General features: G+C 71.5%; 51 protein-coding genes and 2 pseudogenes (2 of these 53 running past the window's edge). 28 read left to right on the plus strand and 25 right to left on the minus strand.

The features are described 5' to 3' along the window. The 3 genes from ACZ4MF_RS01100 to ACZ4MF_RS01110 all read left to right on the plus strand — a co-directional run. Nucleotides 1-245, plus strand: the end of a protein-coding gene (locus ACZ4MF_RS01100) for a small ribosomal subunit Rsm22 family protein (protein WP_467488610.1). The gene continues 751 nt to the left of window position 1, outside the view; the window shows 245 of its 996 coding nt (coding positions 752-996); its start codon lies off the left edge, out of view; it ends in the stop codon at nt 243-245. 24 nt (nt 246-269) lie between these two features. Next, a complete protein-coding gene (locus tag ACZ4MF_RS01105) occupies nt 270-884 on the plus strand; it encodes a TetR/AcrR family transcriptional regulator (RefSeq protein WP_467488612.1) in 615 nt (204 codons plus the stop codon). 140 nt (nt 885-1,024) lie between these two features. Further along, nucleotides 1,025-1,753 carry a bifunctional DNA primase/polymerase gene (locus ACZ4MF_RS01110; RefSeq protein ID WP_467488614.1) on the plus strand — a complete coding sequence of 243 codons (729 nt, stop codon included), beginning with the start codon at nt 1,025-1,027 and terminating at the stop codon, nt 1,751-1,753. A 27-nt stretch (nt 1,754-1,780) separates the two neighbouring features. On the opposite strand, the gene ACZ4MF_RS01115 is transcribed toward ACZ4MF_RS01110, so the two are convergent. Together ACZ4MF_RS01115 and ACZ4MF_RS01120 are read right to left on the minus strand one after the other, a co-directional pair. Further along, entirely contained in the window at nt 1,781-2,797 is a 1,017-nt protein-coding gene (locus tag ACZ4MF_RS01115; RefSeq protein WP_467488616.1) for an SCO2278 family lipoprotein, read from the minus strand. Continuing rightward, nucleotides 2,760-2,894: pseudogene (locus tag ACZ4MF_RS01120) on the minus strand (iron transporter); the annotation flags it as partial. The pseudogene ACZ4MF_RS01120 and the gene ACZ4MF_RS01115, both read right to left, overlap by 38 nt. Nucleotides 2,895-2,941: 47 nt before the next feature. On the opposite strand from ACZ4MF_RS01120, the gene ACZ4MF_RS01125 reads away from it, so the two are divergent. Further along, nucleotides 2,942-3,586 carry a PhzF family phenazine biosynthesis protein gene (locus ACZ4MF_RS01125; RefSeq protein ID WP_467488618.1) on the plus strand — a complete coding sequence of 215 codons (645 nt, stop codon included), beginning with the start codon at nt 2,942-2,944 and terminating at the stop codon, nt 3,584-3,586. Here the strand turns inward: ACZ4MF_RS01125 and ACZ4MF_RS01130 are convergent. Both ACZ4MF_RS01130 and map read right to left on the minus strand, forming a co-directional pair. Beyond that, nucleotides 3,583-4,230 carry a biliverdin-producing heme oxygenase gene (locus ACZ4MF_RS01130; RefSeq protein WP_467488620.1) on the minus strand — a complete coding sequence of 216 codons (648 nt, stop codon included), beginning with the start codon at nt 4,228-4,230 and terminating at the stop codon, nt 3,583-3,585. The genes ACZ4MF_RS01125 and ACZ4MF_RS01130 overlap by 4 nt on opposite strands. Before the next feature lie 99 nt (nt 4,231-4,329). Continuing rightward, nucleotides 4,330-5,187, minus strand: coding sequence for a type I methionyl aminopeptidase (map, locus tag ACZ4MF_RS01135; protein ID WP_467488622.1), 858 nt, complete (start codon nt 5,185-5,187; stop codon nt 4,330-4,332). Between the two features lie 58 nt (nt 5,188-5,245). Between map and ACZ4MF_RS01140 the strand changes: the two genes are divergently transcribed. Further along, complete coding sequence (locus ACZ4MF_RS01140) at nt 5,246-5,479, plus strand: hypothetical protein (RefSeq protein WP_467488624.1); 234 nt, start codon at nt 5,246-5,248, stop codon at nt 5,477-5,479. Here ACZ4MF_RS01140 and ACZ4MF_RS01145 read toward each other — a convergent pair whose 3' ends face one another. Together ACZ4MF_RS01145 and ACZ4MF_RS01150 are read right to left on the minus strand one after the other, a co-directional pair. Beyond that, the gene (locus ACZ4MF_RS01145) at nt 5,480-6,769 is read right to left on the minus strand and encodes an MFS transporter (RefSeq protein WP_467488626.1); all 1,290 of its coding nucleotides are present in this window, start codon (nt 6,767-6,769) and stop codon (nt 5,480-5,482) included. An 85-nt stretch (nt 6,770-6,854) separates the two neighbouring features. After that, the gene (locus ACZ4MF_RS01150; protein WP_467488628.1) at nt 6,855-7,454 is read right to left on the minus strand and encodes a hypothetical protein; all 600 of its coding nucleotides are present in this window, start codon (nt 7,452-7,454) and stop codon (nt 6,855-6,857) included. A gap of 123 nt (nt 7,455-7,577) precedes the next feature. On the opposite strand from ACZ4MF_RS01150, the gene ACZ4MF_RS01155 reads away from it, so the two are divergent. From ACZ4MF_RS01155 to ACZ4MF_RS01165, 3 genes are all read left to right on the plus strand, one after another. Continuing rightward, a complete protein-coding gene (locus ACZ4MF_RS01155) occupies nt 7,578-8,660 on the plus strand; it encodes a sialidase family protein (protein ID WP_467488630.1) in 1,083 nt (360 codons plus the stop codon). Nucleotides 8,661-8,698: 38 nt separating this feature from the next. Continuing rightward, nucleotides 8,699-9,412, plus strand: a complete 714-nt coding sequence (gene npdG / locus ACZ4MF_RS01160; RefSeq protein WP_356030662.1) for an NADPH-dependent F420 reductase — start codon at nt 8,699-8,701, stop codon at nt 9,410-9,412. An 84-nt stretch (nt 9,413-9,496) separates the two neighbouring features. Then, entirely contained in the window at nt 9,497-9,688 is a 192-nt protein-coding gene (locus ACZ4MF_RS01165) for a hypothetical protein (protein ID WP_356030664.1), read from the plus strand. On the opposite strand, the gene ACZ4MF_RS01170 is transcribed toward ACZ4MF_RS01165, so the two are convergent. After that, entirely contained in the window at nt 9,678-10,478 is an 801-nt protein-coding gene (locus ACZ4MF_RS01170; protein WP_467488633.1) for a site-2 protease family protein, read from the minus strand. The genes ACZ4MF_RS01165 and ACZ4MF_RS01170 overlap by 11 nt on opposite strands. Before the next feature lie 167 nt (nt 10,479-10,645). Here ACZ4MF_RS01170 and ACZ4MF_RS01175 point away from each other — a divergent pair, with 167 nt between their 5' ends. Beyond that, entirely contained in the window at nt 10,646-13,912 is a 3,267-nt protein-coding gene (locus tag ACZ4MF_RS01175; RefSeq protein WP_467488635.1) for a BTAD domain-containing putative transcriptional regulator, read from the plus strand. 13 nt (nt 13,913-13,925) lie between these two features. On the opposite strand, the gene ACZ4MF_RS01180 is transcribed toward ACZ4MF_RS01175, so the two are convergent. The 3 genes from ACZ4MF_RS01180 to panB form a co-directional block, all read right to left on the minus strand. After that, entirely contained in the window at nt 13,926-14,735 is an 810-nt protein-coding gene (locus ACZ4MF_RS01180) for an ABC transporter permease (protein WP_467488637.1), read from the minus strand. Next, complete coding sequence (locus ACZ4MF_RS01185) at nt 14,732-15,760, minus strand: ATP-binding cassette domain-containing protein (RefSeq protein ID WP_467488639.1); 1,029 nt, start codon at nt 15,758-15,760, stop codon at nt 14,732-14,734. Before ACZ4MF_RS01185 ends, ACZ4MF_RS01180 begins: the two co-directional genes overlap by 4 nt. Nucleotides 15,761-15,917: 157 nt before the next feature. Further along, on the minus strand, nt 15,918-16,784 hold the full coding sequence (panB, locus tag ACZ4MF_RS01190; protein ID WP_356030672.1) for a 3-methyl-2-oxobutanoate hydroxymethyltransferase: 867 nt from the start codon (nt 16,782-16,784) through the stop codon (nt 15,918-15,920). A 178-nt stretch (nt 16,785-16,962) separates the two neighbouring features. Here panB and ACZ4MF_RS01195 point away from each other — a divergent pair, with 178 nt between their 5' ends. The 4 genes from ACZ4MF_RS01195 (at nt 16,963) to ACZ4MF_RS01210 (ending at nt 21,835) form a co-directional block, all read left to right on the plus strand. Further along, entirely contained in the window at nt 16,963-18,549 is a 1,587-nt protein-coding gene (locus ACZ4MF_RS01195) for an MFS transporter (RefSeq protein ID WP_467488641.1), read from the plus strand. Nucleotides 18,550-18,645: 96 nt separating this feature from the next. Next, the gene (locus ACZ4MF_RS01200; RefSeq protein ID WP_376285006.1) at nt 18,646-19,305 is read left to right on the plus strand and encodes a TetR/AcrR family transcriptional regulator; all 660 of its coding nucleotides are present in this window, start codon (nt 18,646-18,648) and stop codon (nt 19,303-19,305) included. 184 nt (nt 19,306-19,489) lie between these two features. Continuing rightward, nucleotides 19,490-20,527, plus strand: coding sequence for an endonuclease/exonuclease/phosphatase family protein (locus ACZ4MF_RS01205; protein ID WP_356030675.1), 1,038 nt, complete (start codon nt 19,490-19,492; stop codon nt 20,525-20,527). Between the two features lie 90 nt (nt 20,528-20,617). Beyond that, nucleotides 20,618-21,835, plus strand: coding sequence for an MFS transporter (locus ACZ4MF_RS01210; RefSeq protein WP_467488644.1), 1,218 nt, complete (start codon nt 20,618-20,620; stop codon nt 21,833-21,835). A gap of 51 nt (nt 21,836-21,886) precedes the next feature. On the opposite strand, the gene ACZ4MF_RS01215 is transcribed toward ACZ4MF_RS01210, so the two are convergent. The 5 genes from ACZ4MF_RS01215 to ACZ4MF_RS01235 form a co-directional block, all read right to left on the minus strand. Then, nucleotides 21,887-22,360 carry a hypothetical protein gene (locus ACZ4MF_RS01215; RefSeq protein WP_467488646.1) on the minus strand — a complete coding sequence of 158 codons (474 nt, stop codon included), beginning with the start codon at nt 22,358-22,360 and terminating at the stop codon, nt 21,887-21,889. Nucleotides 22,361-22,748: 388 nt separating this feature from the next. Next, entirely contained in the window at nt 22,749-23,300 is a 552-nt protein-coding gene (locus ACZ4MF_RS01220) for a hypothetical protein (protein ID WP_467488648.1), read from the minus strand. Between the two features lie 374 nt (nt 23,301-23,674). Next, on the minus strand, nt 23,675-25,627 hold the full coding sequence (locus tag ACZ4MF_RS01225; RefSeq protein WP_467488650.1) for a S53 family peptidase: 1,953 nt from the start codon (nt 25,625-25,627) through the stop codon (nt 23,675-23,677). Nucleotides 25,628-25,897: 270 nt separating this feature from the next. Then, on the minus strand, nt 25,898-26,536 hold the full coding sequence (locus tag ACZ4MF_RS01230) for a DUF305 domain-containing protein (protein ID WP_467488652.1): 639 nt from the start codon (nt 26,534-26,536) through the stop codon (nt 25,898-25,900). Then, nucleotides 26,533-27,222, minus strand: a complete 690-nt coding sequence (locus tag ACZ4MF_RS01235; protein ID WP_467488654.1) for a DUF3105 domain-containing protein — start codon at nt 27,220-27,222, stop codon at nt 26,533-26,535. Before ACZ4MF_RS01235 ends, ACZ4MF_RS01230 begins: the two co-directional genes overlap by 4 nt. Before the next feature lie 142 nt (nt 27,223-27,364). On the opposite strand from ACZ4MF_RS01235, the gene ACZ4MF_RS01240 reads away from it, so the two are divergent. From ACZ4MF_RS01240 to ACZ4MF_RS01250, 3 genes are read left to right on the plus strand one after another with little or no spacing between them, the layout of a single operon-like run. Then, the gene (locus ACZ4MF_RS01240; RefSeq protein WP_467488656.1) at nt 27,365-27,805 is read left to right on the plus strand and encodes an RrF2 family transcriptional regulator; all 441 of its coding nucleotides are present in this window, start codon (nt 27,365-27,367) and stop codon (nt 27,803-27,805) included. 46 nt (nt 27,806-27,851) lie between these two features. Then, the gene (locus ACZ4MF_RS01245; protein WP_467488658.1) at nt 27,852-28,280 is read left to right on the plus strand and encodes a hypothetical protein; all 429 of its coding nucleotides are present in this window, start codon (nt 27,852-27,854) and stop codon (nt 28,278-28,280) included. Beyond that, complete coding sequence (locus ACZ4MF_RS01250) at nt 28,262-28,555, plus strand: hypothetical protein (RefSeq protein WP_467488660.1); 294 nt, start codon at nt 28,262-28,264, stop codon at nt 28,553-28,555. The genes ACZ4MF_RS01245 and ACZ4MF_RS01250 overlap by 19 nt, the downstream gene beginning before the upstream one ends. Before the next feature lie 37 nt (nt 28,556-28,592). Here the strand turns inward: ACZ4MF_RS01250 and ACZ4MF_RS01255 are convergent, their stop codons facing one another. Continuing rightward, on the minus strand, nt 28,593-29,786 hold the full coding sequence (locus tag ACZ4MF_RS01255; RefSeq protein ID WP_467488662.1) for a globin domain-containing protein: 1,194 nt from the start codon (nt 29,784-29,786) through the stop codon (nt 28,593-28,595). 328 nt (nt 29,787-30,114) lie between these two features. On the opposite strand from ACZ4MF_RS01255, the gene ACZ4MF_RS01260 reads away from it, so the two are divergent. Beyond that, nucleotides 30,115-31,476 carry a glutamine synthetase family protein gene (locus ACZ4MF_RS01260; RefSeq protein WP_467488664.1) on the plus strand — a complete coding sequence of 454 codons (1,362 nt, stop codon included), beginning with the start codon at nt 30,115-30,117 and terminating at the stop codon, nt 31,474-31,476. A 741-nt stretch (nt 31,477-32,217) separates the two neighbouring features. Here ACZ4MF_RS01260 and ACZ4MF_RS01265 read toward each other — a convergent pair. Beyond that, nucleotides 32,218-32,964 (minus strand): annotated as a pseudogene (locus ACZ4MF_RS01265) (tyrosine-type recombinase/integrase); the annotation flags it as partial. 169 nt (nt 32,965-33,133) lie between these two features. On the opposite strand from ACZ4MF_RS01265, the gene ACZ4MF_RS01270 reads away from it, so the two are divergent. The 3 genes from ACZ4MF_RS01270 to ACZ4MF_RS01280 are packed head-to-tail and all read left to right on the plus strand — an operon-like array spanning nt 33,134 to nt 37,652. Beyond that, nucleotides 33,134-33,961, plus strand: coding sequence for an FAD binding domain-containing protein (locus tag ACZ4MF_RS01270; RefSeq protein ID WP_467488666.1), 828 nt, complete (start codon nt 33,134-33,136; stop codon nt 33,959-33,961). Beyond that, complete coding sequence (locus ACZ4MF_RS01275) at nt 33,958-36,684, plus strand: molybdopterin-dependent oxidoreductase (RefSeq protein WP_467488668.1); 2,727 nt, start codon at nt 33,958-33,960, stop codon at nt 36,682-36,684. Before ACZ4MF_RS01270 ends, ACZ4MF_RS01275 begins: the two co-directional genes overlap by 4 nt. Further along, nucleotides 36,681-37,652 carry an antibiotic biosynthesis monooxygenase gene (locus ACZ4MF_RS01280; protein WP_467488670.1) on the plus strand — a complete coding sequence of 324 codons (972 nt, stop codon included), beginning with the start codon at nt 36,681-36,683 and terminating at the stop codon, nt 37,650-37,652. Before ACZ4MF_RS01275 ends, ACZ4MF_RS01280 begins: the two co-directional genes overlap by 4 nt. A gap of 9 nt (nt 37,653-37,661) precedes the next feature. Here the strand turns inward: ACZ4MF_RS01280 and ACZ4MF_RS01285 are convergent, their stop codons facing one another. From ACZ4MF_RS01285 to ACZ4MF_RS01300, 4 genes are all read right to left on the minus strand, one after another. Beyond that, nucleotides 37,662-38,693: a TolB family protein gene (locus ACZ4MF_RS01285; protein WP_467488672.1), complete on the minus strand. Its 1,032-nt coding sequence runs from the start codon at nt 38,691-38,693 to the stop codon at nt 37,662-37,664. Beyond that, a complete protein-coding gene (locus ACZ4MF_RS01290) occupies nt 38,690-39,970 on the minus strand; it encodes an MFS transporter (protein ID WP_467488674.1) in 1,281 nt (426 codons plus the stop codon). The genes ACZ4MF_RS01285 and ACZ4MF_RS01290 overlap by 4 nt, the downstream gene beginning before the upstream one ends. 1 nt (nt 39,971) lies before the next feature. Next, nucleotides 39,972-40,820: an alkaline phosphatase family protein gene (locus ACZ4MF_RS01295; RefSeq protein ID WP_467488676.1), complete on the minus strand. Its 849-nt coding sequence runs from the start codon at nt 40,818-40,820 to the stop codon at nt 39,972-39,974. Between the two features lie 877 nt (nt 40,821-41,697). Beyond that, nucleotides 41,698-41,832 (minus strand): hypothetical protein, encoded by a 135-nt coding sequence (locus ACZ4MF_RS01300; RefSeq protein ID WP_467488678.1) that lies wholly within the window; start codon nt 41,830-41,832, stop codon nt 41,698-41,700. 49 nt (nt 41,833-41,881) lie between these two features. Between ACZ4MF_RS01300 and ACZ4MF_RS01305 the strand changes: the two genes are divergently transcribed. After that, nucleotides 41,882-44,896: a bifunctional [glutamine synthetase] adenylyltransferase/[glutamine synthetase]-adenylyl-L-tyrosine phosphorylase gene (locus tag ACZ4MF_RS01305; RefSeq protein WP_467488680.1), complete on the plus strand. Its 3,015-nt coding sequence runs from the start codon at nt 41,882-41,884 to the stop codon at nt 44,894-44,896. Here the strand turns inward: ACZ4MF_RS01305 and ACZ4MF_RS01310 are convergent. Both ACZ4MF_RS01310 and ACZ4MF_RS01315 read right to left on the minus strand, forming a co-directional pair. Beyond that, a complete protein-coding gene (locus ACZ4MF_RS01310; protein ID WP_467488682.1) occupies nt 44,878-45,759 on the minus strand; it encodes a phosphatase PAP2 family protein in 882 nt (293 codons plus the stop codon). The genes ACZ4MF_RS01305 and ACZ4MF_RS01310 overlap by 19 nt on opposite strands. A 68-nt stretch (nt 45,760-45,827) precedes the next feature. Next, nucleotides 45,828-46,862, minus strand: a complete 1,035-nt coding sequence (locus tag ACZ4MF_RS01315) for a LacI family DNA-binding transcriptional regulator (RefSeq protein ID WP_362820526.1) — start codon at nt 46,860-46,862, stop codon at nt 45,828-45,830. 320 nt (nt 46,863-47,182) lie between these two features. Here ACZ4MF_RS01315 and ACZ4MF_RS01320 point away from each other — a divergent pair, with 320 nt between their 5' ends. From ACZ4MF_RS01320 to ACZ4MF_RS01340, 5 genes are all read left to right on the plus strand, one after another. Then, a complete protein-coding gene (locus ACZ4MF_RS01320; protein ID WP_467488684.1) occupies nt 47,183-48,457 on the plus strand; it encodes an extracellular solute-binding protein in 1,275 nt (424 codons plus the stop codon). 101 nt (nt 48,458-48,558) lie between these two features. Continuing rightward, the gene (locus ACZ4MF_RS01325) at nt 48,559-49,563 is read left to right on the plus strand and encodes a carbohydrate ABC transporter permease (RefSeq protein ID WP_467488686.1); all 1,005 of its coding nucleotides are present in this window, start codon (nt 48,559-48,561) and stop codon (nt 49,561-49,563) included. Nucleotides 49,564-49,582: 19 nt separating this feature from the next. Further along, on the plus strand, nt 49,583-50,488 hold the full coding sequence (locus ACZ4MF_RS01330; protein WP_467488688.1) for a sugar ABC transporter permease: 906 nt from the start codon (nt 49,583-49,585) through the stop codon (nt 50,486-50,488). A 206-nt stretch (nt 50,489-50,694) separates the two neighbouring features. Beyond that, the gene (locus tag ACZ4MF_RS01335) at nt 50,695-52,380 is read left to right on the plus strand and encodes a glycoside hydrolase family 13 protein (RefSeq protein WP_467488690.1); all 1,686 of its coding nucleotides are present in this window, start codon (nt 50,695-50,697) and stop codon (nt 52,378-52,380) included. A gap of 123 nt (nt 52,381-52,503) precedes the next feature. Further along, entirely contained in the window at nt 52,504-53,889 is a 1,386-nt protein-coding gene (locus ACZ4MF_RS01340; RefSeq protein ID WP_467488692.1) for an alpha-amylase, read from the plus strand. Here the strand turns inward: ACZ4MF_RS01340 and ACZ4MF_RS01345 are convergent. Both ACZ4MF_RS01345 and ACZ4MF_RS01350 read right to left on the minus strand, forming a co-directional pair. Beyond that, nucleotides 53,886-54,128: a DUF6087 family protein gene (locus ACZ4MF_RS01345; RefSeq protein ID WP_467488694.1), complete on the minus strand. Its 243-nt coding sequence runs from the start codon at nt 54,126-54,128 to the stop codon at nt 53,886-53,888. The genes ACZ4MF_RS01340 and ACZ4MF_RS01345 overlap by 4 nt on opposite strands. A 10-nt stretch (nt 54,129-54,138) precedes the next feature. After that, on the minus strand, nt 54,139-54,792 hold the full coding sequence (locus ACZ4MF_RS01350; protein ID WP_467488696.1) for a hypothetical protein: 654 nt from the start codon (nt 54,790-54,792) through the stop codon (nt 54,139-54,141). Between the two features lie 114 nt (nt 54,793-54,906). Here ACZ4MF_RS01350 and ACZ4MF_RS01355 point away from each other — a divergent pair, with 114 nt between their 5' ends. Both ACZ4MF_RS01355 and ACZ4MF_RS01360 read left to right on the plus strand, forming a co-directional pair. After that, nucleotides 54,907-55,623 (plus strand): DNA-binding protein, encoded by a 717-nt coding sequence (locus tag ACZ4MF_RS01355; RefSeq protein ID WP_467488698.1) that lies wholly within the window; start codon nt 54,907-54,909, stop codon nt 55,621-55,623. 21 nt (nt 55,624-55,644) lie between these two features. Continuing rightward, nucleotides 55,645-55,833: the start of a hypothetical protein gene (locus ACZ4MF_RS01360; protein ID WP_467488700.1), read on the plus strand. Its footprint extends 285 nt past the window's final position; 189 of the gene's 474 nt are visible here — the first part of the coding sequence; it begins with the start codon at nt 55,645-55,647; its stop codon lies off the right edge, out of view.

A 55,833-nucleotide genomic window follows, 5' to 3' on the forward strand; every position in this document is an offset into this window, starting at 1 on the left:
GCACCCTGCCGTACGAGGACGAGAAGTTCTCCTACGTCGCCGCGAGCCGCCTGCCCACGCAGCCGGCCGCTTCCCGGATCGTGCGGCGCCCCCAGATCCGCAAGGGGCAGGTGCTGCTCGATCTCTGCGAGGCCGAGGGGAGGCTGGACCGTACGACGGTGACCAAGCGGCACGGTGACCTGTACAAGGCGGCGCGGGACGCGGAGTGGGGGGACCCCTGGCCGCCCGCGGATCCGGACGAGTGAGGGACGCTTGTTAGCGTCGGTCCCATGGCCAAGAACCCCGCCCCCGACGCCAGCCGTCGCAGCGAGAAATCCCGTCGGGCGATCTACGCCGCCGCCCTCGCCCTGGTCGGCGACGTCGGGTACCCGAAGACCACCGTCGAGGGGATCGCCGCCCGGGCCGGGGTCGGCAAGCAGACGATCTACCGCTGGTGGCCGTCCAAGGCGGCCGTGCTGCTGGAGGCGTTCCTCGACCTCTCGATGCAGGCGGCACAGGAAGCGGGGCAGGCGCCGTACGTCATCCCGGACACCGGCGACCTCGCCGCCGACCTCAAGGCCGTGCTGCGGATCACGGTGGACCAGATGGCCGACCCGCGCTTCGAGGTGCCCGCCCGGGCGCTGGCCGCCGAGGGCCTGGTCAACGAGCCGCTGGGCCGCGAGTTCGTCGCCAAGCTGCTCGAACCCCAGCTCCAGCTGTACGTCGACCGGCTGCGGGCCGCGCAGGCCACCGGGGCGGTACGGGCCGACGTCGATCCCCGCATCGCCCTGGAGCTGTTCGTCTCGCCCCTGGCCCAGCGCTGGCTCCAGCACACCGGCCCGATCACCTACGCCTACACGGACACCCTCGTCGACTACGCCCTGTACGGCCTGAGCCCCCGCTGATCCGTGTGAGGCGCGTCTCGTCCGATTCCTCCGGATCCGCCCCGCGGCCCCCCGAAGCGGAGGAGGATGGGACGATGAGGCATGCTGTCCGCACACCAGCGAGGCACACCAGCGAGGCGATCTGCGAGGCGAGGCGATAGATGAGCGCGACGTTCGGCGGCCGGTCCGGCCGGCAGGGCAGACTCTCCCAGTGGTTGCGCGGACGCCGACCGAAGGAGGCCGTCGACGACGGCGGCCGTGAGGCCCTGCTGCTCGCCGCCGCCGGGGCGGGCCTGCCGCTCGCCCCCGCCGCGCACCCCGCCCCCGGCTACCGCTGTTCCTGCGACCGCGTCGGCTGTCCCACCCCGGCCCGGCACCCGGTGTCGTTCGCCTGGCAGACGCAGTCCACCACCGACCGCGCCCAGATCGAGCGCTGGGTCCGCCACCAGCCGCAGGCCAACTTCATCACCGCCACCGGCATGACTCACGACGTCCTGGACGTACCCCTGCGGGCCGGCCGGGAGGCGCTGGAGCGGCTGCTCGGATCCGGCGTCGAGGTCGGCCCGGTCGCCGAGAGCGACGACGGCCGCATGCTGTTCTTCACGCTCACCCGCGGCACCCCCGAGGACGAGGACGAGTGGTGGCCGTGCGAGCTGGACTGCCACCCCGAGACCATGGACGAGCACCCCGGCCTGCGCTGGCACTGCCGGGGGTCGTACGTGCTCGTGCCGCCCGCCCGGCTGCCCGGCGACGACCAGCGGGTGCAGTGGACACGCGGCCCGGAGCACCCGCTCCCGGACCCGCTCAGCCTGCTGGAGACCCTCACCGACGCCTGCGCCCGGTACGCGGGCGCCGAACACCAGGCCACCGCCTGGCCGCTGCGGCACTGAGCCGCTGGGCCACCGGGCTTCCGGTCGCTATCCGCCCTGCGCCGACGTCAGCCCCGGCACCCGTCCCAGCAGGGACACCGCGCCGCTGCCCGCCGGGTCCAGGGCGACCTCGTTGGACATGAACTCCAGCGTCAGGGACTGGTTCACCTCGCCCTGGGTCAGCGCCTGCACGTCCTTGTTGTCGGGCGGCATCGTGGTGCCCGCGGCGGCCGTCCGCTTCTCGTAGTGGCGCGAGGAGAAGAACACCAGCGCCCCGCCGTCCGCCGTGCGCAGCGCCAGCGGCTGGTAGTCACCGCTCGTGAGCGGCTTGTCGATGAACTGCGTGACCAGACCCGGCTTGCGGGCCCGCTGGGCGCGGTTCGCCCGCTCGACGCTCGTGTACGCGCCGTCGGTGAACGTCTTCCCGCCCTTCTGGAGGTACGCCGCGAAGTCCGCGCTCAACGCGTCGGGCGCGACGGCGAGTTGGGCCGAGCCGGCCGGTACGGCCTCGGCCCAGCCGTCCTTGTCCGTCGTGAACCGCGGCACGGCGCCCGGCGCGACCAGCGTCAGGTACGCCACCTGCCAGCGCTCGTTCAGACCGCTGCGGGTGAACACCAGCAGCCAGCGCGCGCCGCCCGCCTTGTTGCCCCGGGCGTCGGCGAGGAACCAGCGCGGCCAGCCCGCCTTCTTGGGAATGGTGATCTTCACGTCCGACAGCTTCAGCGGCACGTGGTCCGCGTTGCCCGAGGGGCTGTTGACGTGCCCGGCCTTCAGCCGCGCGGCGTCGATGTCGCCGAACGGGCCGGTGACGTAGGGCGCGTCCAGGGAGCTGTCGTAGGCCTTGTCGGCCTTGTTGTACGCGGTCGTGAACGCGGCGACCGCCTTGGCGGCCTCGGCGCGGGTGGCGGCGGGCAGCACCTCGCGCTCCCCGTGCACCACCACGCACCCGCTCGCCGTCAGTGACAGAGCGGTCAGCGAGGCCGCCGTGAGTGCGCCCCGGCGCACCGCCGCGCGTGCGTCGCCGGCACGCCTGCGGAGCCTGCGCGGGCTGCGATCCCTGCTCATCGGGTCTCTTCACCTTCCCCTTCCCGGAGGCGAACCCTACCGGGGCGAGGAACACCGTGAGTGCCGGGACCGGGTACAGCGGCCACACCGTGACCTGGCCGAGCCGCGTCACGGCCCCGTGGGCCGCGATGTTTCAATTCCCGGGTGACTGACTACGACATACTCCGCGTCTTCTGCGGACCGGACGGCGGCCACGGCAACGCACTCGGTGTCGTCCGTGACGGCTCGGTGCTGCCCGAGCGCGGCGACCGGCAGAAGCTGGCGGCCGAACTCGGCTTCAGCGAGACCGTGTTCGTGGACGACCCCGAGCGCGGTGTCATCGACATCTACACCCCCACCCTGCGGCTGCCCTTCGCCGGTCACCCCTGCGTCGGCACCGCCTGGCTGCTCGACGTGCCCGAACTCGTCACCCCCGCCGGAGTCGTCGGGACCCGGCTGGACGGCGAGTTCAGCTGGATCGAGGCCCGCGCCGAGTGGGCCCCGCCGCGCACCCTGCGCCAGTACGCGACCGCGGCCGAGGTGGACGCCCTGGACGTGCCGCCGCCGGGGGAGTGGCTCTACGCCTGGGCCTGGCAGGACGAGGCCGCCGGCCGGATCCGTGCCCGCGCCTTCCCCGGGCGCGGTGACGGCATCGACGAGGACGAGGCGACGGGCGCGGCGGCCCTTCTCCTCACCGACGGGCTGGGCCGCGCCCTCAACATCACCCAGGGCAAGGGCTCCCAGATCCTCACCGCCCCGCAGCCGCACGGCTGGGTGGAGATCGGCGGCCGGGTGTTCCTGGAGCGCTAGGCGCTCAGCGGGAACTCGTCCCCGAGGGCCCTGAACACCGCGGTGTTCAGGGCGAAGGCCCGTCTGCACTCCGCCACGACCCGCTGCCGCTCCAGGCCGTCGACCTGTACGGCGTCCAGCAGCTCGCGGTAACTCCGCTTGAACGCGGCCGGGTTGGCGACCCCCTCGAAGACGTAGAAGCGCACCCCGTCACCCTTCTTCGCGAAGCCCCACGTCTTCTCCGCCCTGTCCCGGATGATCTGGCCTCCGGACAGGTCGCCCAGGTAGCGGGTGTAGTGGTGGGCGACATAGCCGCCGGGCCAGCGCTCGGCGCACTCGCGCACCCGGGCCGCGTACTCCTGCGTGGCGGGCAGGGCGCTCAGGCCTGCCCGCCACCCCGGCCCCCGCAGATGCGCCAGGTCCCGCTCCAGCGCGGCCAGCCGGAACAGCTCGGGCCGGACGAACGGCCCCGCCACCGGGTCCGCCGCCAGTCGCCCGGCGCCGCGCTCCAGGGCCTCGTACACGAACCACAGCTGCTCGGTGTAGCGCGCGTAGGCGGCCACGCCCAGCCTGCCGGCGAGCAGGTCGCTCATGAAGGTCGAGGTCTCCGCCTCCAGGTGCTGCGCGTGGGAGGCGGTGCGGATGAGTGCCGAGAAGGAGTCCATGAGCCCGTCCCTGGATGGTCCGCGGAGCTTTGCCGACACCTTGTCGGTAAAATTCTACAAGACAAAGCCCACCCCGGCAGGGGGTGGGCAAGCCGGTGATCAGGGAAGAGTCAGGATCTCCGCGCCCGAGTCCGTCACCACCAGCGTGTGCTCGAACTGGGCCGTCCGCTTGCGGTCCTTCGTCACGACCGTCCAGCCGTCGTCCCACAGGTCGTACTCGTACGTGCCCAGCGTCAGCATCGGCTCGATCGTGAACGTCATGCCGGGCTGCATGACCGTCGTCGCGTGCGGGCTGTCGTAGTGCGGGATGATCAGGCCGGAGTGGAACGACGAGTTGATCCCGTGCCCGGTGAAGTCACGGACGACGCCGTAGCCGAAGCGCTTGGCGTAGGACTCGATGACCCGGCCGATGACGTTGATCTGGCGGCCCGGCCGGACCGCCTTGATCGCGCGGTTCAGGGCCTCGCGGGTCCGCTCCACCAGCAGCCGCGACTCCTCGTCCACGTCCCCGACCAGGTACGTGGCGTTGTTGTCGCCGTGCACCCCGCCGATGTACGCCGTCACGTCCAGGTTGACGATGTCACCGTCGTTCAGGACCGTCGAGTCCGGGATGCCGTGGCAGATGACCTCGTTGACCGACGTGCACAGCGACTTGGGGAAACCGCGGTAGCCGAGCGTGGACGGGTAGGCGCCGTGGTCGCACATGTAGTCGTGGGCGACCTTGTCCAGCTGGTCCGTGGTGACCCCGGGCGCGATGATCTTCGCGGCCTCCTCCATCGCCTGCGCGGCGATGCGGCCGGCGATCCGCATCGCCTCGATGGTCTCGGGGGTCTGCACCTCCGGCCCGGTGTACGGCGCCGGCGCGGGCTTGCCGACGTACGCGGGGCGGCGGATGTTTCCGGGGACCGAACGGGTGGGGGACAGCTCCCCTGGTACGAGCAGCGACTGGCCAGACATGCCAGCGAGTCTATCGAGCGGAGATGGGGGAACATGTCCGTGGCGAGAGGAGCTGTCCATGCCCCTGTTCAAGAAGCGCACCGTCGGCAAGCCGGGCGAGTGGTTCTACTGCCTGGAACACAAGAAGGTCGAGGAGGGTCCGGAGTGCCCCGGCAAGGACCGCTTCGGGCCCTACGCCTCGCCCGAGGAGGCCCAGCGGGCGATGGAGACCGCCGCCGAGCGCAACCTCCAGTGGGAGAACGACCCGCGCTGGCACGACGCGTCCGCGCGGGGGAACACCGACGACGAGTGATCAGTTCACGGCCTGCCCGGCGGCGGCGCGCCGCTCGCGCATGCGGACGGAGTGCTCGTTGGTCCGGGCGTCGTACGTCATGAGCCCCGGCAGGCACAGGGCGAGCAGCCCCATGGCCCCCGCGCAGGCCAGACCGCCGGAGACGACCGAGGTCCGCACGCCCGCCCAGGCGGCGAGAGAGCCCGCGCGGACCTGGCCGAGCTGCGGGCCGACCGAGTAGGACAGCAGCTCGATCCCGGCGAGCCGGCCGCGCAGCTCGTCGGGGATCGTCTGGTTCCACAGGGCGGCCCGGAAGATCCCGGAGACCATGTCGAAGCCGCCGCCGACGGTCAGGAACAGCAGCACCAGCCAGACGTTCCCGCACGCGCCCGCCGCCGCGACGGCGAGGCCCCAGCCGGCGGCCGACACCACGACCAGCAGCCCGTGCCGGTGCACCCGGGAGGTCCAGCCGCCGGTCAGGCTCACCAGCAGGGAGCCGGCCGGGAGGGCGGCGTACATCAGCCCGAGCGACCAGTCGGCGTGCAGCTCGTCGGCGAGGAAGGGCAGGACCGCGAGCGGCATGGCCAGGAACATCGCCGCGAGGTCGACGGCATAGGTGCCGAGGAGTTCCTTGCGGCTCCACGCGTACCGGGCGCCCTCCAGGACGGCGTTCAGCGAGGGCTTCGAGGCCTCGTGAGCGGCGGGGGACGGGGCGATCCGCACGATGTACAGCAGTGACACGGCGAAGGTCAGCACGTCGGCGGCGTACGCCCAGCCGAGGCCCGCGTAGGCGACGACCACGCCCGCGACCGCCGGGCCGGCGACTCCGCCGACCGTCCAGCGCAGCGAGTTCAGCGAGGCGGCGGCGGGCAGGTCGGCGTGGGCGACGAGCCGGGGCCAGAGCGAGTCCAGCGCCGGGCGCTGGACCGACCCCAGGGCGGCGGAGAGCGCCGCGACGGCGTACAGCGGCCAGACCGCGGGGTGCGGGAGCAGGGCGTCGACCAGCAGCGCCGCACTCAGCAGCCCCTGCCCGGCCTCCGTCCACACGATCAGCTTCCGCTTGTCCAGGGCGTCGGCGAGGGCGCCGCCGTAGAGCCCGCAGACGATGAGCGGAAGCAGCTCCACGGCACCGATCGCGCCCACCGCCGCCGCGGAACCGGTGAGGTCCTTCAGCTGGACGGGCAGCGCGACGAAGGTCAGAAAGCTGCCGAAGTTGCTGACCAGCCCTGATTTCCACAGCCGTCGGAAGTCCGCGGAGGCCTTCCAGGGGGACAGGTCGGGCAGGAGGTCACGGAGGAGGTCGCGGGGCACAAGGGGTCATGCTCGGTCGGCCGCGCACTCCGGGCAACCGTATTTCCGGGCGCGGGCCACGAAAGCGCAGGTCACCGTCGCGCGGTCACCAAGGGGCCGACGGCGGTGCCGTCAGGATCTCCGCCAGCCTCGACAACCGGTCACGAAAACCCCGCCGGACCCGCGCGGAGCCCGCGCTGTTCTCGCCCGCCCCCGCGCTCACCAGGTGCTGCACCGAGTCCAGGTCCAGCTCCGCCCCCTGCGGTACCGCCAGCGACTCGTGGGCCATCGCGGCCAGCTCGCCCCCGCCCGCGCCGAGCGCCAGCACCGTCACCCCGGCCCGCCGGGCCGCGTGCACCCGCTCCAGCAGCGGCGCGGGCTCCTCGGGCGCCACGACCAGCAGGGTCTCGCCCCGCCCCGCCGCCTCGATGCGGCCCGGTCCGACGGCCAGATGCGGCGGGTCCGAGGGGCGCACCCGGTGCCGTACGAGCGTCGGCGCCAGCTCCGGCGTACCCGACCACGCGGCCTCGTCCACCAGATGCGCCGCCAGGTGCCACGGCTCGTACTGCGGCGTACCGACCAGCAGCAGCCCGCCCCCGTGCGCCACCACCGACCCGCGCAGCACCCCCGCGAACCTCCGGGTGGCCCCCAGCCACTCCGTCCCGGCGAGCACTTCCCGCAGCAACGCGACCCGTACGGCGTCCATGCGACCGCATCCTGCCGCAACCGGTCACTCGTGACCCGGAGTTCACCCGGAATTCGCCCGCCTCGGGGACAGGCAGCGGTCACCGCGCGACCCGTACGACCCAGCCGAGCCCGAGGAGGGCCCATGAGCGACGTCACCGTCCCCTTCCGCGCCGGACACGACGGCTACGCCAGTTTCCGGATCCCGGCGATCGTGGCCACCGGCGCCGGCACGCTGCTCGCCCTCTGCGAGGGACGCCACGACTCCGCCGCCGACCACGGCCGCATCGACGTCGTGCTCAAGCGCTCCACCGACGGCGGCCGCACCTGGGGCCCCCTCGTCGTCGCCGCGAGCAACGGCACCGGCCTCGCCGGCAACCCCGCCCCCGTCGTCCTCGACACCGGCCGCGTCCTGCTCGTGCACGTCCGCGCCGCCGCCCGGGCCACCGAGGACGCCGTCATGCGCGGCCGGATCCCGGACGCCGACGGGCGCCGGGTGTGGGTTCAGCGCAGCGACGACGAGGGCCTGACCTGGTCCGCCCCCACCGACATCACCGCGCAGGTCAGGCGGCCCGGCTGGCGCTGGTACGCGACCGCCCCCGGGCACGCCCTCCAGCTCGGCGGCGGGCGCGTCCTCGTCCCCGCCAACCACTCCGTGCCGCCCACCGGCACCGACACCGGGGCCGAGCCGCGGTACTACTGCGGCCACTGCCTGCTCAGCGACGACGGGGGCGAGAGCTGGTACCTCGGGTACGTCGACGAGAACACCGACGGGTACATCAACGCGAACGAGACCACGGCCGCCGAACTCCCCGACGGACGCGTCTACTTCAACACCCGCAACATCCCCGGCGCCAGGCCGGCCCCCGGCACCCGCGCCGACGCCCGCTCCACCGACGGCGGCCGCACCCTCGCCCTGCCCTTCCGGCCCCAGACCGGGCTCGCCGGACCGGTCTGCCAGGGCTCCGTCCTCCAGCTCCGCGACCCCGACCTGCTCCTCTACGCCGGCCCGGCCGATCCCGCCGCGCGCGCCCTGATGACCCTGCGCGTCTCCGCCGACGGCGGCACCACCTGGCGCCCGGCGTTCACCGCCGACGGGCTGCCCGCCGCCTACGGCGACCTGGTCCGTGTGGACGCCGGCACGGTCGGACTCCTCTACGAGACCGGCGACTTCGGCCCTTACGAGCGGATCGCGTTCCGCCGGGTCCCGCTGCACCGCCTCACCTGACCCGGTGCCGTGTCCGCCACGGACGTAGAGTCGGGCCCATGACCTCTACCGACAGCGCACAGACCCCTGCCAAGGCCCCCGCCAAGGACCCCTGGGACCTGCCCGACGTCTCCGGGTACGTCGTCGGCGTCCTCGGCGGCACCGGCCCGCAGGGCAAGGGCCTCGCCTACCGGCTCGCCCGGGCCGGCCAGAAGGTGATCATCGGCTCGCGGTCCGCCGAGCGGGCACAGGCCGCCGCCGACGAACTCGGCCACGGCGTCGAGGGCGCCGACAACGCCGAGACCGCGCGCCGCAGCGACATCGTGATCGTCGCCGTACCGTGGGACGGCCACGGCGACACGCTGGCCGCCCTGCGCGCGGACCTGTCCGGCAAGCTCGTCGTGGACTGCGTCAACCCGCTCGGCTTCGACAAGAAGGGCGCCTACGCCCTCAAGCCCGAGGAGGGCAGCGCCGCCGAGCAGGCCGCCGCCCTGCTGCCGGACTCCCGGGTCACCGCCGCCTTCCACCACCTGTCGGCCGTCCTGCTCCAGGACCCGGAGATCGACGAGATCGACACCGACGTGATGGTGCTGGGCGAGCAGCGGGCCGACGTGGAGATCGTGCAGGCCCTCGCCGGGCGCATCCCCGGCATGCGCGGCGTCTTCGCCGGGCGGCTGCGCAATGCCCACCAGGTCGAGTCGCTCGTCGCGAACCTGATCTCCGTCAACCGCCGCTACAAGGCACACGCCGGGCTGCGCGTCACCGACGTGTGAGCCGCGCGGGGCGATGGGGGACACTGGTCGGCGAAGCAGTTCCGAGCAGTGTCCCCGACCGGATCCGACAGGAGCCACCCCGCCATGCCCCGCATCGCCCTCTACCCCCTCGTCGTCTGCGTCCTCGCCGTGGCCGCCGCCGTCGTCTCCTTCGTCCAGGGCAGCTGGCTGGGGATCGTCTGGGTGCTGCTGGCGGGCCTGTCGTCCAACATGAGCTGGTACTACGTCAAGCGCGCCCGGAACGCCGCCGGGCCGGGGGAGTCCGTCACCGGCTGATCGTGCAGATCTCCGGGGTGCCGCGCCAGAAGCGGTACAGCTCCTGGCCGCAGTAGCGGGAGTAGTCGTCCACGCCGAGCACGCGCAGGACCGCGTCGATCGCGTCGAAGAACACGCTGTTGACCGACGGCACCCACAGCAGCGCGAACACGAACAGCAGGCCGAACTGCGCGTACGGCGCCAGCTGCCGCTTGATCCGGTACGACAGCCACGGCTCGATCACGCCGTAGCCGTCCAGCCCCGGCACCGGCAGGAGGTTCAGGATCGACGCGGTCACCTGGAGCAGCACCAGGAACGCCAGCGCGAACCGGAAGTCCGCGGGCACCCCGTCCAGCGCGTGCAGCCAGAACGGTGCGCTGCACACCGCGGCGAACAGCACGTTCGTCAGCGGGCCCGCCGCCGAGATCAGGCTGTGCTTCCAGCGCCCCCGGATCCGGCCGCGCTCGATGAACACCGCGCCGCCGGGCAGCCCGATCCCGCCCATGACCAGGAAGACCACCGGGAGCACGATGCTCAGCAGCGCGTGCGTGTACTTCAGCGGGTTCAGCGTGAGGTAGCCCTTCGAGCCCACCGTGATGTCCCCGCCGTGCAGCGCCGTGCGCGCGTGCGCGTACTCGTGCAGACACAGGGAGACGACCCAGGCCGCCGTCACGAACAGGAACACCGCGACGCCCGGCTGCGCCGCGTACCCGCTCCAGGTGGCCCAGCCGGTCACCGCCGTCACGGCCATGATCCCGACGAACACGGGACTGACCCGGCGGTCACTGGAGCGGGTGGTGGCGGTGGTCATCTGGGGGCTCCTGTGTGCGGGGACCGTCGGAAAGGCGACCGTACCGGCCGTGCGGTCGTGGGGGAAACGTCTCGCGCAGGCCGTCCGGTTCCTGGAAGGGTGGGGGGATGGTCCCCCCGACGACGCGTCCGACGGCCGTCCTGACCGAACCTGAGCCTCCAGGGACAATGGACCCCGTGCGCTATCGGCTTCTCGGCACCACCCAGGCACTCCGTCCCGACGGTACGACCGTCCCGGTCGGCGGGGCGCGGCTGCGCGCCCTGCTGAGTGTGCTCGCGCTCAGGGCCGGGCGGACCGTGCCCGTGGGCGTGCTCGTGGACGAGGTGTGGGGCGCCGACCCGCCCGCCGACGCCGCCGGCGCGCTCCAGGCGCTGGTCGGCCGGCTGCGCCGTACCCTCGGCGCGGCCGCCGTCGCCTCCGCCGAGGGCGGCTACCGGCTCACCGCCGCCTCCGACGACGTCGACCTCAACCGGTTCGAGCGGCTGACCGGCGACGGGCTCGCCGCGCTCGCCGACGGCGACCCGGCCAAGGCCGCCGCGGTCCTGGACGACGCGCTCGCCCTGTGGCACGGCCCCGCCCTCGCCGACCTGCCCGACCACTCCGCCGAGGCGGCCCGCTGGGAGACCCGCCGGCTGGACGCGCTGCGCGCCCGGCACACCGCCGCCCTCGCCCTCGGCCGGGCCGAGCAGTCGCTGCCCGAGCTGACCGCGCTGTGCGACGAGCACCCGCTGGACGAGCCGCTCCAGGCGCTGCGGCTGCGCGCCCTGCGCGACACCGGCCGCCCCGCCCGGGCGCTCGCCGCCTACGAGGACGTACGACGGCTGCTCGCGGACCGGCTCGGCGTCGACCCCGGACCCGAACTGCGCGCCCTGCACGCCGAGTTGCTGACGGCCGAGGCGCAGGAACCCCCGAAGCCGCAGCAGGCGCGGCCCGCCGTGGGCAACCTGCCCGCCCGGCTCACCTCCTTCGTGGGCCGGGAAGCCGACATCGACGCCATCGGCGCCGATCTCGCGCGGGCCCGGCTGGTCACCCTGCTCGGGCCCGGCGGCGCCGGCAAGACCCGGCTGTCCCAGGAGGCCGCCGAGGCGGTACGGCACACCGTCCGCGACGGCGTGTGGCTGGCCGAGCTGGCCCCCGTGGACGACCCCGGGGCCGTGCCGCAGGCCGTGGTCACCGCGATCGGCGCCCGCGAGACCGTGCTGCACGGCGCCGGTGTCGAGAACATGCGCGCGGTCGCCGACCGGCACGACGAACCCCTCGGACGGCTCCTGGAGCACTGCGCCCGGCGCCGGATGCTGATCGTCCTCGACAACTGCGAGCATGTCGTGGAGGCCGCGGCCGAGCTGGTGGCCCGGCTGCTGGAGCGCTGCCCGGGGCTGGTCGTCCTCGCCACCAGCCGCGAACCCCTCGGCGTGCCGGGGGAGTTGGTGCGCCCGGTGGAGCCGCTGCCGGAACCGGTCGCGCTGCGGCTGCTCGCCGAGCGGGGCGCGGCGGCCCGGCCCGGCTTCCGCACCGAGGACGATCCGGAGGCCTGCGCGGAGATCTGCCGGCGGCTCGACGGGCTGCCCCTCGCGATCGAGCTGGCCGCGGCCCGGCTGCGCATGCTGACGCCCCGCCAGATAGCGGAGCGGCTGGACGACCGCTTCCGCCTGCTCACCTCCGGCAGCCGGACCGTGCTGCCCCGCCAGCAGACCCTGCGGGCCGTCGTGGACTGGTCCTGGGACCTGCTGGACGCGGACGAACGCGCCGTCCTCGCCCGGCTGTCGGTGTTCGCGGGCGGCTGCGACCTGGTCGCCGCCGAGGCCGTGTGCGGCCCCGTCGCACTCGACGCGCTCGGCTCCCTGGTGGACAAGTCCCTGGTGGTGGCCGCTCCGTCGAGCGACGGCGCGATGCGCTACCGCCTCCTGGAGACCGTCGCCGAGTACGCCGCCGAACGGCTGGACGAGACCGGTGGCCGCGGCGGCGCCGAACACGCGCATCTGACGTACTACCGCGAACTGGCCCGCACCACCGACCCGTTGCTGCGCGGCCCCGAACAGCGCACCGCCATCGAGCGGTTCGAGCTGGAGTACGAGAACCTGCGCACCGCCCTGCGGCACGCCGTCGCCCTCGGCGACGAGCAGGAGGCGCTGTGCCTGGTGCTGTCCCTGCTGTGGTTCTGGCAGATGCGCGACCAGCGCCTGGAGACCCGCACCTGGTGCGCGGAGGTGATGCGACTCGGCCCCGACCCGTTCGCCGCCCCGGTCCGCCCGGCCCGCCCGGTCTGGCAGCGTTGCACCGACGCCCCGCCCCCGTACGCCGGAGAGCTCCTGGCCGAGGCCCGGCGCGGCGTCCATCTGGCCCATCTCGCCTGCATGGAGACCGAGTTGGAGGCCTGGCAGACCCCCGAGGCGCAGGCCAAGCTGCGCACCGTCACGCAGGTGTACGAGCCCGGCCTGCCGCAGACCTGCCGGGCCCCGGGCATGCTGTGGTTCTTCGCCGAGATGCTGACCGGCGGCATGGACCGGCTGCACACGATCATGAACGCCACGGTGAAGACGTGCCGGAACACCCCCGGCTTCGAGTGGGAGCTGGCCTGCTCCCTCCAGATGCGCGCCGGCCTGCTCGCCAACCGCGCCTCCTGGGCGGGCGACGCCTCCCGCGATGCCGACGAGGCGCTGGAGATCTACCGCCGCCTCGGTGACGCGTGGGGCACCGCCGAGGCGCTGTCCGCACGCGGCGAGGCCCATGAGCGCAAGGGCGCCTACGCGGCCGCCGCCGAGGACTACCAGGCCGCCATCGCGTACGCCGAACGCCTCGGCGCCCGCGCCCAGGCGGCCGTCCTGGGCGCCCGGTTCGGCAGTGTGCTCATGGAGCAGGGCGAACTGGAGCGCGGCGAGAAGATGCTCCGCGACGTCATCGCCAGCCAGGACGGTGCCTTCAACGAGGCGATGCCCGCCGCCCGGCTCTTCCTCGCCTGCTGGCTCGGCGTGTACGGCCGCACCGGCGAGGCGCGCGACCAAATCCGGCTGCTCCGCGAGGAGTTCAAGATCGCGCACTTCGTGGTATTCGACGCGATGATCCTCGTCCAGGAGGCCTGGCTGGACGCCCTCGACCGGCTGCCGGAGCAGGCCCTGGACCGGGTCCGCGCGGCGCTGCGGCTCGCCCGGGACCCGCTGTCCGAGGCCATCAGCCCGCATCTGCCGTCCGTCTGCCTTGCCGTCGCCGCGATGTCCCTGGCCGAGCGCGGCGATGCGGACGCCGTGCACGGCGCCCGCTGTCTGGGCGCAGCCGACGCCCTGCTGCCGCCCGGCCATGTCCGCTCCGGCATGGAGCGCCGGGCGCACGAGCTGACCGAGGCCCGCATCCGCGAGCGGCTCGACACGGCCGCATACGCGGCGGCGTACGCCGAGGGCGGTGGCCTCTCCCTCGCGGAGGCCACCGCCCTGTGCTGACACACGGCGGACGTCAGGTCTTCGTGCGGAACTTGTGGATCGCGACCGGTGCCATCACCACGGTGATCGCCACCGACCAGCCCACCGTCATCCACACGGAGTGGGCGACCGGACCGCCGTTCATGAGGCCGCGGGCCGAGTCCGCGAGCGTCGACAGCGGGTTGTAGTCGGTGAAGTGCCGCAGCCAGCCCGGCATCGACCGGGGCGGGGCGAAGATGGACGACCCGAACTGCAGCGGGAACAGCACCAGGAAGCCCATCGCCTGCACGGACTGCGCGTTCTTCAGGACGACACCGAGGGTGAGGAACACCCACATGATCGAGGTGGCGAACAGCGCGGACAACCCCACGGTCGCGAGCAGCCCGGGCCAGCTGCTGATGTGGAAACCGACCAGGACCGCGACGACCATCAGGATGGCCGTGGCGAACAGCATCCGCGCCAGCTCCACGGCGATCTTCGCGAACAGCACGGAGCCGCGCCCGATCGGCAGCGAGCGGAACCGGTCCATGACCCCGCTGTTGAAGTCCTGGCTGAAGCCGGTGCCGACGCCCTGCGACAGCGTCATGCTCATCATCGCGATCATGCCGGGGATGACGTACTGCACGTACTGCCCCTGGCCGCCGCCGAGCGCCTGCCCGATCGAGCCGCCGAAGACGTACACGAACAGCAGCGTGAAGACGATCGGCATGAGCAGTGCGTCGAACATCGACTCCGGGTCCTGGCGGATCCAGAGCAGATTGCGCCGCACGAGCGCGCCGGTGTGCCGCAGATGCCCGCGCAGCGGGATACGGCCGTCGGCCTCGGCGAGGGTGGTGGCGCTCATGCGGCGACCTCCTGACGGGTGTCGGCGGGCGTGGCGTCCTTCTCCGGCGCACCGGCACGGTGGCCGGTCAGGGACAGGAACACCTCGTCCAGGCTGGGCAGTTCGGTGGTGATGGAGGAGATGGTGATGCCGCGCGCGGTGACCGCGCCGACCACCGCGGTCAGCTGCTCGTCGCTGAGGATCGGCACCAGCAGCGTCCCGGTCTCGGAGTCGACGGTGGTGGCGGCGAGCCCGGTGATGCCCAGCTCGTCCAGCATGTCGGCGAGCGGGCGCAGCTGCAGCGGATCGACGGGCCGCACGCGCAGGGTGCGGCCGCCGACCTTGGCCTTCAGCTGCTCGATCCCGCCGGTGGCGATGACCTTGCCGCGGTCCACCACGGTCAGCTCGGAGGCGAGCTGCTCGGCCTCCTCCATGTACTGGGTGGTGAGCAGCACGGTGACGCCGTCGCCGACCATGGCCTTCACCTCGTCCCACACCTCGTTGCGGGTGCGGGGGTCGAGCCCGGTGGTCGGTTCGTCGAGATACAGCACGGCGGGCCGCCCGATCATGGACGCGGCGAGGTCCAGCCGCCGCCGCATGCCGCCGGAGTACGTACTGGCGGGCCGCTTGGCCGCCTCGGTGAGGGAGAACCGCTCCAGCAGCGCGTCCGCGCGGGCGCGGGCGTCCTTGCGGGAGAGATCGAGCAGCCGCCCGATCATGTACAGGTTCTCCCAGCCGGGCAGCTTCTCGTCGACCGAGGCGTACTGCCCGGTGAGCCCTATGACCCGGCGCAGCTGCCGGGGCTGGCGCAGGACGTCGTACCCGGCCACGGTGGCCTGTCCGGCGTCGGGGGTGATCAGGGTGGACAGGATCCGTACGAGGGTCGTCTTGCCGGCGCCGTTCGGTCCGAGGACGCCCATCACGGTGCCCTCGCGCACGTCCAGGTCGACGCCGTCCAGCGCCTTGGTCTCGCCGTAGTGCTTGACCAGTCCCCGCACCGTCACCGCACGGCCCGCGCCGACGGGGTTGTCATCGATTCGCGTCATGCCACAGACGGTGCCAGGGCCCACCGACAAACGACCGACAAGCCACCGACGGCCACCGACAGCGGGCCGGCGCCCCCTCACACAGGGGCAGCCCCGCTGACGGGGGACGATCAGCGGGGCTGCCCGGGGTGTTTCCGCAGTGGCTCAGTGGCAACGCCTAGTGGACGGAGTGCTCCTCCTGCGGGAACGTTCCGCCGACGACGTCCTCCGCGTACGCCTTCGCCGCGCTCGTCATGACCTCACGCAGGTCGGCGTACTTCTTGACGAACTTGGGGACCCGGCCGGAGGTCAGGCCCAGCATGTCCGTCCAGACCAGGACCTGCGCGTCGCACTCCGGGCCCGCGCCGATGCCGACCGTCGGGATGTGCAGCACGCGCGTCACCTCGGCCGCCAGCTCCGCCGGGACCAGCTCCAGGACCACCGCGAAGGCGCCCGCGTCCTGTACGGCCTTGGCGTCGCGGAGCAGCTGCTGCGCCGCCTCCTCGCCGCGCCCCTGCACGCGGTAGCCCATCGCGTTCACGGACTGCGGGGTAAGCCCGATGTGCGCGCACACCGGGATGCCGGCCTCCACCAGCAGGCGGATCTGCTCGTGCGAGCGCTCGCCGCCCTCCAGCTTGACCGCTCCGGCCCCGGCCTCCTTGACCAGCCGGGTCGCCGAGCGCAGCGCCTGCACCGGACCCTCCTGGTACGAGCCGAACGGCAGGTCGGCCACGATCAGCGCGCGCTGCGTGCCGCGCACCACGGCGGCCGACAGCATGGTCATCTCGTCCAGCGTGACGGGCACGGTCGTCTCGTACCCGAGGTGGCAGTTGCCCGCCGAGTCGCCGACCAGGATCACCGGGATCCCGGCCTCGTCGAAGACGGAGGCGGTCATCGCGTCGTAGGCGGTGAGCATGGGCCACTTCTCGCCGCGTTCCTTGGCGAGGGCGATGTCGCGAACGGTGATACGGCGTGTGCCCTTGCCCCCGTACAGCGCCTTGCTGCCGTCGGAGGGCTTCGTCGGGGCAGCCGAAAGCTGCGTCATTGCAACGGCTCCTTCAGTCATCTCGAGGCGCCCGTACGGCGTCCCCGGATCGCCTCCATGGTGGCACTTCGTGCCGGGCAGGGCCAGAGGGCCCCGCTGTGATCCCGTCGCGTAAGGGCTTGGTAAAGGAATTAGATACGAGACCGTTCCGTATCGAAATGAACGTAGTCTCGAACACATGACAAGTCCCGTCCCTGCCTCCCGAATACCGGAAGCGGTGCACCGGCGCCGATGGGCGATCCTCGGCGTCCTGATGCTGAGCCTGCTCATCGTGGTGCTCGACAACTCGATCCTGAACGTCGCCATCAAGACCATCTCCACCCCGGCGCCCGTCGGCCTCGGTGCCAGCCAGGGGCAGATCGAGTGGGCGATCAACGCCTACACCCTCGTCTTCGCCGGCCTGCTGTTCACGGCCGGTCTCGTCGGCGACCGCCTCGGCCGCAAGAAGGTGCTGATCGGCGGCATCGCCGTGTTCGGCATCGGCTCCGCGCTGGCCGCCGAGTCCGGCTCCCCGGCCCAGCTGATCGCGTTCCGCGCGCTGATGGCCCTCGGTGCCGCCTTCGTCATGCCCGCCACGCTCGCCGTCCTGATGAACGTCTTCGAGCGCGAGGAACAGCCCAAGGCCATCGGCATCTGGGCCGGCGGCGTCGGCCTCGCCATCGCCATCGGCCCGATCACCGGCGGCGCCCTCCTCGACCACTTCTGGTGGGGCTCGGTCTTCTTCGTCAACGTGCCGATCGTGATCGTCGCGCTGGTCCTGATGGCCTGGCTGGTGCCCGACTCCCGCGACCCCAGCCCGGGCCGCCTCGACCCGATCGGCGTGGTCCTGTCCGTCGTCGGCCTCGTCCTGCTGGTCTACGGCATCATCAAGGGCGGCGAGCTGGCCGACTTCACCGACCCGAAGGTGCTGGCGACGGCCGGCGCGGGCGTCGTCGTGCTCATCGCCTTCGTGCTCTTCGAGAAGCGCAGCGACCACCCGTCGCTCGACGTCACCTACTTCAAGAACAAGGTCTTCTCGGCCGCCATGGCCGCCATCGCGCTGGTCTTCTTCGCGCTGATGGGCGTCACCTTCTTCTCGGTCTTCTACACCCAGAGCGTGCGCGGGTACTCGCCGCTGGAGTCCGGTGTGCTGATGCTGCCGCTGGCCGCCGCGCAGATGATCTTCGCGCCGCGCGCCCGGCTGGTGGTCGACCGGTTCGGCAACCGGGCCACCACCACCGCGGGCCTGGTGCTGATCGCCGCGACGCTCGCCGCGTTCGCCACCTTCGAGGCCGACACCCCGATCTGGCTGCTGGAGGTGATCTTCTTCCTCATGGGCACCGGCATGGCGCACATCATGACGCCGACCTCGGTCGTCATCATGCAGGCCCTGCCGCGCGAGAAGGCTGGCTCGGCCTCGGCGCTGAGCAACACCTTCCGCCAGGTCGGCGGCGCGCTCGGCATCGCCGTGCTCGGCTCGGTGCTCGCCACGTCGTACCGCACCGGCGTCGAGGGCAAGCTCGGCCCGCTGCCGCCCGCCCTGCGCGAGAAGGCCGGCGAGTCCATCGAGGCGACCCTCGGCATCGCGAGCAGGCTCGGCCCGCAGGGCAAGGCCCTCGTCACGCCCGCCAACGACGCGTTCCTGCACGCGATGCACGTGACCGCCCTGTGCGGCACGGGCGTCGCGCTGATCGGCGCCGTGGTGACCGGCCTGTTCCTGCCGGGCAGGCCGGCGGCCGGTCAAGAGGGCGACAAGGAGCCGGAGTTGGTCGTGGCGGCGGACTGAGCAGCGGTCGCGGACCGCGTACGGATCGGTACATCCACGGGGGAAGGAGGCGGCTGCGGGACGATTCCCGCGGCGCAGTGAGAGGACGGGAACGACGTGAGCCTTGCCGACACCGGTACCGGCGCCGACCGCGACACCGAGGGCCCGCTGCGACCCTGCGGACCCGTACGGGGCAGGCCCCGCAGCGAGGCCGTCGAGCGCGCCATCCTCGACAGCGTGATGAAGCTCCTGGAGGACGGCGTCCCCCTCGCCGAGCTCTCCATCGAGCGCGTCGCCCGCACGGCCGGGGTCGGCAAGGCCACCATCTACCGCCGCTGGAACGGCAAGGACGAGCTGTTCATCGACGTCGTGCGGGCCGCCGAGCCCCCCGACCCCGAACTCCCCGGCACCAGCCTGCGCGACGACCTCGTCGCCCTGCTGGAGTCCCTGCGGCAGCGCGGCCTCGCCACCCGCTCCTCGGCGATCCTGCACAACGTGTACGCCCAGATGAAGTCCAGCCCCAAGATCTGGTCCGCGTACCACGCCGGCGTCGTCGCCCCTCGCCGCGAGCTCGTCCTGCAGGTGCTGCGCCGGGGGCGGGAGAGCGGCGAACTCCGGCCGGACATCGACCTGGAGCTGGCGGGCGACCTGTTCGTCGGCCCCATGCTCGTCCGCACCACCCTGCGCCCCGACGGCGAGCTGCCCGAGGGCCTCGCGGAGGAGATCGTCGACACGGTCCTCGAAGGCCTACGTCCCGTCAGGTCGACAGCCTCGTAGCATCCATGTGCGCGTTTCGTCACAGACCCCGCCCGTCCCGGGGGTGAACGGAACTCGCGGCCCCGACCCGTTCGTCCTCGACTTCCGTACGGCCGTCACGGGACGGCGGGAACAGGGCCGATCATCCCCTAGGGTCGACACAGCGCGGGGGAACGACGGCGTGCACGGCAGTGAGGCAGACGGTATGGCGCAGCAGGCGTATGTTTCGGAGACGGCGGGCGGCGGCTCGGGGCCGAAGCGACCTGGATCCCGGCTCCGACGCCTGTTCACCGGCTGGCGCGGCGACCCGCGCGTGTGGCGCCGGGGCATCGTCCTCGCACTCCTCGCGCTCCTGCTGGCCCTGGTGATGCTGCTGCACTCGCACATCCCCAACCAGGTGGGCAACCTCGGCAGCCTCACGGAGACCTTCCTGCCCTGGCTGGGCCTCGCCATCCCGCTGCTGCTGCTCTGCGCCGTGCTCCGCAGGTCGGCGACGGCCCTGCTCGCGGTCCTCCTCCCGGTGATCGTGTGGCTGAACCTCTTCGGCGGGCTGATCGTCGACCGGACCGGGCCGGGCGGCAACCTGATGGTGGCCACCCACAACGTCAACGCCCAGAACCCCGACCCCACCGGGACCGCCACCGCCGTCGCCGCCTCCGGCGCCGACGTGCTCGCCCTGGAGGAGGTCCCGAACACCGCCGTACCCGTCTACGAGAAGGCGCTCGCGCCGACGTACAAGCACCACGCGGTCGTCGGCACGGTCGGGCTGTGGAGCAAGTACCCGATGTCCGACGTCCAGGCCGTCGACATCAAGCTCGGCTGGAAGCGGGCGATGCGCGCCACCGTGACGACGCCCGAGGGCCCGATCGCGGTGTACGTCGCCCACATGCCCTCGGTCCGGGTGAAGGTGGAGGCCGGCTTCACCGCGCGGCAGCGCGACACGAGCGCCGACGCGCTGGGCGAGGCCATCGCCGGTGAGCCGCTGAAGCGCGTGATCCTGCTCGGCGATCTGAACGGTACGATGAACGACCGTTCGCTCAACGCGGTCACCGCCCAGATGCGCTCCACGCAGGGCGCGGCGGGCAGCGGATTCGGATTCAGCTGGCCGGCGGCGTTCCCGATGGCGCGGATCGACCAGATCATGGTCAAGGGCATCCAGCCCACGAGCTCATGGACCCTGCCGCGCACGGGCAGCGACCACCTCCCGGTGGCCGCCCGTGTGAAGCTGGACACGTCGTCGTAACCCGCCGGAATACCGGGCCTGAGAGACTTTGTTCCGCAACTGAACTTAGACTGTACGGAACCCCTCTCCCCTGAAAGGCAAAGGCCCTTCATGCCCCTGGCCCTGCTCGCTCTGGCCGTCGGCGCGTTCGGAATCGGTACGACCGAGTTCGTGATGATGGGCCTGTTGCCCGACGTCGCGGACGACCTGCACATCTCCATCCCCTCGGCCGGACACCTGGTCTCGGCGTACGCGCTCGGCGTCGTGATCGGCGCCCCGCTGCTCGCCGCCGTGACGGCCCGCATGTCCCGCCGCACGGTGCTGATGGCCCTGATGGGACTGTTCGTCGTGGGCAACGCCCTGTCGGCGTTCGCCCCGGGCGACGGCTCCCTCCTCGCGGCCCGCTTCCTCAGCGGCCTGCCGCACGGCGCCTTCTTCGGCGTCGGCGCGGTCGTCGCGACCTCGATGGTCGCCCCGGAGCGCAAGGCCCGCTCCGTGTCGCTGATGTTCCTCGGCCTGACCGTCGCCAACGTCGCGGGCGTCCCGGCGGCCACGCTGATGGGCCAGCACCTCGGCTGGCGGGCGACCTTCCTGGGCGTGAGCGTGATCGGCCTCGCGGCCATCGCCGCGCTCGCCCTGCTGATCCCGCGGGACGGCGGCCACGCCGCCCCGCAGACGGGCCTGCGCGGTGAACTGGCGGCGCTGAGGTCCCTGCCGGTCTGGCTCGCCCTCGGTACGACGGTGGCGGGCTTCGGCGCGCTCTTCGCGGCGTACAGCTACGTCACCCCGATGCTGACGCGGTCGGCCGGTTTCGCCGAGTCGAACGTGACCCTGCTCCTGGCCCTGTTCGGGGTGGGCGCGACGGCGGGCAACCTGCTGGGCGGCCGGCTGGCGGACCACTCCCTGCGCGGCACGCTCTTCGGCGGCCTGGCGTCGCTGGGCGCGGTGCTGGCGCTGTTCCCGCTGCTGATGCGGGCGGAGTGGAGCGCGGCCCTGGCGGTGACCCTGCTGGGCATGGCGGCGTTCATCACCGGTTCCCCGCTCCAGCTGATGGTCATGGAGAAGGCCTCGGCGGCCCCGTCCCTGGCCTCCTCGGCCAACCAGGCGGCCTTCAACCTGGCCAACGCCGGCGGCGCCTGGATCGGCGGCCTGGCCATCGCGGCCGGCTTCGGCGTCACGTCCCCGGCACCGGCCGGCGCGGCCCTGGCCGTCCTGGGGCTGGGCGTGGCGAGCGTGGCGTACGCGGTGGACCGGCGCCGGGCGACTCCGTCGGCGGGGCGGATCGTCACCTCCCACGTGCCCGACGAGCCGGCGGCGCTGCACCACTGACTGAGGCCCCGGCCCGCCTGCCCGTCCCGGGACGGGCAGGCGGGCCGACGGTCAGCGGCGGCGCGTGCTGTGCAGCACGCGTGAGCTGCCGCCGCAGGTTGCCGCCACCGGACGGAATTTGCAGCTGAAGTCCAGAGGGATGTCCAGGGCCAGGAAGTTCTTCCCGCTCCCCGTCCGTGCGCGCAGCCGGATCCGGTGCCGGGCCACCGGCACCGTCTCGGGAATCCGAAGCGTCCACGTCTGCTGCCACGGCCCGGCCGGCAGCCTCGGGTCACCCGGCAGTCTCGCTCCTATGCGCGCCAGCAGATCGGGCAGCCGGTAGCTGCGGTCCAGCATCTTCACCGGACCGAACTTCATGATCACATTGCAGGTGACCCGGGTCAGGTCGACGGCTTCCTTGAGGCGACCGCTCATCTCCCAACGGACCTGCCGCCCGAGCCATGGCAATGCGGGGGTCAACGTGATGTCGAGGATGTCCAGGACGTAGGTGTCGTCGCTCGTGTCCTCCACCAGGCGCATGCTCATCTCGCCCACCCTGCGGTGTCGTGGATACGAAGGGTGCCTCCCCGCCCGCCGGACAGCGGGCGGGGAGGCCGGGACGACCACTGCGCCGTGCCGCTTGCGCCGAGTTGCCGTGCGCGCCCTTTCGCACCCGTTCGGGGTGGGGTTACGCCGGGGAAGGAGGCCGGCGGCCACGCCACGGGGGTAGCGCCCGCAGGGGGCGTTCGGGTGACTGGCACCAGGAAGGGTCGGCTGGTGAGGGCAGGGACGGCCGCCCGTACGACAGGCTGAGGTACCTGGCGTCCGGCTCGGCGGGGTGTGGACGGCGCGGGGTTGTCGGACCATGCCGGGGACGGATTCCCCGGCCCGATTGCGGCGGGCCGGGGTTCCGCATCAGGGGGTCGGCGCCGGACTAGTCCCAGTCCTCGCCGTGGCCGTGGTGCCGGACCACACGGAAGCTGGCCAGCACGCCGTCCTTGACCTTGACCCCCTCGGGCGGGCACGCGTGCACGCCGAAGCTGTCGCTGTGGGGGCCGACGGTGGCGATCGGAGCGCCGTTGTCGCAGACCGCTCCACGGAACACCTCAACGGTCTTGTGGCTGTCGTTGCGGATGTTCAGGGTCTTGGCGCCCAGGCCGCTGACGACGGTGATGCAGTCGCCCGGGTGCGCGGAGTAGGACCGCTCGTTGATCAGGATGCGGCCCTCCCTGTGCTCCCTGCGTTCCCTGCGCTCACCGCCCCGGCGGCCCTCGTTGCCCTTGCCCTCGTTGCCCTTGCCCCAGTTGTCGTTGTTGTTGTTCTCGTTGTTGTTGCTGCCGCCGCTCCCGCCGAAGGGGGCGGCGACAGCGGCAGCCGGGGCCTCCTGCGGGGCGGAGGCGGCGGAGGCATAGGTGATGCCGGTGACGGCAAGACCCGCGGCGCCTGCGACGGCGCCGGCCATCATGGTGGAACGGGCGAGCTTCATCGTGGTGCTCCTGTCTCGTCTCTCGGAGATGCCGACCGTCGGCCGGTTCGAGATCAAAAGTACTGAGATCTGACATCTCGGCAATTTCAGGAGAGTGCCACCAAGGCGCCAATCGGCGTATTTGTGGGGTCAAGTGCCGCGTTTTCGAGAGGGCGGCGGGACGCCAAATCGCCGTAGAAAAGGTGGGATTGAAATACTATTAGCCCTTCAGGGTGATCTCCTGGCTTCCTCTCACCCGTCGTCAGAACGTGTCGGTGCGTACGTGATGCGGTGAGTCGTGCTAAACGGCCCGCTCGGAAGGCTCGTGCACCGGAAAAGAGAGAAGGGGGCGTGAGGTCCGTCAGGACCCCACGCCCCCGCCGCTCAGCGGAGCGTCAGTGCTTCTTCGCGGCCTTCGCGTACGACTGCACGTAGCCGTCGGCCGGAGAGCCGACGCCCGTCACGTCGTCGTAGCCCTTCGTCGCGGACAGCGAGCTGTCCTTGCCGAGGCTGCGGACCGAGTACAGCAGGCCGCCCTTGGCGTCCAGGCCGTTGGCGAAGTCCACGCGGGCGACCGCCAGGCCGGAGCCCGTCGGGTTGTCCGTGACGTCGTGGAAGACGCCCTTCTTGCCGTAGTCGGCGTAGATCGTCGGGTTGGCGAAGCCGATCGCCCTGCCGCCCTGCGCCTCCTGGGCCAGGGCCTGGATGGCCGCGATGGTCGGCGCGGCCAGCGACGTGCCGCCGATGCGGTACTCGCTGTACTGCTGCGACCCGTCCGGGAAGGTCTGGGTCTGGCCGACCAGGAAGCCGGTGTTCGGGTCGGCGATGGCCGCGATGTCCGGGACGACGCGGTTGGCCGTGGTGCCGTTCGCCTTCGCGAGCGCGTCCGGGACGACGCCCTTCTGGTAGTACGGCTGGGCCACCGTCTTGCTGGTGCCGCCGCCCGCGCCCGAGGTGAAGGCGCCGGGGAAGTTCGTCCAGCTCTTGCCGTCGGCCGACAGGGTCGCCTTCTCGGTGCCCCAGCCGGTCTCCCACTGGTACGTGTCGCCCTTGCCGACGGCCAGGGACGTACCGCCGACCGCGGTCACCCAGGCGGAGTTGGCCGGGGTGTCGACCTGCTTCGTGCCGGTGTTGGCGACCTCGTCGCCGTTGTCACCGGAGGAGAAGTAGAAGCCGATGCCCTGCACCGCGCCCAGCTGGAAGACCTGGTCGTAGGCGGCCGCGAGGTCCGGGGTCTGGCTGGCCTCGACGTCGCCCCAGGAGTTGGAGACGATGTCGGCGAGGTGGTTGTCGACCACCTTGCTGAGCGCGCCGAGCAGGTCGTCGTCGTAGCAGGAGGCCGCACCGACGTACGTGACGTCGGCGTTCGGGGCCACGGCGTGCACGGCCTCGACGTCGAGGGTCTCCTCGCCGTACCAGCCGGCCGCCTTGCACTCGGTGGTCCTGGTCCAGCTGCCCGGCAGCGACTGGTGCAGCTGGCTGGTCTTCCAGGCCTGGTCGCCGTTCTTCGCCGCGTACGTGCCGGCGTCGTAGGCGATGGTCGGCGAGGCGTAGGCGTCGGTGATGGCGACGCGGACGCCCTTGCCGGTGTACGTGCCGGCGCCGTAGGCGGCGCGCAGCTGCTTGCCCGTGTAGCCCTTGATGGCGTACGGGATCTTCTGGCCGTACGCGTCCGGCAGCGTGCTCGCGGTCTTCGAGCCGTAGTACGACGAGAACGGGCCGGCGTTCTTGAACACGGCGTCCGGCGCCGGCAGCGTGTCGTCGTGGTTCGCCATGTGCGGGGCGTTGTCCAGGCCGGTGACGGTCAGGACGGCGCCCCGGAGGCCGGCCGGGACCGAGGCCGTCTGCGCGGGGGCACGGTAGGTCTTCGTGCCCTTGGTGTAGTTGTGCAGCTGGGTGCCGAACGCCTTCTCGGCGGCGGCCACGTCACCGGAGACGGCGACGTAGTGCTGGGTGACCTCGGTGACCTTCAGGCCGGCCGACGTCAGCCAGGACTTGACCGCGGCCACCTGGGCCTTGGTGGCCCCGAAGCGGGCCTGCGTCGTCTTGGCGCTCAGGTACTTGCCGTGCAGCGGCGAGCTCGGGTCGGACACGGCCTTGGCGTAGGCGGCGAGGCCCGCCGCGTCCTTGCCGGCCAGGTAGACCTTGGCGTTCACCTGGGCGCTGTTCGCGGTCGCACCCTTGTCCGCCTTGGCCGTCGCCCAGAGGGGCTTGGTGCCCTTCAGGGACTGACGAGCGGGGCTGTCCGCGGCGTGGGCCGCGGGTATGCCCAGCGCCAGCGCACCGGCGATCATGGGCAGCGTCGCTGCCATGCTCACGGTGCGCAGCTTGGCGCGGTTGGATCTCATAGAACCCCCTGCGATGCGGTTCGCATGCATGTCGTGGTCGGTACGTCATGCGGTCCGCGTGCCGGCCCGGCGGCGGTTCGGCCGGCCGTATGGATCACACGATGGGGGTCACTCTCTCCGATGAACCGTTCATGTCAGGGGAACGGAAAGGTCAAGAGACACTCAAGTAACCGTCAGGTGGGGCGATTTGGACCTCTTTATCCTTACGGCTGTGTTACGAAACCGCTTGTCCGCTGTTCACAACCGCTCGCCCGCTCTTCACATTCGCGGTCACGAACGCGGCTTCGCGCCCCGCTCCTTGAGCATCCCGGCCATCACCTGAAGCTCCGACTGCTGGGCGTCGACCATGCCCTGCGCGAGCCGCTTCTCCACGCCGACGGTGCACTTGGCCACGCACCCCTCGGCCATGTGGATGCCGCCCTTGTGGTGGTCCGTCATCAGCTGGAGGTAGAAGACCTCGGCCTGCTTGCCGCTCAGCGACTGGAGCTTCTTCAGCTCCGTGTTCGTCGCCATGCCCGGCATCAGCGAGCCGTCCCCCCGCTCGGGCATGTCACCCATGCCCATCCAGGCCATCGGCGGCTTGGCCGACACCTTCGGCAGCCCCCACAGATCCAGCCAGCCCAGCAGCATGCCGCGCTGGTTGGCCTGCGTCTGCGCGATGTCGTAGGCGAGCCGCCTGACGTCCGCGTTCATCGTGCGGTCGCGGACGATGTACGACATCTCGACGGCCTGCTGATGGTGCACGGCCATGTCCCGGGCGAAGCCGGCGTCGGCCGACTCCGCTCCCGGCACCGTCGACCGCGCCCCGCCACCGCCCGAGTCCTCGGCGACCGCGTACGTGACCCCGCCCGCCGCGACGAGCACCGCCGCCGCGGCCCCCGCGATCCAGCCGATGCGCCGGCGGGTCACTTCATGGCTCCGCCGGTGCACGACGCACCCGGCTCGGGCGTCTGCGGGCCCTGCACGTACGCGGCGAAGAACTTGGCGACCTCGGGGTCCTTCGCGCTCTTCACGGCCACCTGGCGACCCCACGCCGACAGGATCAGCGGCGCGGCCTGGTTCTCGTAGGGGCTCATCAGCGAGTACGGCGTCCGCTTCACCTTCGCCGCGAGCGCGACGACGTCCGCCGTGCTCGCCTTGGCGGTGTACGTCACCCACACGGCGCCGTGCTCCAGCGCGTGCACGGCGTTCTCGTCCTGCACCGGCGTGGTGTAGACGTCACCGTTGCAGTTCAGCCAGACGGGGTTGTGGTTGCCGCCGACCGGCGGGTGCATCGGGTACGACACCTTCGTCATCACGTGCGTGCGCGACAGCGTGCCGCTCCAGGTCATCACCCCGTCCTTGCCCTTGACGAAGTGTCCGGAGTCACCGGAGGTCCCGGCGTTCTTGCCGTCGCTCGCCGTGTCCGACGTCTTGGCCGAGGAGGACTGGGAGTTCACGAGGACCACTCCGCCGGCCACGAGGGCGGCGACGACCACCACGCTCGCGCCGACGGCCAGGATCCGGTTGCGGCGCTCGCGGGCGCGCTCCGCGCGTCGCATCTCCTCTATGCGCGCCGTGCGCGCCGCGCTGCCGTTGCTCTTGGCGGAACCCATGAGGCGTGTGTCCTTCTGGGGGAAAGGGACGGACGGGTGGGGTGGGGCGTGCTGATCGTAATGGGGAACCGGTGCCGCACCGTAGGGCACGACAGCAAACAGATAATTTGAACCCCGGATGCGTATTACCTAGGCTCGCGGTATGCGGCTCCTGCGCTCCACCGACCTGGCCCTGCGGGTCCTGATGCGACTCGCCGTCGCCGCCGACGCCACGCCCACCACCCGCCAGGTGGCGGCGGACATGGACGTGCCCTACACGCATGCCGCGAAGGTCGTCGCCGAACTGCAGCACCTGGGCCTGGTGGACGCCCGGCGCGGCCGGGGCGGCGGCCTCACGCTCACCGGGAAGGGCCGCACGGCGTCGGTGGGCGCCGTCGTGCGGGTCTTCGAGGGCGACGGCGACGTGGTCGAGTGCGAGGGCGCGACGCCGTGCCCGCTGCGCTTCGGCTGCCGGCTGCGGGGCGCGCTGCGACAGGCCCAGGAGGCGTTCTACGCCAGCCTGGACCCGATCACGATCGCGGAGATCGTCGCGGAGCCGACGGGACCCCTGCTGCTGGGGATCTCCCGGGCACCGGCCGGCTGACGGCCGCCGCCGCCCGGCGTTCACGGGCGAGCGCCAGGGCGCGCGCGTGACGGAGGGGAACCGGGGGACGGACGGCGAACGGTGGCACGACTTCGTCAGGGAGTTCGAGCGGAGCAGAGGGATCCAGGGACCGGGCAGGGGTGAGCGCGAGCCGGGGCGGCCTCGGCGCCGCAGGCTTCTGACGGCGACGGTCGTCGCCGCTGTGGCCGTGGCCGTGATCGCCGGGGCGGGCTTCTGGCTCAGCGCGGGGCACGGGACGCGGCACGCGACGGCCGGCAGGGCGGCGGACACGGCGGTGGTGCGTGCGTCGGCCGCCCCCTCGGCGCGGCAGGCGCGGCCCGAGCAGTCGGCCGCGGCGCCGCTGCCGATGGTCACCGCGGACCGGGCGTTCCCGGCGCGGGTCGCCGGCTACGCCGGGTCGAGCAGGCGGGCGGTCCGAACTGCACCGGCTCGGGCATGGCCGGTCCGCACCTGACCGCGCTGATGGACGCCGGCAAGGGCTGCGGGGGCGTGATCGGGGCCCTGTACAAGGGCGCGTCGGACAACCAGTACACGATCGTCGCCTTCGGCATGAAGGACCCGGTCGACGTCGTCCACCTGGTCGCCTCCCCGAGCTCGCACCCCACGGACCACGAGGTGGGCGTGCCGGCGCCACCCACCGGATCCGGTCTGCGGACGCTGCCGGCGGACAGCGCTCTGGTGCAGTCCTGCGCCTTGTCGCGAGGCTCCAGCCGCTCTTGGACAAGGTGACCGAGGTGGCCGCCGGACACGACCGGGGCTGACCCCGTCAGGCGGCCCGCTGCGCCAGCCACAGGTCCGGACCGAACACCTCGTAGTGGACGTCGGCCGGGGCCACGCCCTTGTCGATCAGCTGGGTGCGGACCGCGCGCATGAAGGGCAGCGGGCCGCACAGGTACGCGCGCGTGCCGGGCGCCACGGCGACGTCGGCGAGGTCGACCAGGCCGGTGCGGGTGCCGGGCTCGGCGTCGCGCTCGTAGAAGAGGTGGACCGAGGCGTCCGGGAGCTTCGCGGCCCAGGCCTCGTGGTCGCCGCGCAGGGCGTGGTCGGCGGGGGAGCGGTCGCCGTGCACGACGGTGACCGGGGCGCGGTGGCCGTCGGTGGCCAGCGCGGCGAGCATCGCGACCATCGGGGTCACGCCGATGCCCGCGGAGGCGAGCAGCAGCGGACGGTCCCCGGTGTCGCCGAGGGCGAGGTCGCCGTACGGCTCGGACAGGTGCACGACGTCACCGGCCCGCACGCGCGCGTGGAGGTGGTTCGAGACCTCGCCGTCGGGCGTTGCGCCGTCGCCCGGTACGCGCTTGACGCTGAACTGGCGCACGTCCTCGCCCGGCGCGCCGGACAGGCTGTACTGGCGTATCTGGCGGGCGCCGTCGGGCAGTTCGACCTGGACGGAGACGTACTGGCCGGCCCGGAAGCCGCGCACCGGGCCGCCGTCGGCCGGGCGCAGCCGGAAGGTGACGACGTCCGCCGTCTCCTCGACGCGCTCCACGACCTCCCACGGCCGCCGCCCGGTGCTGCCGCTCTCCTCGTACAGCCGCTTCTCGATGGCGATGAGCGCGTTGGCCATCAGCCAGTAGACCTCGTCCCAGGCGGCGGCCACCTCGGGCGTGACGGCCTCGCCGAGGACCTCGGCGATCGCGGCGAAGAGGTGCTCGTGGACGATCGGGTAGTGCTCGGGGGCCACGCCCAGGGAGGCGTGCTTGTGCGCGATCCGGCCGAGCATGGCGTCCGGCCGCTGGTCCGGGTGCCGGACGAGATGCGTGGCGAACGCGGCGATGGAGCCGGCGAGGGCCTGCTTCTGGACGCCGGAGGCCTGGTTGCCCCGGTTGAACAGGTCGCGCAGCAGCTCGGGGCGGGCGGCGAAGAGCCGGGCGTAGAAGCGCTGGGTGATCTCGCCGATGGCCGCACCGACGGCGGGAAGGGTGGCGCGGACGGTGCTCGCGGACTGCTCGGACAGCATCGGATCTCCTCGGATCTCGTCGGATCTCTTCACATCTCGACCGATCGGCACGCTATGAAAACTTGCATCTGAGATGCAAATTAAACGGGCGTGGCCTCCCTCACGTCCCGCGAGGATCCGGCCATGACGAATGCCGGTCCGAGCGGGCAAGATGGGCGGGAGACGGCAGTACACCTGTCGTACGAGAGCCGTTCAGGCCGAGGACGCTCGGGCGATCAAGGTCCGCAACGCGCTCGAAACGCTGTTGTGGTGTGATGCTCAGGTGCCCGACCGTCTCCCGCGCTCGCGTGTGAAGGCGGCCTGACCAGCAAGGATGGGGAAGCGGAAGATGGACAAGCAGCAGGAGTTCGTGCTCCGGACGTTGGAGGAGCGCGACATCCGGTTCGTACGCCTGTGGTTCACGGACGTGCTGGGCTTCCTCAAGTCCGTCGCCGTGGCCCCCGCCGAGCTGGAGCAGGCCTTCGACGAGGGCATCGGTTTCGACGGCTCGGCCATCGAGGGCTTCGCCCGGGTCTACGAGTCCGACATGATCGCCAAGCCGGACCCCTCCACCTTCCAGGTCCTGCCCTGGCGCGCCGAGACCCCCGGCACCGCCCGCATGTTCTGCGACATCCTCATGCCGGACGGCTCCCCGTCCTTCGCCGACCCGCGCTACGTCCTCAAGCGCGCCCTGGCCCGCACCTCCGACCTGGGCTTCACCTTCTACACCCACCCGGAGATCGAGTTCTTCCTGCTGAAGGACCGCCCGCTGGACGGCACGCGCCCCACCCCGGCCGACAACTCCGGCTACTTCGACCACACCCCCACCAACGTCGGCATGGACTTCCGCCGCCAGGCGATCACCATGCTGGAGTCGATGGGCATCTCGGTCGAGTTCTCCCACCACGAGGGCGCCCCCGGCCAGCAGGAGATCGACCTGCGTTACGCCGACGCGCTCTCCACGGCCGACAACATCATGACGTTCCGCCTGGTCATGAAGCAGGTGGCCCTGGAGCAGGGCGTGCAGGCGACCTTCATGCCGAAGCCTTTCTCCGAGCACCCGGGCAGCGGTATGCACACCCACCTGTCCCTCTTCGAGGGCGACCGCAACGCGTTCTACGAGTCGGGCGCCGAGTACCAGCTCTCCAAGGTCGGCCGCTCCTTCATCGCGGGCCTGCTCAAGCACGCGGCGGAGATCTCGGCGGTCACCAACCAGTGGGTGAACTCCTACAAGCGCATCTGGGGCGGCTCCGAGCGTACGGCCGGCGCCGGCGGCGAGGCCCCGTCGTACATCTGCTGGGGCCACAACAACCGCAGCGCCCTGGTCCGCGTCCCCATGTACAAGCCCGGCAAGACCGGCTCCGCACGCGTGGAGGTCCGCTCCCTGGACTCGGGCGCCAACCCCTACCTGGCCTACGCCCTGCTCCTGGCCTCCGGCCTGAAGGGCATCGAGGAGGGCTACGAACTGCCGCCCGGCGCCGAGGACGACGTCTGGGCCCTGTCCGACGCCGAGCGCCGCGCGATGGGCATCGAGCCCCTGCCCCAGAACCTGGGCGAGGCCCTCACCCTGATGGAACGCAGCGACCTGGTCGCCGAGACCCTCGGCGAGCACGTCTTCGACTTCTTCCTGCGCAACAAGCAGGCGGAATGGCACGAGTACCGCTCGGAGGTCACCGCGTTCGAGCTGCGGAAGAACCTGCCGGTGCTGTAGGCGCAGGTCAGCGCGGGTTTCCGGCTGATTCGGCGGATGGGACCGACGATCTGTGATCGTCGGTCCCATTGTGTCTCACCGGCCCTGGGCCGTCTCTGGGCCGTGAGAGTGACCGCAGGCCCGATGGCGCGTCTGTGATGAGCGGCAGGGCGGTGTTGCTGAGCATCCGCTCGAAGAGCGGGTGGGCGCCCGCATGCCGCTCGTGCGGGCGCCCTTCGTCAGTCCTCCGTCTCTTCCATGCTCTCGTCCGTGTCGTACGCGTCCAGGGAGGCGGAAGGGATTCGCGACATAGCGATTCCGTCCTCCTTCATGTCACGCACACAGCGATCAAAAGCGCGTACCTCCTCGTAGATGGCCTGGATCTCGGAAAGTACGCGACGCGCGACCTTACGCAATGCAACCCCAAAGACCTCCCTACGGTTCGCTGATCTTTGGCCAGAGATCCCGTCCGCCTCGTCTCGACGGCGGTGGAGCGGGAGGTGTACCTCACACCGTCAATGACGGAGCGAGGGCAGGATCGAGGTAAGCGTCGCTGTCGAACGAGTGCCCCACCCGATGTAGAGGGTGGACGCAAGAACAGTGGCGACCAGAACTACAGCACCGAGCAGCAGCAAGATCACAGCTGTCTGCGCTTCCGGTCGAGGGAAGTAGTACGCCATGACTCCCTTTCAACGGGTATAGGGACTCTAGCAGTTGACGTCTGGCATCTGCTTATCCTCCCGGGCAGTACCGATCGGGCCCTTACATCCCGCCTTTCTGAAGATCGCGCAGTTCGTACAGACCATCCACGGCTTTGCGTGCCCTTGCGTCGCTGCTCGGCATGAGGTGCGTGTAGACCCGGAACGTGAACCCCGGATCGTTGTGTCCGAGGTGGTTACTCAGCGCCTTGACGTTCTCGCCGGCGTCCAGCAGGACCGAGGCATAGAAGTGCCTGAGGGCGTGCATGCCGTGTTCGCGGGCGGCCTGGTGGCGCTCGCCCTGCTTCGGCTGGGGGATCACCCCGGCGGCGACGAGGGCAGGCTTCCAGGCCCGATCGTTGAAGTCGCTACGCCGAACCGCACCCGCGCCATCGAGACGGGTGAACAGCAGTCGCTTCGTGACAGGCGGACCGTCCGCCCGAAGCCAGGGGAGGGTGATCTCTACCGGAGGAAACGCTTCTATGTGCTGCTTGAGGACGTGCGCCACGTGTTCCGGCAAGGGGACGTCGCGGACCTTGTTCCGCTTCGGTGGGGCGAAGACGGGACCCTCCTTCGTCACCTTCACCGGGTTCTTGATGTGCAACCATCCGGAATCGAAGCCGATTTCGTCGATGGGCAACCCGAAGATCTCCCCTTGCCGGAGTCCGCATCCGCCGCCGAGGTCGACCGTCGCGCGATATTGCTCTGACAGTGCGGCGCGTACAGCGAAGACGCGCTCTGCGCTCCACGGCACAACGCGGCCACTTCCAGCAGCGGGGGGACGCACCGACTGCGCGTGACACGGGTTCCTCGAAGGGGTGACTCTCCGGAGCGGGTCGGCTGCGGTCGGTTCTTCTCGTCCCTCGGGCCGCCGTGGGCGCGCTGCGTTAGGCTGGGAAAAAGGTGTCCGACCCCGGCGGTCTCCCCTCGGGGGCGGGGCGGTTGTCCACCGCAGGCCGGTTCTCCGTAGGTCGGTTCTCATGGACCTCAACACCATCACCGAAGTAGTCCGGCGACCGTCCGAACGACCGGGCGCGGACTGGCGCGAGGGGGACGCCTGGCTCGCCGGGGGGACGTGGCTCTATTCCGTGGAGCAACCGGACCTGAGCCGGCTGATCGACCTGACGGCGCTGCGCTGGGAGCCCCTCGTCCGCAGCGACGAGGGCCTGGAGATCGGTGCCACCTGCACCGTCCGCGACCTGTACGCCCAGACCTGGCCCCTGGACTGGACGGCGGGCATCCTCTTCCACGCGGCCTGCGACGCCTTCCTGTCCTCGTTCAAGGTCTGGAACGCGGCGACCATCGGCGGCAACATCTGCATGTCCCTGCCCGCCGGCCCGATGATCACGCTGGCCGTGGCGCTGGAGGCGCGGTACGAACTGTGGGCTCCCGACGGCTCCCGGCGCTTCGTCGACGCCCTCGATTTCGTCACGGGCGAGCACCGCAACATCCTCACGCCCGGCGAGATCCTGCGGCGCGTCACCATCCCCGCGCACGCCCTGCGCAGACGCACCGCGCACCGCCGCTTCAGCCTGACCCGGCTCGGCCGTTCGACGGTGTTCCTCGTCGGCACCCAGCGACGGGGCGGGAGCGACCTGGCGCTCACCCTCACCGCTGGCACCACCCGGCCCGTCCGCATCGACTTCCCCTCCGTGCCGGATGCCCGGACCCTGCGGCAGCGCATCGACGCCCTGCCGGCCGACGTCTGGTTCGCCGATCCCAACGGGACCCCCGAGCACCGCCGCCATCTGACGTACCACTTCGCCGAGGAGATCCGTCGCGAGCTCACGGCTGGGGACCTGCCATGACCTACCTCGTGAACGGCCGGACGTTCGACCGGGAACCTGCCCCCGGCCAGTGCCTGCGCACCTTCCTGCGCGAACTCGGCCACTACGGCGTCAAGAAGGGGTGCGACGCGGGCGACTGCGGAGCCTGCACGGTATGGCTGGACGGCGACCCCGTACACAGCTGCATCACCCCCGCGTTCCGGGCGGACGGACGTGCGGTGACCACGATCGAGGGCCTCGGGCGGCCCGGCGCACCGCATCCCGTGCAGCGGCGGTTCGAGGACGCCCCGGGATTCCAGTGCGGCTTCTGCACCGCCGGGATGATCATGACGTCGGCCACCTTCACCGAGGAACAGAAGGCCGATCTGCCCCGGGCGCTGAAGGGCAACCTCTGCCGCTGCACCGGCTACCGGGCGATCGAGGACGCCGTGAAGGGCGTCCGCGCGGTGGAGACGGCCGCGCCCGGCAAGGCCGTCGGGACGAGCGTCGGCGCGCCCGCGGGCCACGACGTGGTCACCGGCCACGCCGAGTTCACGATGGACACGCACATCGACGGCATGCTGCACCTCAAGGTGCTGCACTCGCCCCACGCACACGCCCGGATCCTCTCGATCGACAAGAGCGCCGCGCTCGCGGTGCCCGGCGTGCACCGCGTCTACACCTGGCAGGACGTGCCCCGCAAACGCTTCACCACGGCGATCCACACCGACCACCTGGTCGACCCGGACGACACCTTCGTCCTCGACGACACGGTCCGCTTCGCCGGCCAGCGCGTCGCCGCGGTCCTGGCCGACACGGTCGGCGCGGCGGAGGAGGGCTGCCGGCGCCTGGACGTGGAGTACGAGGTGCTGCCGGCGGTGTTCGACCCCGAGGAGGCGATGGCCGACGGCGCACCCCGGCTGCACGGCTCGGACGACCCGTTCGTGCGTGACCCCGACCACAACATCCTGCTCGAACTGCACTCCCGCATCGGCGACGTCGACACCGGCTTCGCCCAGGCCGACGTGATCCACGAGGGCACGTACGTCTCGCCTCGGGTGCAGCACGCCCATCTGGAGACCCACGGCGCGATGGCCTGGCTTCAGGACGGCCGGCTGAACGTCCGCACCAGTTCGCAGTCGCCGTCGGTCGCCAAGGTCAAACTGGAGTACCTGTTCGCGCTGCGGCCCGAACAGGTGCGGGTGTTCTGCAAGCGCGTCGGCGGCGGGTTCGGCGGCAAACAGGAGGTGATAGCGGAGGACCTGGTCGCGCTCGCCACCCTGGACACCAGGCGGCCCACCTGCCTGGAGTACACCCGCGAGGAGGAGTTCACCACCGCCTCGCCGCGGCACCCCATGACCCTCACGGTCAAGCTCGGCGCGAAGGCGGACGGCACGCTCACCGCCTTCCAGGTGCGCAACGTGTCCAACACCGGCGCCTACGGCAACCACGGCGGCGAGACGCTGTACGCGGGCGGCGCCGCCGTCATGGTCTACCGCTGCCCCAACAAGAGGTACGACGCCTACTCCGTCTACACGAACACCGTGCCGAGCGGCGCCCTGCGCGGCTACGGGATGACCCAGCCGGCGTTCGCGGTCGAGTCCGCGATGGACGAACTCGCCCGCGCCCTGCACCTCGACCCGCTCGAACTGCGCCGGCGCAACATCGTGCGGCCCGGCGAGCCCCTGGTCGCCCTGCACGACGGCCCCGACGACGTGGTCTTCACCGAGGACGCCCTCGCACGGTGCATCGATCTGGTGGGCGACGCCCTGGCCCGTACCGCCGGCCAGCCGCCCCCCGGCCCCGAGTGGCTCGTCGGGACCGGCGTGGCGAGCTCCCTGCACGAGACCGCGCCCCCGACCGAGCACCTCTCCGAGGCCTGGGTCACGCTCGGCGATGACCTCGTCTACGAACTGGCCGTGGGAACGGTCGAGTTCGGGGAGGGCACCTCCACCGCCCATGTCCAGATCGCGGCCGGCCAACTGCGCACGACACCGGCGCGGATCCGTCTGGTGCAGTCCGACACCGACCGCAACGGATTCGACACCGGCGCCTTCGCGAGCGCGGGCCTCTCCGTGGCCGGCAACGCCGTGCTGCGCGCGGCCGGTGCCGTACGCGACCGCATCCTGGAGTTCGCCGCGGCGCACACGGGCGTGCACGTCGTGCTGTGCTCCATGGACGACGACGGAGTCGTCTGCGGAGACCGGCGGGTGTCGCTGGCCGAGCTCGTCGCCGCCGCCAGGGCGCGCGGCATCCGGTTCACCGCCGCCCGCAAGGCCTACGGCTCGCCCCGAAGCGTCACCTCCAACACCCAGGGGTTCCGGGTCGCCGTGCACCGGGTGACGGGGGAGGTACGGATCCTGTACAGCGTGCAGGCGGCGGACGCCGGCGTGGTGATCAACCCCGCTCAGGTCCGCGGGCAGGTGGAGGGCGGTGTCGCCCAGGGGATCGGCTTCGCGCTGACCGAGAACCACCACGTCGACGACCACGGCGTCATGACCAACCCCAGCCTGCGGAACTACCGCATCCCCACCTACGCGGACGTCCCCCGCACCGAGGTCCTCCTGGTCGGCTCGGCGGACTCGGTGGGGCCCCTGCACGCGAAGGGCATGGCGGAGTGCTGCATCAACCCGGTGGCCCCCGCGCTGGCGAACGCGGTCCATGACGCGACCGGCGTCCGCTACCGTGCGCTGCCGCTGACCCCGGAACGGATCTACGGCCGGCTCCAGGCACAGCAGTCGGTGGCGGCGGGCCGAGCACCATGAACACCGCGAAGAACGTGAACACCGCCACGGCGATCATCGGTCAGAAGGTCCTGCCCGGGGCCGAGGAGGACTTCGCGTCCTGGCAGGCGGACCTCAACACCGCGGCCTCCTCCTACCCCGGTTTCCTCGGCGCCGAGACCTCGCGGCCGACACCGCTGCAACCCGACTGGGTCGTCGTGTACCGCTTCGACTCGGTGCCGCATCTGCAGACGTGGATCAACAGCGCGACCCGGCAGGCGTATCTCGACGCCGGTGCCGGGTACTTCGACGGCCCGGCGACCCAGCAGGTGGTCAGCAGCGGCACCCAGACCCTCGACCCCCTCGTGACCGTGGTGGTCACCCACCGGGTCGCCCCGCGGCACGTCGACGAGTTCCTCGACTGGCAGCACCGCATGACGGAGGAGGAGAGCAAGTTCGCGGGGTTCCGCGGCACCGAGCTCTTCCGCCCCGTCGAGGGCCTCCAGGAGGAGTGGACGACCCTGTACCGCTACGACAGCGCGGAGCACCTCGACGCCTGGCTGACGTCACCGCAGCGGCAGCGGATCCTGGCCGAGGGCGAGAAGTTCGACGACTTCCGGCTGCGCACGATCGACAACTCGTTCGGCAGCTGGTTCGCCTTCGAGGGCGACGGCGAGGAGACACCGCCGCCGCCCTCCGTGACGAAGACCTCGCTCGCCGTCTGGGTCGGCCTCTACCCGACCGTCGTACTCCTGACGCTCGCCCTGTTCCCGCTGCACCTGCCGCTCTGGATCGGCCTGCTCGTGGGCAACCTGCTGTCGAGCTTCCTCATGAGCTTCCTCACGATGCCCTACTACGTGAACCCGCTGCTCGGCCGCTGGCTGCGGCCCTCCGCCGCCGAGCCGTCGCTCGGAGCCAATATCCGCGGCCTGGGCATCGTGGCGGCGGCGATGGTCTTCTGGGCCGCCGTCTTCTATCTGGTCACCGTCAGGTTCTGGACGCTGCCCTGACCGGGGGCCTCAGTCCGGGAACGCGGGGGACAGCGCGGCGGAGGCGATCCGGCGCGGCACGCCGGAGCCGTCCGCGGGAACGGTGTACAGGTCGGCGCCGTAGTCGGCCGGCAGCGCGTACACGAGCGTGCGCGCGTCGCGCCACACCACCTGATCGTCCACGCTCCTCGACTCGGCCAGGGCGGTCTCCTTCATCGTCCGCAGGTCGAGGACGTAAAGATGCCAAGGGGCGTCCTTGGGCAGGCCCTTGACGCGCTTCTTGTAGGCGACGCGCGTGCCGTCCGGCGACAGCGACGGGCACTCCACGTTCGCGTGCAGGGTCGTGACCGTACGCGTGCGCAGGTCGCCCCGGACCAGGTAGGTGCTTCCGCCCGTGGCGAGCGTGGCGTAGAAGGTGCGGTCGTCCGCCGCGAACGTGACTCCCCAGAAGTTGGCGTCGGCCGCCCGGTACGGATGCCCGTCCTTGACGACCCGGAAGTCCTCCAGCGACGGGATCAGCTCACCGCTGCGCGTGTCCACGATGGCCGCGCGGGTGGAGAAGTTCGTACCGGCATAGCTGTCACCGCCCACGAACGCGGTCCAGGCGGCGAAATGGCCCGTCGGCGACACCCGCGCCCGCGACGGGATGCCCGGCACGTCGTACCGGTGCACCGTCCGCAGCCGCGCGTCCAGGATCACCGCCCGGTACGTGTCCGACACCGGGCCGTGCACCGCCTGGAGGCACACGCCCACGCCCGAAGCGGCGTAGAAACGCAGGCACTTGACGCCGGAGGCCGTGCGCGTCCCACCCGGGTCGTCCGCCGGAACCGACGTCAGCTCGTCCCGGTGCGGCCCCCACGCCATGTTCCGGAAGACCATCCGCCCCTTCCCGCTCCCGGTCCCGCTCAGCGTGACCGTCCCCGGGGCGACCCGCGGCCCGCCCGCCTGAACCTGGTCACGACGCTCGGCGCGGGCCGAGGCGTGCAGGACGGAGGCCACCCCGATCGCGGCCAGCACGGCGACGGCCGAGACCAGGACCAGGATGCGGTTGCGTACGCTCATGCGGTGGTCACCGTCCCCTTCGGACGCACGGTCAGGGCGAACGCGGCACAGCCGACCAGCGCCACCGCAGCCCCGGACAGCGCCGCCCGGTCGCCCCAGACCGTCCAGGCCGCCCCGAACAGCAGCGAGCAGGCGAACCGGGCCATCGCCTGCCCGGTCTGCACGAGCGCCAGCCCGGACGAACGCAGCGCCTCCGGCACCCCCTCCGAGGCCGCCGCCATCAACACCCCGTCCGTGGCCGCGTAGAAGGTGCCCTGCAGGGCGAGCACGACGTACGGCAGCCCGGCGCCGTGCCACGACGTGAGAAGAAGCGCGTACGCGACGAGCAGCGCCCCGTGCCCGCCCAGGAACACGACCCACCTCCCCACCCGGTCCGCGAGCCGGCCGAGCGGGACCGCCAGCAGCAGGAACGCGCCGGCCGTGCCGAGCGGCAGCAACGCGAACCACCGGTCGGGCACGCCCAGCCGCCGCTGGAGCAGCAGATACACGAACGAGTCACTGACCGTCGCCAGACCCAGCAGCAGCGCGCACACGGTGATCCGGCGCAGATCACGGCGCCCCAGCAGCCGCAGGGCGGCCGACAGGGTGGGCCGCTCGCCAGGAACCGCGACCGCGCCCGCGTCACCGTCCCCCCGCCCGCCCGGCACGAACAGCACCAGCACCAGCACGCCGAGCACCGCGACGCAGAAGCTGACGGTGAACACGGCGTCGTACCCGTCCACCGTCGCCCGCAGGATCAGGAACGCCACCAGCGGTCCGAGCAGCGCGCCCGCCGTGTCCATGGCCCGGTGCACCCCGAAGGCCCGCCCTCGCGCCTGCGGCGTACTGGACAACGAGATCAGGGCGTCCCTCGGCGCCGTCCGCAGCCCCTTCCCGGTCCGGTCGGCGGCGAGCACGAGCCCGATCGGCGTCAGCGAGTGGGCGACCAGCAACAGCGGCTTGCACAGGGCCGAGACGGCGTACCCGAACCCGGCGACCCACTTGTGCCGCCCGCCGCCCCGGTCCGCCAGATGCCCGCCCACGAGCCGTACGAGCGCCGAGAAACCGTTGTAGACGCCGTCGAGCAGCCCGAAGCCCAGCGGCGACAGACCGAGCCCCGTCACCAGGTACAACGGCAGCACGGCCGTGACCATCTCCGACGACACGTCCGTGACGAGACTGACGGCACCCAGGGCGAGGACGGCAGGAGCGACCACGCCCCGGCGCCGCCCGGCCGAAGGCCGGACGGCGCCGTCGGCGGACGTCTGCCGTGTCGCGCGGCTGTCCGCTACGTACACCTCAGGACGCCCAGATCCCGGTGATGTCCTGAGCGGAGGAGGCGTTGCCGGCGTGCGTGCTCAGCCCCTGCGTGTCCTCCAGGGTGCGCAGCAGGTCGTAGTGGTTGTACGTCGTGGAGCTGGACGCCCCGGCCGTGACCGGCTGCCCGTACAGAACCGTCGGGATGCGGTTGCCGCTCAGCCGGTTGTCCTCGTCGAACGTGACGACGAGCAGGCTGTTGTGGGTCTTGGCCCACGTGGCGTACGCGCCGAGGTTGTTCTTCAGCCAGGTGTCACCGGTGGACACCGAGCAGTCGTGCATGTCGCTGCACAGGTTGGGGATGACGTACGACATCTGCGGGAGCTGGGTGTAGTCCGTCGGGAACTGGTCGAACGTCATGGCGCTGTCCGTCGGGATGTTGCTGAACCCGAACCAGGGGTTGTGCTTCTGGGCGTAGTCGCCGCTGCTGCACGAGGTGTCGCCCTGGCTGGGCAGATCCTCGTTGTAGCTGGCCCAGGTCCGGCCCGCGGCGATCACCTCGGACGCCAGGTTCGCGGCCGACGAGAACCCGGGGGTGACACAGCTGTCGTCCGTCACCCCCTGCGTGTCGCCGGAGAACATGGCGTAGTAGTTCGGCTGGCTGGGGTGGGTCTCGGCGTACGACTGCGTCAGGTTGGCACCTCCCGACACCAGCGAGTTGATGTAGGGGGCTTTGGAGGAACCGATGACCTGGCTGTACGCATGGTTCTCAAGGACCACGACGACCACGTGATCCGGGCTCGGAACGGCGCTCGCGGCGTGCGCGGACGCGCCTCCGAGTCCGGTCCACAGCCCGACCGCGGCCGCGGCGAAGGCGGTTGTCGACGCCATGGCCGTACGGGCACGGCGATAGACGGAACTGCCGGACACATCAACCTCCGGGTGGGGGGAGGAACGGGGTTGGCGGTGCGGACAGAGCATGCACACGCCAACATTCCCCCACCCCAAGCCCCTCAACCCAGACGGTGAAGACCGGATGAACGCCTGGCGCGACCGACGCTCCCCGGAACCGACCGGACGGACGGCCGCACGCGGCGCCTTCCCCGGACCGAACGACCGCTCAGGGGCGACGACCGGTTCTCCCCGGATCCGGACGGTCGGCCGCGGGCGGCGATGGGCGCTTCTCGTGGCCGCGACCGGGCCTAACCGGATGGGTGGCCGCACGGGGCGCCTTCCCTGGACCGAACGACCGCTCTCGGACGGCGCCCGGTTCTCTCCGGATCCGGACGGTCGGCCGCGGGCGGCGATGGGCGCTTCTCGTGGCCGCGACCGGGCCCGACCGGATGGGTGGCCGCACGCGGCGCCTTCCCCGGACCGAACGACCGCTCAGGGGCGACGACCGGTTCTCCCCGGAACCGGACGGGTGGCCGCGGGCGGCGATGGGCGCTTCTCGTGGCCGCGACCGGGCCCGACCGGACGGACGGCCGCACACGGCGGGAAGGGGACGTGGCGGGTGGTGTCCGCCCGCAGCGGCCGGCGCACACACCGCCCCACCCCTCTCCCGCGAGTCCGCCGGACCGAGGACGGACACCACCCGGCGCGGCACCGACTCCCCACGCGCCTGGGCGCGACCTGCACTCCCCACGGTCCCGTACGGGCCGCCGCAGGCATCCACCCCACCACCTCCGCGCGGGCGCGGCACCCACTCCCCACGCGCCTGGGCGCGACCTGCACCCCCCACGACCCCGCACGGGCCGCCGCAGGCATGTCAGCCCCGCACCCGCACCCGCACCCGCACCCGCACCCGCACCCGCACCCGCACCCGCACCCGCACCCGCACCCGCACCCGCACCCGCACCCGCACCCCGCCCCGGCCCCACCACCCGCTCCCCACCCTCCGCATCCGGCTAGGCTCGGCCCAGGACGACCGAGATCCCCAGGGGAGGCCGAGCATGACGCCGGGCCGCAGGAGCAGCACCTTCACCCGCCTGCTACGACACGGCTTCACCGACCCCTCCGCCGCCGAGCGCCTCCTCGACGGCCCCGAACTGGCCCCCGTCCGCAACGACCCCGTCCTCCTGGCGGCCCTGGGCGCGACCGCCGACCCCGACCTGGCCCTGCACGGCCTCGTCCGCCTCCTGGAGGCCCAGCCCACCCCCACGGACCACCGCGAACTCCTCGACACCCTCATCGCGGCCAAACCCCTCCGCGACCGCCTCCTGGGCGTCCTCGGCGCCTCCACCGCCCTCACCGACCACCTCGCCCGCCACCCCGCCGACTGGCAGGCCCTGGTCACCTACGAGCCGCACGACCTCCACCCCGGCCTCGCGGAGTTCGAGCGCGGCCTGGCCGAGGTTTCCGACCCGGTCTCCCTCCGCGTGGCCTACCGCCGCTGCCTGCTCTCCATCGCCGCCCGCGACGTCTGCGGCACCACGGACGTGGCCCAGACGGCGGCGGAACTCGCGGACCTCGCGGCCGCCACCCTCCGCACCGCCCTGGCTCTGGCGCAGGCGGACGCCCCCGAGGACACCGCGGCCTGCCGCCTGGCGGTGATCGCGATGGGCAAGTGCGGCGGCCACGAACTGAACTACGTCTCCGACGTGGACGTGATCTTCGTGGCGGAGGCGACGGAGTCCGTCACCGAGGCCAAGGCCCTCACCGCCGCCACCCGCCTCGCCTCGCACCTGATGCGCCTCTGCTCGGAGACCACGGTCGAGGGCTCGATCTGGCCGGTGGACGCCAACCTCCGCCCCGAGGGCCGCAACGGCCCCCTCGTCCGCACCCTCTCCTCCCACCTCGCCTACTACCAACGCTGGGCGAAGACCTGGGAGTTCCAGGCCCTGCTCAAGGCCCACCCGGTCGCGGGCGACGCCGCCCTCGGCCGGGCCTACGTCGACGCGCTCGACCCCCTGGTCTGGCAGGCCGCCGAACGCGAGAACTTCGTACCGGACGTCCAGAAGATGCGCCGCCGCGTCATCGACAACATCCCCGCCTCCGAGATCGACCGGGAACTCAAACTCGGCCCCGGCGGCCTGCGCGACGTCGAGTTCGCCGTCCAGCTTCTCCAGCTCGTCCACGGCCGCGCCGACCAGTCCCTGCGCAGCGGCACCACCCTGGACGCCCTCCAGGCCCTGGCCGCCGGGGGCTACGTGGGCCGCGAGGACGCCGCCCGCCTGGCCGAGGCGTACCGCTTCCTGCGCGCCATGGAGCACCGCATCCAGCTGTACCGCCTGCGCCGCACCCACCTCGTCCCCGTGGCCGAGGAGGACCAGCGCCGCCTCGGCCGCTCCCTCGGCCTGCGCACGGACCCCGTCGCGGAACTGAACCGCGAGTGGAAGAGACACACCGGCGTCGTACGGCGCCTGCACGAGAAGCTCTTCTACCGCCCCCTCCTCGACGCCGTCGCCCAACTCGCCCCGGGCGAGGCCCGCCTGAGCGCCGTCGCGGCCCGCGAACGCCTCGTCGCCCTCGGCTACGCCGACCCGGCGGCGGCCCTGCGCCACCTGGAGGCCCTGGCCTCCGGCGTGACCCGCAAGGCGGCCATCCAGCGCACCCTCCTGCCCGTCCTCCTCGGCTGGTTCGCCGACTCGGCGGACCCGGACGCGGGCCTGCTCAACTTCCGCAAGGTCTCCGACGCGCTCGGCAAGACCCCCTGGTACCTGCGCCTCCTGCGCGACGAGGGCGCGGCGGCGGAGAACCTCGCCCGGGTCCTGTCGGCGGGCCGCCTCGCCCCCGACCTCCTCATGCGCGCCCCCGAGGCGGTGGCCCTGCTGGGCGACGGCGACGGCACCGGCATGCCCGGAGCCGGCCTCACCCCCCGCGAGCGCACCCCCCTGGAGCAGGAGATCCTCGCCGCGGTGGGCCGCGCCGAGAACGCCGAGCAAGGTGTCACCGCGGCCCGCGGCGTACGCCGGCGGGAGCTGTTCCGTACGGCCGCCGCCGACATCGTCGGCTCCTACGGCACCGAGACCCGCCCGGCCGAGGCCGACCAGGGCGCCCTGGTGGACCAGGTCGGCGCGGCGGTCTCGGACCTCACCGCGGCCACCCTCGCCGGCACCCTGCGCGCCGTGGTGCGGGACGGCTGGGGCGACACGCTCCCGACCCGTTTCGCGATGATAGGGATGGGCCGGTTCGGCGGTCACGAGCTGGGCTACGGCTCGGACGCCGACGTCCTCTTCGTCCACGAACCGCAGGACGGCGTGCCCGAGCACGAGGCGGCCGCCGCCGCGAACAAGGTGGTCGCCGAGATGCGCCGCCTGCTCCAGATCCCGAGCGCCGACCCGCCGCTGCTCATCGACGCCGACCTGCGCCCGGAGGGCAAGTCGGGCCCGCTGGTGCGCACCCTGAAGGCGTACGAGGCGTACTACCGTCGCTGGTCGCTGGTCTGGGAGTCGCAGGCACTGCTGCGCGCAGAGCCGGTCGCCGGGGACGAGGAGCTCGGCCGGCGCTTCACCGAACTGATCGACCCGCACCGCTACCCCCGCCACGGCCTGGCCGAGGACGCCGTCCGCGAGATCCGCCGGCTGAAGGCCCGCATGGAGTCCGAGCGCCTCCCGCGCGGCGCCGACCCCAAGCTGCACACGAAGCTCGGCCCGGGCGGCCTGTCGGACGTCGAGTGGACCGTCCAGCTGCTCCAGCTCCGGCACGGCTGGGAACTGCCCGGCCTGCGCACCACCCGCACCCGCCAGGCGCTCGCCGCCGCCCGCGAGGCCGGGCTGCTGTCCGCCGAGGACACGGAGATCCTGGACGAGGCGTGGGTCCTGGCCACCCGGGTGCGCAACGCGGTGATGCTGGTGCGCGGCCGGGCGGGCGACACCTTCCCCACGGAGCCGCGCGAGCTGGCGGCGGTGGGCCGCTACCTGGGCTACGGCGCCGGTCACGCGGGGGACATGCTGGACGCGTACCGCCGTACGACGCGCCGGGCGCGCACCACCGTCGAGGAGCTGTTCTACGGCGACGGAACGTGACGGCCGGCCGGTGCCGCAACGGGATCCGCCCCGACCGGTTCCGCCACGCACCGCGGCAGCCGGTGCGGCACCGCCCCGTACACGACCCGGGCCACCCCGAACCCGAAGCCCAGGCAGAGCACACCGCCCACCGCGTCGAGCCAGAAGTGGTTGGCGGTGGAGACGATGACGAGGAGCGTGGTCGTCGGATACAGCAACCCCAGCACCCGCACCCACGGCACGGACGCCAGCGCGAAGACCGTCAGCCCGCACCACAGCGACCACCCGATGTGCATGGACGGCATCGCGGCGTACTGGTTGGACATGTGCTTGAGGTCGCCGGAGGCCATCGAGCCCCATGTGTGGTGCACCAGCACGGTGTCCACGAAGTGCCCGCCGCGCATCAGCCGAGGCGGTGCGAGCGGGAACAGGTAGTAACCGACGAGCGCCACACCCGTGGTCGCGAACAGCACCAGCCGGGCCGCCGCGTACCGCCCGGAATGCCGGCGGTACAGCCACACCAGCACGCCCAGCGTGATGATGAAGTGCAGTGTGGCGTAGTAGTAGTTCATCCCGATGATCAGCCAAGTCACCGAATCCACGGCGCGGTTGACCGACTGCTCCACGGCGACGCCCAGAAGATGCTCGACGCGCCAGATCCAGTCCGCGTTGCGCAGCGCCTCGGCCTTCTGCTCCGGGACGGCGTTGCGGATCAGTGAGTACGTCCAGTAACTCACCGCGATCAGAAGGACTTCGAACCAGAGCCGGGGCCGCCGGGGCCGGCGCAGCCCGCGGCGCGGACCCGGTGTGCCCTCGCCCGTGACCGCCCTCGGAGCGGCCGCCTCCTGGCGACCTTCCGACTGCGTCACGGCCGAGTCACTCATGGGCATCAAGTCTGCCAGAAAAGGCTTCTCCGACAGATCATCCCAAGGTCGGGTCCGAACCGCACCTTCTACGACGCACGGAGGACATTCGGCGCCGAAGCGGTCGAACCGCGCACCACCAGCTCCGGCATGAAGACGAACTCGCTGTGCGGCGCGGGCGTTCCGCCGACCTCCTCCAGCAGTGTGCGCACCGCGGCCTGCCCCATCGCCGGTACCGGCTTGCGCACGGTGGTCAGCGGCGGGTCGGTGAACGCGATCAGCGGGGAGTCGTCGAAACCGACCACCGAGACGTCGCGCGGCACCTCCAGCCCCCGCTGCCGGGCGGCCCGTATGGCACCGAGTGCCATCATGTCGCTCGCGCACACCACGGCCGTGCACCCGCGGTCGATGAGCGCGCTCGCCGCCGCCTGACCGCCCTCCAGGGTGTACAGCGAGTGCTGGATCAGCTCCGCCTCGACCGCGGCGGCGTCCAGCCCCAGCTGGTCCTGCACGGCCCGCACGAAGCCCTCGATCTTGCGCTGCACGGGCACGAACCGCTTCGGCCCGAGCGCCAGCCCGATCCGGGTGTGGCCCAGCGACACCAGGTGGGTCACCGCGAGCGTCATCGCGGCCCGGTCGTCGGGGGAGATGAAGGGCGCCTGCACCTTCGGCGAGAAGCCGTCCACCAGCACGAACGGCACACCCTGCGCCCGCAGCCGCTCGTAGCGCTGCATGTCGGCGGTGGTGTCCGCGTGCAGCCCGGAGACGTAGATGATCCCGGCGACCCCGCGGTCCACGAGCATCTCGGTCAGCTCGTCCTCGGTCGACCCGCCCGGGGTCTGCGTGGCGAGCACCGGCGTATAGCCCTGGCGGGTCAGCGCCTGGCCGATGACCTGGGCCAGGGCAGGGAATATCGGGTTCTCCAGCTCCGGCGTGATCAGGCCGACCAGGCCCTCGCTGCGCTGCCGCAGCCGCACCGGGCGCTCGTAGCCGAGGACGTCCAGCGCGGCCAGCACGGACTGACGGGTGGTGGCGGCGACGCCCGGCTTCCCGTTGAGGACCCGGCTGACGGTCGCTTCGCTCACCCCCGCCTGCGCAGCGATGTCGGCAAGCCGTGTGGTCACGGCACTGGACTGTACCGGTCGTATGACGCCTTGCCCACCAGCCGGACGCCGGGCCCGGGCGGCCTGCCGGCCCCGTGCGGATTGCTGTGCCATGGGCACTCCTCGTCCTTGTGTCGGCCTGGTGGTGGCAAGAGCTTGCAGAGTCTTGCACAAGCAACATGCCTTTGCTGAGCGGTCACAACAGAGTAACCATCGTGTTCCCTTGCACTTTTTTTCTGCAAGGTCTTTCGCAACGCTTACAACGCTGTTACGTTCCCAGTCGCCCGGCGGCCGCAACGGCGCAGTCGGCACCACACGGGCTCAACCCTCAAGGAGAACTCATGCGGCGTGGCATAGCGGCCTCCGCGCTGGTGGCGTCCTTCGCCCTCGCGGCGACGGCCTGCGGCGGCGGGAGCAGTGACAGCGGCAAGGCCGGCGGGCCGGTCACCATCACCTGGTGGGACACCTCCAACGCCACGAACGAGGCGCCGACGTACCAGACCCTGGTCCAGCAGTTCGAGGCCCAGAACAAGAACATCAAGGTCAAGTACGTCAACGTGCCCTTCGACCAGGCGCAGAACAAGTTCGACACCGCGGCCGGCTCCAAGGGCGCCCCGGACATCCTGCGCTCCGAGGTCGGCTGGACCCCCGCCTTCGCGAAGAAGGGCTACTTCCTGCCGCTGGACGGCACCGAGGCCCTCTCCGAGCAGAGCAGCTTCGAGCCGAACCTGATCAAGCAGGCGCAGTACGAGGGCAAGACCTACGGCGTCCCGCTGGTCACCGACACCCTCGCGCTCGTCTACAACAAGGCGCTGTTCAAGAAGGCCGGCATCACCGAGGCCCCCAAGACCTGGGACGAGCTGAAGTCGGACGCCGCCAAGATCGACACCAAGGACAAGGTGTACGGCTACTGGGGCTCCACCCAGGCCTACTACGGCGAGCCGTTCCTCTACGGCGAGGGCACCGACACCGTCGACGCCGCCGCCAAGAAGATCACCGTCGACTCCGCCGCCGCGAAGAAGGCCTACGGCACCTGGCTGAGCCTCTTCTCGGGACAGGGCCTGCACAAGGCCGATACCACCGCCGACGCCTACGCCCACATCTCGGACGCGTTCGTCAACGGCCAGGTCGCCGCGATCATCCAGGGTCCGTGGGAGATCACGAACTTCTACAAGGGCAGCGCCTTCAAGGACAAGTCCAACCTCGGCATCGCCGTCGTCCCGACCGGCTCCACCGGCAAGGCGGGCGCCCCGACCGGCGGCCACAACCTCTCGGTCTACGCCGGCTCCGACAAGGCCCACCAGGACGCCGCCCTGAAGTTCGTGAAGTTCATGACCTCGGCGAAGTCCCAGGAGACCATCGCCCTGAAGAACTCCACCCTGCCCACCCGCACCGACGCCTACACCGCCCAGGTCAAGTCCGACCCCGGCATCGCCGGTTACCAGGGCGTCCTCTCCGCCGCCCAGCCGCGCCCGGCGCTGCCCGAGTACAGCTCCCTGTGGGGTCCGCTCGACACCGAGCTGCCCAAGATCGCCGGTGGCAAGGAGTCGCTGGACCAGGGCCTGAGCAACGCGCAGGTCGCCATCGCCAAGCTGGTGCCCGACTTCAGCAAGTAAGCCCGCGTGGCCGCCGGGTCCTCCGCCGAGGCGGGAGGGGGACCCGGCGGCCACCGCCCTGTGCCCGGCCCACCCTCCTTGATCTCTGAAGGTGTCGAACCATGACAGTCGCCATCGACCGCGCGACCGGCAAGCGCCGCGGTGACCGCGCGCCTCGGCCCGGGCTGGGGCAGCGCATCAGACACGGCTACCAGAAGTACTGGTACGCGTACGCGATGATCGCCCCGGTGGTCCTCGTGCTCGCCGGCATCGTCGCCTACCCGCTGATCCGCGGCGTCTACCTCACCCTCACCGACGCCAACAGCCTCAACTCGGCGCGCACGATCGGCGTCAACCACATAGCGGCCACCTACAAGTTCATCGGCCTCGGCAACTACAAGGACATCCTGTTCGGCCCGCTGTCGTACGACCGCTTCTGGTCGCACTTCCTGTGGACCGTCGTGTGGACCGCCGCCTGCGTGGCCCTGCACTACACCCTCGGCCTGGGCCTCGCGCTCATGCTCAACGAGAAGCTGCGCGGACGCACCCTCTACCGGGTGCTGCTCGTCGTGCCCTGGGCCGTGCCGACCTTCGTCACCGTCTTCTCCTGGCGGATCATGCTCTCCGACTCCGGAGTGATCAACCAGGTCCTGCACTCCCTGCACCTGCCCCAGCCGCAGTGGCTGGAGGACACCTTCTGGCAGCGGTTCGCCGCCATCATGGTCAACACCTGGTGCGGTGTGCCGTTCATGATGCTCTCGCTGCTCGGCGGCCTGCAGTCCATCGACTCCTCCCTCTACGAGGCGGCCGAGATGGACGGCGCGAACGCCTGGCAGCGCTTCCGTCACGTCACCCTGCCGGGCCTGCGGTCCGTCAGCTCCACCGTCGTGCTCCTCGGCATCATCTGGACCTTCAACCAGTTCGCGATCATCTTCCTGCTGTTCGGCCCGACCAGCGCACCGGACGCACAGATCCTCGTCACCTGGGCCTACTTCCTGGGCTTCGGCCAACAGCCGCGCGACTTCGCCCAGTCCGCCGCGTACGGCGTACTGCTGCTGTCGATCATCACCGTCTTCACCTCCTTCTACTTCCGCTGGCTGAAGCGCAATGACCAGCTCGCCGTCTGACGCCGCAGGAGCCGCCGCCATGAGCACCACGACCCTCGAAGAGACAGTGGCCGCACCGGCCCCCGCCGCCCAGCCCGCGCGCCGGGTGCGCCGGCGCGGCGAGCGCGGCCCGCTCGGCACCGCCCTGCTGCACGGCGGCCTCGCCGTCGCCAGCCTGATCGCGCTCGCCCCGGTGGCCTGGCTGATCTTCCTGTCCCTCGGGCCCGAGAAGGACGACTATCTCCACCCGGGCAAGATCCTGGGCAAGCTCACGTTCTCGAACTACAGCTTCGTGCTCCAGCACACCGGCTTCTTCGACTGGTTCAAGTCGACGATGATCGTGGCCGGCGGCACCACCCTGATCGGCGTCTTCGTCGCCGCCACCACCGGCTACGCGGTCTCCCGGATGCGCTTTCCCGGCTACAAGCAGCTGATGTGGGTCCTGCTGCTGACCCAGGCCTTCCCGATCGCCATCCTGATCGTGCCGATGTACGAGATCTTCAGCGAGCTGGATCTCATCGACACCTACTGGGCGCTGATCGTCATCAACTGCACCACGGCCGTGCCGTACAGCGCCTGGCTGCTCAAGGGGTACTTCGACACCATCCCCTTCGAGATAGACGAGGCCGGACGCGTCGACGGGCTCAGCCCGTTCGGCACCTTCTTCCGGCTGATCCTGCCGCTGGCCCGCCCGGGCCTGGCCGTGGCCGCCTTCTACAACTTCATCACCGCCGTCGGCGAGGTCGCCTTCGCGACGACCTTCATGCTGGACGACTCGAAGTACACCTTCGCCGTGGGCCTGCAGACCTTCGTCAGCGAGCACGACGCCCAGTGGAACTACATGGCCGTCACCGCGGTGCTGATCGCGATACCCGTGTCGGCGTTCTTCTACCTCGTGCAGAAGAACCTCGTCACCGGCCTGACCGCGGGCGGCACGAAGGGCTGACGGCCCTCAGGAAGAGAGGCTCCCACGCACAGCGTGCGCGGGTAGGCGGCGCGGTCTCCTCCCCCAGCTCTCGGCTTCGTTCGAGCCGGGGGGACCCCCAGACCCCACTGTGACCGCGGCCGCCTCGCACACCACCCCCGGTCCCCGGCAACCGTCGCCGTACCCACGCGCCCATGACCAGAACTCGCTTACCCATCAAGGACGCCATGAGCCAGCAGCACCCTGCCGCACCGGCCCCCCACTCCACCGCAGCCGCCGTCGCCGACCGCCGCGACTGGTGGCGGGACGCGGTCATCTACCAGGTCTACCCCCGCAGCTTCGCGGACAGCGACGGCGACGGCATGGGCGACCTGGCAGGCATCCGCGCCCGCCTGCCGTACCTGCGCGACCTCGGCGTCGACGCCGTGTGGCTCAGCCCCTTCTACGCCTCCCCGCAGGCCGACGCCGGCTACGACGTCGCCGACTACCGGGCCGTCGACCCGATGTTCGGCAACCTGCTCGACGCCGACGCGCTGATCCGCGACGCGCACGAGCTGGGCCTGCGCATCATCGTCGACCTCGTCCCGAACCATTCCTCCGACCAGCACGAGTGGTTCAAGCGCGCCCTCGCCGAAGGCCCGGGCTCGCCGCTGCGCGACCGCTACCACTTCCGCCCCGGCAAGGGGAAGGACGGCGAACTCCCGCCCAACGACTGGGAGTCCATCTTCGGCGGCCCGGCCTGGACGCGGGTCACCGAACCCGACGGCTCGGCCGGAGAGTGGTACCTCCACCTCTTCGCACCCGAGCAGCCCGACTTCAACTGGGAACATCCGGCGGTCGGCGACGAGTTCCGCTCGATCCTGCGCTTCTGGCTGGACATGGGCGTCGACGGCTTCCGCATCGACGTCGCCCACGGCCTGGTGAAGGCCGCCGGTCTGCCCGACCTGGGCGCGCACGACCAACTCAAGCTGCTGGGCAACGATGTCATGCCGTTCTTCGACCAGGACGGCGTGCACACGATCTACCGCCAGTGGCGCACGATCCTGGACGAGTACTCCGGCGAGCGTATTTTCGTGGCCGAGGCCTGGACGCCGACCGTCGAGCGCACCGCGAACTACGTCCGCCCGGACGAACTGCACCAGGCCTTCAACTTCCAGTACCTGTCGACGGAGTGGGACGCGAAGGAACTCCGCACGGTCATCGACCGCACCCTGGAGGCGATGCGCCCCGTCGGCGCCCCCGCCACCTGGGTCCTGTCCAACCACGACGTCACCCGGCACGCCACCCGCTTCGCCAACCCGCCCGGCCTCGGCACCCAGATCCGCACGGCGGGCGACCGCGAACTGGGCCTCACCCGGGCCCGCGCCGCCACCCTCCTCATGCTCGCGCTGCCCGGCTCGGCGTACGTCTACCAGGGCGAGGAACTGGGCCTGCCCGACGTGGTCGACCTCCCTGACGAGGTGCGCCAGGACCCGGCGTACTTCCGCGGCGCCGGCCAGGACGGCTTCCGTGACGGCTGCCGGGTGCCGATCCCGTGGACCCGCACGGGTCCGTCGTACGGCTTCGGCGACGGGGGCAGCTGGCTGCCGCAGCCGGCCGAGTGGGCCGAGCTGAGTGTCGAGGCGCAGACCGGAGTGGCCGGCTCCACCCTGGAGCTGTACCGGGCCGCGCTCGCCGCGCGCCGGGAACACCCCGCGCTCGGCGCGGGCGACGCGGTGGAGTGGCTGCCTGCGCCGGACGGCGTCCTGGCCTTCCGCCGGGGTGCGTTCGTGTGCGTCGCCAACACCACGGGGGAGGCGGTGACCGTTCCGGCGTACGGGCGGGTCCTGCTGGCCAGCGGTGAGCCGGTCGCGACGGACGGCGAGGCGACCGTGCCGGCCGACACGACGGTGTGGTTCACCACCCGTCACTGAAATCTCTTGCACCAACTTCACACGGCCCGCTGCCTTTTCAGGCGGCGGGCCTTTAACATCTCCGTCACCGCAAGTTGGCTGAAATTTTTCAGCAAGAGCCTTCAACGGTGAAGGAACCCCCACATGGCACGCAGGACACTCCCCACGGCACTCGCGCTCACCATGGCCACGTTCGGCCTCACGGTTGGCATGAACCCGACGACCGCCGAGGCCTCCCCGCCCGGCACCAAGGACGTCACCGCCGTCCTCTTCGAGTGGAACTACGCCTCGGTCGCCCGCGAGTGCACCACCAGCCTCGGCCCCGCCGGCTACGGCTACGTCCAGGTCTCCCCGCCCGCCAAGCACATACAGGGCCCGCAGTGGTGGACGTCGTACCAGCCGGTGTCGTACAGGATCGCGGGCCGGCTCGGTGACCGGACCACCTTCAAGAACATGATCGACACCTGTCACGCGGCCGGGGTGAAGGTCGTGGTCGACACCGTCATCAACCACATGTCGGCGGGCAGCGGCACCGGCACCGGCGGCTCGTCGTACACGAAGTACGACTACCCGGGCCTGTACTCGTACCCCGACTTCGACGACTGCACCTCCCCGGTCACCAACTACCAGGACCGCTGGAACGTCCAGCACTGCGAACTCGTCGGCCTGGCCGATCTGGACACCGGCGAGGAGTACGTCCGCAAGACGATCGCCGGCTACATGAACGACCTGCTCTCGCTCGGCGCCGACGGCTTCCGCATCGACGCCGCCAAACACATTCCGGCCGAGGACCTGGCCAACATCAAGTCCCGCCTGACGAACCCTTCCGTCTACTGGAAGCAGGAGGTCATCTACGGAGCGAACGAGGCCGTCCAGCCCTCCGAGTACACCGGCAACGGCGACGTCCAGGAGTTCCGCTACGCCTACGACCTCAAGCGCGTCTTCAACACCGAGAAGCTGGCGTACCTCACCAATTTCGGCGAGGGCTGGGGCTACCTGAGCAGCTCGGTCGCCGGCGTCTTCGTCGACAACCACGACACCGAGCGGGGCGGCAGCACGCTCAACTACAAGGACGGCGCCAACTACACCCTGGCCAACGTCTTCATGCTCGCCTGGCCCTACGGCGCCCCCGACATCAACTCCGGCTACGAATGGTCCGACGCGGACGCCGGACCGCCCAACGGGGGCCAGGTCAACGCCTGCTGGCAGGACGGCTGGAAGTGCCAGCACGCCTGGCCCGAGATCAAGTCCATGGTCGCCTTCCGCAACACGACCCGGGGCGAGGCCGTCTCCCACTGGTGGGACGACGGCGACAACGCCATCGCGTTCGGCCGGGGCGCCAAGGGCTACGTGGCCATCAACCACGAGTCCTCCGCCCTGACCCGCACGTACCAGACCTCCCTGCCCGCCGGGACGTACTGCGACGTGCAGAACGACACGACGGTGGCGGTGAACTCCAGCGGGCAGCTCACCGCCACCTTGGGCTCGAACACGGCGCTGGCGATCTACGCCGGCAAGTCGAGCTGTTAGTCGGCTGTTCTGCCGAGGAACGTGCGGGCGTGGTAGGCGTTGGCTGCAACGCCTACCATCACCCATGCGTGCCCGTCCCACTCCAGCAGAGCCCGGGGGCCCTCGGGGTTGACGTGGGCTGCCTTCGGCCCCGGGGCGAGGGGGACGGCGCGGCGGGTGCCGGTGATCTGGCGGTCCGCCGCCCGGCGTCGGTCGCGGCGTTCGGCCCAGGTCTCCAGGGGCTCGTCCTCTCGGTCCACGGCGCGCCTCCTACCCTGCTGTGGTCTGCGGGACTGGCTGGTCCGGCTCATCCAGCCACACCGTAGTGCCGGACGGGTCGATTGTGAGCCCGTATCGCTCGACCGGCGGGCGCCCGCGCAGCTCCCACCACTGGTAGGCCGCCCGAACCTCGTCCCACAGACGGCGGTGGCCGCACTGGTAGACGTCGGCCGATTCCGTGCCCGGCCAGCGGGCGGCGGCCCACGAGCGGTCCCGCATGCTGTACCACCAGGCGGCCGGGGTACCGTCTGCTTCCCGGTAGGCAGTGTGAACGCAGTCCGGCACGGCCAGGCTAAGCGCGAACTGGGCGGCGTCCAGTTCAGCCAGTTCAAGGTCTGCGGTGCCTTTGCCAGCGGCCGGCCAGTCGGTGACGTACTCGCCGTGGTCCGGGCAGGGGGCGCGGTCGTAGCGGTCCTTCATGAACTCGACAGCCCGGGTGAACCGGCCGGAGGCGGCGCCGTCGTTCACGACCAGGCGCGCGACGGCGTCACGGTTGCTGTAGTGGGTGCCCCAGGGAACGACGAGCAAGCCAGTAGGGCGCGTCTGTGTGATCCAGGTGGCGGGGACGGTGCGCACGGCGTAGGTGGCCAGTAGCCGGTCGTAGGGGGCAGCGGGCGGGTAGCCGTCCGCACCATCGCTGATCACGGTGGTCACGTACAGGCCCAGTCGGCACAGGCGTTCACGGGGGGCCCGTGACAGCGGCTCATCCAGACCGTGTCCCGGAGCGCGGACGCCGTCGCGCGGGGGCGGCTGGCGGCCGTGGCGAGCGAGGCAGCAAGCCTGGCGGGGTGGCTGTACTGGGACATGGGTGACGCCGGGTCCGCCCGCGCCTGGTACGGCTCGGCGACGAAAGCGGCGCGCAGCGCTGGTGACCCGCTGCTCACGGCCTACCAGGCCGGGAGCCTCGCGCAGTTCGAGGCGCACGCCGGTAACGGTGTCGAAGCGCTGAACCGCGTGCGGACGGCACGCCGGGCGCTGGGCGACAGCGCGCCACCGGTGGCGGAGGCGTGGCTATCCAGCGTGGAAGCGCTCGGCCATGCGGCGGCTGGAGACCGGCGCGCCGCAGACAGGGCCTTGACCGCATCCCGGGCGGCGGCAGAGGCGCTGCCGGAGGACCCGCCGCCGTGGCCTTGGGTGTTCACCTTCCATCCCGAGAAGGTGACCGCCACCCGGGTCGCCTGCGGTGCTCGGCTCGGCCTTGCGGACTGGGTGCTGTCCGAGGATGTGGAGGCCCTGGCGACCGGACATGTGAAGCAACGTGCCCTGCTGGTCCTCGACATCGCGGCCGGGCACCTCGCAGCCGGCCGGGTCGAGGCAGCGTTCGCGCTCGCCGGGCGCGCACTCGACGCAGGGCTGCAGTACCGGTCCGGGCGGGTTGTGGAGCGGGCGCGGGAGGTGCGCCGTAGCCTCACCACCAGTTCGCCGCCCAAGGTGGTGCGGGACTTCGACGAGCGGCTGCACGACGTATACCAGTGACAGAAGAGAGGACAACGGCGGATGAGGCTGGGGATCACCGGTCACCGAGGGCTGAGCCCGAAGGTCGAAGAACGTGTGCGGGTCATGCTGGAGGAGGCGGTGAGTGCGTACGACACCGCCGGGCTGGTCGCAGTTTCGCGCATCGCCGACGGCCCCGACACCTGGTTCGCAGAGGCCGTTCTCCGAGACGGCGGACAGCTTGAGGTCGTC

The organism is Streptomyces sp. NPDC025793, assembly GCF_055558375.1.

Excerpts from the sequence above, each read along its gene's own strand:
- ACZ4MF_RS01105 (WP_467488612.1), top strand. The coding sequence starts at position 270 with ATGGCCAAGAACCCCGCCCCCGACGCCAGCCGTCGCAGCGAGAAATCC.
- ACZ4MF_RS01110 (WP_467488614.1), top strand. The coding sequence starts at position 1,025 with ATGAGCGCGACGTTCGGCGGCCGGTCCGGCCGGCAGGGCAGACTCTCC.
- ACZ4MF_RS01115 (WP_467488616.1), bottom strand. The coding sequence starts at position 2,797 with ATGAGCAGGGATCGCAGCCCGCGCAGGCTCCGCAGGCGTGCCGGCGAC.
- ACZ4MF_RS01130 (WP_467488620.1), bottom strand. The coding sequence starts at position 4,230 with ATGGACTCCTTCTCGGCACTCATCCGCACCGCCTCCCACGCGCAGCAC.
- map (WP_467488622.1), bottom strand. The coding sequence starts at position 5,187 with ATGTCTGGCCAGTCGCTGCTCGTACCAGGGGAGCTGTCCCCCACCCGT.
- ACZ4MF_RS01140 (WP_467488624.1), top strand. The coding sequence starts at position 5,246 with ATGCCCCTGTTCAAGAAGCGCACCGTCGGCAAGCCGGGCGAGTGGTTC.
- ACZ4MF_RS01150 (WP_467488628.1), bottom strand. The coding sequence starts at position 7,454 with ATGGACGCCGTACGGGTCGCGTTGCTGCGGGAAGTGCTCGCCGGGACG.
- ACZ4MF_RS01155 (WP_467488630.1), top strand. The coding sequence starts at position 7,578 with ATGAGCGACGTCACCGTCCCCTTCCGCGCCGGACACGACGGCTACGCC.
- npdG (WP_356030662.1), top strand. The coding sequence starts at position 8,699 with ATGACCTCTACCGACAGCGCACAGACCCCTGCCAAGGCCCCCGCCAAG.
- ACZ4MF_RS01165 (WP_356030664.1), top strand. The coding sequence starts at position 9,497 with ATGCCCCGCATCGCCCTCTACCCCCTCGTCGTCTGCGTCCTCGCCGTG.
- ACZ4MF_RS01170 (WP_467488633.1), bottom strand. The coding sequence starts at position 10,478 with ATGACCACCGCCACCACCCGCTCCAGTGACCGCCGGGTCAGTCCCGTG.
- ACZ4MF_RS01175 (WP_467488635.1), top strand. The coding sequence starts at position 10,646 with ATGGACCCCGTGCGCTATCGGCTTCTCGGCACCACCCAGGCACTCCGT.
- ACZ4MF_RS01180 (WP_467488637.1), bottom strand. The coding sequence starts at position 14,735 with ATGAGCGCCACCACCCTCGCCGAGGCCGACGGCCGTATCCCGCTGCGC.
- ACZ4MF_RS01185 (WP_467488639.1), bottom strand. The coding sequence starts at position 15,760 with ATGACGCGAATCGATGACAACCCCGTCGGCGCGGGCCGTGCGGTGACG.
- panB (WP_356030672.1), bottom strand. The coding sequence starts at position 16,784 with ATGACGCAGCTTTCGGCTGCCCCGACGAAGCCCTCCGACGGCAGCAAG.
- ACZ4MF_RS01195 (WP_467488641.1), top strand. The coding sequence starts at position 16,963 with ATGACAAGTCCCGTCCCTGCCTCCCGAATACCGGAAGCGGTGCACCGG.
- ACZ4MF_RS01205 (WP_356030675.1), top strand. The coding sequence starts at position 19,490 with ATGGCGCAGCAGGCGTATGTTTCGGAGACGGCGGGCGGCGGCTCGGGG.
- ACZ4MF_RS01210 (WP_467488644.1), top strand. The coding sequence starts at position 20,618 with ATGCCCCTGGCCCTGCTCGCTCTGGCCGTCGGCGCGTTCGGAATCGGT.
- ACZ4MF_RS01215 (WP_467488646.1), bottom strand. The coding sequence starts at position 22,360 with ATGAGCATGCGCCTGGTGGAGGACACGAGCGACGACACCTACGTCCTG.
- ACZ4MF_RS01220 (WP_467488648.1), bottom strand. The coding sequence starts at position 23,300 with ATGAAGCTCGCCCGTTCCACCATGATGGCCGGCGCCGTCGCAGGCGCC.
- ACZ4MF_RS01225 (WP_467488650.1), bottom strand. The coding sequence starts at position 25,627 with ATGAGATCCAACCGCGCCAAGCTGCGCACCGTGAGCATGGCAGCGACG.
- ACZ4MF_RS01235 (WP_467488654.1), bottom strand. The coding sequence starts at position 27,222 with ATGGGTTCCGCCAAGAGCAACGGCAGCGCGGCGCGCACGGCGCGCATA.
- ACZ4MF_RS01240 (WP_467488656.1), top strand. The coding sequence starts at position 27,365 with ATGCGGCTCCTGCGCTCCACCGACCTGGCCCTGCGGGTCCTGATGCGA.
- ACZ4MF_RS01250 (WP_467488660.1), top strand. The coding sequence starts at position 28,262 with ATGGCCGGTCCGCACCTGACCGCGCTGATGGACGCCGGCAAGGGCTGC.
- ACZ4MF_RS01255 (WP_467488662.1), bottom strand. The coding sequence starts at position 29,786 with ATGCTGTCCGAGCAGTCCGCGAGCACCGTCCGCGCCACCCTTCCCGCC.
- ACZ4MF_RS01260 (WP_467488664.1), top strand. The coding sequence starts at position 30,115 with ATGGACAAGCAGCAGGAGTTCGTGCTCCGGACGTTGGAGGAGCGCGAC.
- ACZ4MF_RS01270 (WP_467488666.1), top strand. The coding sequence starts at position 33,134 with ATGGACCTCAACACCATCACCGAAGTAGTCCGGCGACCGTCCGAACGA.
- ACZ4MF_RS01275 (WP_467488668.1), top strand. The coding sequence starts at position 33,958 with ATGACCTACCTCGTGAACGGCCGGACGTTCGACCGGGAACCTGCCCCC.
- ACZ4MF_RS01280 (WP_467488670.1), top strand. The coding sequence starts at position 36,681 with ATGAACACCGCGAAGAACGTGAACACCGCCACGGCGATCATCGGTCAG.
- ACZ4MF_RS01285 (WP_467488672.1), bottom strand. The coding sequence starts at position 38,693 with ATGAGCGTACGCAACCGCATCCTGGTCCTGGTCTCGGCCGTCGCCGTG.
- ACZ4MF_RS01295 (WP_467488676.1), bottom strand. The coding sequence starts at position 40,820 with ATGGCGTCGACAACCGCCTTCGCCGCGGCCGCGGTCGGGCTGTGGACC.
- ACZ4MF_RS01300 (WP_467488678.1), bottom strand. The coding sequence starts at position 41,832 with ATGCGGAGGGTGGGGAGCGGGTGGTGGGGCCGGGGCGGGGTGCGGGTG.
- ACZ4MF_RS01305 (WP_467488680.1), top strand. The coding sequence starts at position 41,882 with ATGACGCCGGGCCGCAGGAGCAGCACCTTCACCCGCCTGCTACGACAC.
- ACZ4MF_RS01310 (WP_467488682.1), bottom strand. The coding sequence starts at position 45,759 with ATGAGTGACTCGGCCGTGACGCAGTCGGAAGGTCGCCAGGAGGCGGCC.
- ACZ4MF_RS01320 (WP_467488684.1), top strand. The coding sequence starts at position 47,183 with ATGCGGCGTGGCATAGCGGCCTCCGCGCTGGTGGCGTCCTTCGCCCTC.
- ACZ4MF_RS01325 (WP_467488686.1), top strand. The coding sequence starts at position 48,559 with ATGACAGTCGCCATCGACCGCGCGACCGGCAAGCGCCGCGGTGACCGC.
- ACZ4MF_RS01330 (WP_467488688.1), top strand. The coding sequence starts at position 49,583 with ATGAGCACCACGACCCTCGAAGAGACAGTGGCCGCACCGGCCCCCGCC.
- ACZ4MF_RS01335 (WP_467488690.1), top strand. The coding sequence starts at position 50,695 with ATGAGCCAGCAGCACCCTGCCGCACCGGCCCCCCACTCCACCGCAGCC.
- ACZ4MF_RS01340 (WP_467488692.1), top strand. The coding sequence starts at position 52,504 with ATGGCACGCAGGACACTCCCCACGGCACTCGCGCTCACCATGGCCACG.